Annotated in this window: 50 protein-coding genes and 2 pseudogenes (1 of these 52 cut by a window edge); 23 read left to right on the top strand and 29 right to left on the bottom strand. The window is 72.4% G+C overall.

Features of this window, described 5'->3' with window-relative positions:
* On the top strand, positions 1-82 hold the 3' end of the coding sequence (locus Plo01_RS32495; RefSeq protein ID WP_239317500.1) for a PadR family transcriptional regulator. 488 nt of this gene lie to the left of the window's left edge; the window shows 82 of its 570 coding nt (coding positions 489-570); its start codon lies beyond the left edge, outside the window; its stop codon occupies positions 80-82.
* A gap of 73 nt (positions 83-155) precedes the next feature.
* The gene (locus Plo01_RS32490) at positions 156-1,541 is read left to right on the top strand and encodes a phenylacetate--CoA ligase family protein (protein WP_239317498.1); all 1,386 of its coding nucleotides are present in this window, start codon (positions 156-158) and stop codon (positions 1,539-1,541) included.
* Between the two features lie 11 nt (positions 1,542-1,552).
* On the opposite strand, the gene Plo01_RS32485 is transcribed toward Plo01_RS32490, so the two are convergent.
* Entirely contained in the window at positions 1,553-1,963 is a 411-nt protein-coding gene (locus Plo01_RS32485) for a type II toxin-antitoxin system prevent-host-death family antitoxin (RefSeq protein ID WP_203894573.1), read from the bottom strand.
* Between the two features lie 318 nt (positions 1,964-2,281).
* On the opposite strand from Plo01_RS32485, the gene Plo01_RS32480 reads away from it, so the two are divergent.
* On the top strand, positions 2,282-3,502 hold the full coding sequence (locus Plo01_RS32480; RefSeq protein WP_203894572.1) for a riboflavin synthase: 1,221 nt from the start codon (positions 2,282-2,284) through the stop codon (positions 3,500-3,502).
* A 52-nt stretch (positions 3,503-3,554) separates the two neighbouring features.
* On the opposite strand, the gene Plo01_RS32475 is transcribed toward Plo01_RS32480, so the two are convergent.
* Complete coding sequence (locus Plo01_RS32475; RefSeq protein ID WP_203894571.1) at positions 3,555-4,028, bottom strand: MarR family winged helix-turn-helix transcriptional regulator; 474 nt, start codon at positions 4,026-4,028, stop codon at positions 3,555-3,557.
* 57 nt (positions 4,029-4,085) lie between these two features.
* On the opposite strand from Plo01_RS32475, the gene Plo01_RS32470 reads away from it, so the two are divergent.
* The 3 genes from Plo01_RS32470 to Plo01_RS32460 all read left to right on the top strand — a co-directional run bounded on the left by Plo01_RS32470 (position 4,086) and on the right by Plo01_RS32460 (position 6,685).
* On the top strand, positions 4,086-4,871 hold the full coding sequence (locus Plo01_RS32470) for an alpha/beta fold hydrolase (RefSeq protein WP_203894570.1): 786 nt from the start codon (positions 4,086-4,088) through the stop codon (positions 4,869-4,871).
* A 177-nt stretch (positions 4,872-5,048) separates the two neighbouring features.
* Positions 5,049-5,987 (top strand): sensor histidine kinase, encoded by a 939-nt coding sequence (locus Plo01_RS32465; protein WP_203894569.1) that lies wholly within the window; start codon positions 5,049-5,051, stop codon positions 5,985-5,987.
* A complete protein-coding gene (locus Plo01_RS32460; RefSeq protein WP_203894568.1) occupies positions 5,984-6,685 on the top strand; it encodes a response regulator in 702 nt (233 codons plus the stop codon). The genes Plo01_RS32465 and Plo01_RS32460 overlap by 4 nt, the downstream gene beginning before the upstream one ends.
* On the opposite strand, the gene secY is transcribed toward Plo01_RS32460, so the two are convergent.
* Positions 6,660-8,027: a preprotein translocase subunit SecY gene (secY, locus tag Plo01_RS32455; protein ID WP_203894567.1), complete on the bottom strand. Its 1,368-nt coding sequence runs from the start codon at positions 8,025-8,027 to the stop codon at positions 6,660-6,662. The genes Plo01_RS32460 and secY overlap by 26 nt on opposite strands.
* 110 nt (positions 8,028-8,137) lie before the next feature.
* Positions 8,138-8,749: an FMN-dependent NADH-azoreductase gene (locus tag Plo01_RS32450; protein ID WP_203894566.1), complete on the bottom strand. Its 612-nt coding sequence runs from the start codon at positions 8,747-8,749 to the stop codon at positions 8,138-8,140.
* Positions 8,750-8,904: 155 nt separating this feature from the next.
* Here Plo01_RS32450 and polX point away from each other — a divergent pair, with 155 nt between their 5' ends.
* The 4 genes from polX to Plo01_RS32430 all read left to right on the top strand — a co-directional run bounded on the left by polX (position 8,905) and on the right by Plo01_RS32430 (position 13,905).
* A complete protein-coding gene (gene polX / locus Plo01_RS32445; protein WP_203894565.1) occupies positions 8,905-10,593 on the top strand; it encodes a DNA polymerase/3'-5' exonuclease PolX in 1,689 nt (562 codons plus the stop codon).
* Between the two features lie 74 nt (positions 10,594-10,667).
* Positions 10,668-11,909 (top strand): sulfite oxidase, encoded by a 1,242-nt coding sequence (locus Plo01_RS32440; protein WP_203894564.1) that lies wholly within the window; start codon positions 10,668-10,670, stop codon positions 11,907-11,909.
* A 231-nt stretch (positions 11,910-12,140) separates the two neighbouring features.
* The gene (locus tag Plo01_RS32435; protein ID WP_203894563.1) at positions 12,141-13,655 is read left to right on the top strand and encodes a WS/DGAT/MGAT family O-acyltransferase; all 1,515 of its coding nucleotides are present in this window, start codon (positions 12,141-12,143) and stop codon (positions 13,653-13,655) included.
* Positions 13,656-13,758: 103 nt separating this feature from the next.
* A complete protein-coding gene (locus Plo01_RS32430) occupies positions 13,759-13,905 on the top strand; it encodes a hypothetical protein (RefSeq protein ID WP_203894562.1) in 147 nt (48 codons plus the stop codon).
* A 300-nt stretch (positions 13,906-14,205) separates the two neighbouring features.
* Here the strand turns inward: Plo01_RS32430 and Plo01_RS32425 are convergent, their stop codons facing one another.
* Positions 14,206-15,264: an alpha/beta hydrolase gene (locus Plo01_RS32425; RefSeq protein WP_203894561.1), complete on the bottom strand. Its 1,059-nt coding sequence runs from the start codon at positions 15,262-15,264 to the stop codon at positions 14,206-14,208.
* 102 nt (positions 15,265-15,366) lie between these two features.
* Here Plo01_RS32425 and Plo01_RS32420 point away from each other — a divergent pair, with 102 nt between their 5' ends.
* Positions 15,367-16,290: an aldo/keto reductase gene (locus Plo01_RS32420; protein ID WP_203894560.1), complete on the top strand. Its 924-nt coding sequence runs from the start codon at positions 15,367-15,369 to the stop codon at positions 16,288-16,290.
* Between the two features lie 59 nt (positions 16,291-16,349).
* On the opposite strand, the gene Plo01_RS32415 is transcribed toward Plo01_RS32420, so the two are convergent.
* On the bottom strand, positions 16,350-17,003 hold the full coding sequence (locus tag Plo01_RS32415; RefSeq protein ID WP_203894559.1) for a response regulator: 654 nt from the start codon (positions 17,001-17,003) through the stop codon (positions 16,350-16,352).
* Positions 17,000-18,238 carry a sensor histidine kinase gene (locus Plo01_RS32410; RefSeq protein ID WP_203894558.1) on the bottom strand — a complete coding sequence of 413 codons (1,239 nt, stop codon included), beginning with the start codon at positions 18,236-18,238 and terminating at the stop codon, positions 17,000-17,002. The genes Plo01_RS32415 and Plo01_RS32410 overlap by 4 nt, the downstream gene beginning before the upstream one ends.
* A gap of 202 nt (positions 18,239-18,440) precedes the next feature.
* On the opposite strand from Plo01_RS32410, the gene Plo01_RS32405 reads away from it, so the two are divergent.
* Positions 18,441-19,496, top strand: coding sequence for a hypothetical protein (locus Plo01_RS32405; RefSeq protein ID WP_203894557.1), 1,056 nt, complete (start codon positions 18,441-18,443; stop codon positions 19,494-19,496).
* Between the two features lie 119 nt (positions 19,497-19,615).
* Here Plo01_RS32405 and Plo01_RS32400 read toward each other — a convergent pair whose 3' ends face one another.
* The 10 genes from Plo01_RS32400 to Plo01_RS32355 form a co-directional block, all read right to left on the bottom strand.
* A complete protein-coding gene (locus tag Plo01_RS32400) occupies positions 19,616-21,226 on the bottom strand; it encodes a monocarboxylic acid transporter (RefSeq protein ID WP_203894556.1) in 1,611 nt (536 codons plus the stop codon).
* Positions 21,223-21,513, bottom strand: coding sequence for a DUF485 domain-containing protein (locus Plo01_RS32395; RefSeq protein ID WP_307837420.1), 291 nt, complete (start codon positions 21,511-21,513; stop codon positions 21,223-21,225). The genes Plo01_RS32400 and Plo01_RS32395 overlap by 4 nt, the downstream gene beginning before the upstream one ends.
* A gap of 240 nt (positions 21,514-21,753) precedes the next feature.
* Complete coding sequence (locus tag Plo01_RS32390) at positions 21,754-23,253, bottom strand: sodium/solute symporter (RefSeq protein ID WP_203894554.1); 1,500 nt, start codon at positions 23,251-23,253, stop codon at positions 21,754-21,756.
* Positions 23,250-23,714 (bottom strand): hypothetical protein, encoded by a 465-nt coding sequence (locus Plo01_RS32385; protein ID WP_203894553.1) that lies wholly within the window; start codon positions 23,712-23,714, stop codon positions 23,250-23,252. Before Plo01_RS32385 ends, Plo01_RS32390 begins: the two co-directional genes overlap by 4 nt.
* Positions 23,711-24,472, bottom strand: coding sequence for a LytR/AlgR family response regulator transcription factor (locus Plo01_RS32380; protein WP_203894552.1), 762 nt, complete (start codon positions 24,470-24,472; stop codon positions 23,711-23,713). Before Plo01_RS32380 ends, Plo01_RS32385 begins: the two co-directional genes overlap by 4 nt.
* A 55-nt stretch (positions 24,473-24,527) precedes the next feature.
* Positions 24,528-25,832 (bottom strand): MFS transporter, encoded by a 1,305-nt coding sequence (locus Plo01_RS32375; protein WP_203894551.1) that lies wholly within the window; start codon positions 25,830-25,832, stop codon positions 24,528-24,530.
* Between the two features lie 193 nt (positions 25,833-26,025).
* The gene (locus Plo01_RS32370; RefSeq protein ID WP_203894550.1) at positions 26,026-27,222 is read right to left on the bottom strand and encodes a sensor histidine kinase; all 1,197 of its coding nucleotides are present in this window, start codon (positions 27,220-27,222) and stop codon (positions 26,026-26,028) included.
* A gap of 79 nt (positions 27,223-27,301) precedes the next feature.
* On the bottom strand, positions 27,302-28,462 hold the full coding sequence (locus tag Plo01_RS32365; RefSeq protein WP_203894549.1) for an acyl-CoA dehydrogenase family protein: 1,161 nt from the start codon (positions 28,460-28,462) through the stop codon (positions 27,302-27,304).
* 73 nt (positions 28,463-28,535) lie between these two features.
* On the bottom strand, positions 28,536-29,057 hold the full coding sequence (locus tag Plo01_RS32360; protein ID WP_203894548.1) for a MaoC family dehydratase: 522 nt from the start codon (positions 29,055-29,057) through the stop codon (positions 28,536-28,538).
* Positions 29,058-29,216: 159 nt separating this feature from the next.
* Complete coding sequence (locus Plo01_RS32355) at positions 29,217-30,188, bottom strand: GlxA family transcriptional regulator (protein WP_203894547.1); 972 nt, start codon at positions 30,186-30,188, stop codon at positions 29,217-29,219.
* Positions 30,189-30,260: 72 nt separating this feature from the next.
* Here Plo01_RS32355 and Plo01_RS32350 point away from each other — a divergent pair, with 72 nt between their 5' ends.
* Positions 30,261-31,466 carry an MFS transporter gene (locus tag Plo01_RS32350; protein WP_203894546.1) on the top strand — a complete coding sequence of 402 codons (1,206 nt, stop codon included), beginning with the start codon at positions 30,261-30,263 and terminating at the stop codon, positions 31,464-31,466.
* 113 nt (positions 31,467-31,579) lie between these two features.
* On the opposite strand, the gene Plo01_RS32345 is transcribed toward Plo01_RS32350, so the two are convergent.
* Entirely contained in the window at positions 31,580-32,410 is an 831-nt protein-coding gene (locus Plo01_RS32345; RefSeq protein WP_203894545.1) for a DUF3618 domain-containing protein, read from the bottom strand.
* Positions 32,407-32,808 (bottom strand): phage holin family protein, encoded by a 402-nt coding sequence (locus tag Plo01_RS32340; RefSeq protein WP_203894544.1) that lies wholly within the window; start codon positions 32,806-32,808, stop codon positions 32,407-32,409. Before Plo01_RS32340 ends, Plo01_RS32345 begins: the two co-directional genes overlap by 4 nt.
* A gap of 536 nt (positions 32,809-33,344) precedes the next feature.
* Here Plo01_RS32340 and Plo01_RS32335 point away from each other — a divergent pair.
* Together Plo01_RS32335 and Plo01_RS32330 are read left to right on the top strand one after the other, a co-directional pair.
* Positions 33,345-34,544, top strand: coding sequence for a sensor histidine kinase (locus tag Plo01_RS32335; protein ID WP_203894543.1), 1,200 nt, complete (start codon positions 33,345-33,347; stop codon positions 34,542-34,544).
* A 35-nt stretch (positions 34,545-34,579) separates the two neighbouring features.
* Positions 34,580-35,245: a response regulator gene (locus tag Plo01_RS32330; RefSeq protein ID WP_203894542.1), complete on the top strand. Its 666-nt coding sequence runs from the start codon at positions 34,580-34,582 to the stop codon at positions 35,243-35,245.
* Between the two features lie 27 nt (positions 35,246-35,272).
* Here Plo01_RS32330 and Plo01_RS32325 read toward each other — a convergent pair whose 3' ends face one another.
* Positions 35,273-37,219, bottom strand: a complete 1,947-nt coding sequence (locus Plo01_RS32325; RefSeq protein WP_203894541.1) for an ABC1 kinase family protein — start codon at positions 37,217-37,219, stop codon at positions 35,273-35,275.
* 245 nt (positions 37,220-37,464) lie between these two features.
* Here Plo01_RS32325 and mads6 point away from each other — a divergent pair, with 245 nt between their 5' ends.
* The 7 genes and pseudogenes from mads6 to arfA all read left to right on the top strand — a co-directional run bounded on the left by mads6 (position 37,465) and on the right by arfA (position 43,826).
* Positions 37,465-38,982, top strand: a complete 1,518-nt coding sequence (mads6, locus tag Plo01_RS32320) for a methylation-associated defense system protein kinase MAD6 (protein ID WP_203894540.1) — start codon at positions 37,465-37,467, stop codon at positions 38,980-38,982.
* Positions 38,983-39,080: 98 nt separating this feature from the next.
* Positions 39,081-39,167 carry a putative leader peptide gene (locus Plo01_RS41445; protein ID WP_373871745.1) on the top strand — a complete coding sequence of 29 codons (87 nt, stop codon included), beginning with the start codon at positions 39,081-39,083 and terminating at the stop codon, positions 39,165-39,167.
* 32 nt (positions 39,168-39,199) lie between these two features.
* Complete coding sequence (locus Plo01_RS32315) at positions 39,200-40,102, top strand: TauD/TfdA dioxygenase family protein (RefSeq protein WP_203894539.1); 903 nt, start codon at positions 39,200-39,202, stop codon at positions 40,100-40,102.
* 68 nt (positions 40,103-40,170) lie between these two features.
* Positions 40,171-41,385, top strand: a pseudogene (locus Plo01_RS32310) (sulfatase-like hydrolase/transferase); the annotation flags it as partial.
* 106 nt (positions 41,386-41,491) lie between these two features.
* Positions 41,492-41,719 (top strand): annotated as a pseudogene (locus Plo01_RS41440) (hypothetical protein); the annotation flags it as partial.
* Positions 41,720-41,897: 178 nt separating this feature from the next.
* Positions 41,898-42,110, top strand: coding sequence for a hypothetical protein (locus Plo01_RS40630; protein WP_239317493.1), 213 nt, complete (start codon positions 41,898-41,900; stop codon positions 42,108-42,110).
* Positions 42,111-42,305: 195 nt separating this feature from the next.
* The gene (arfA, locus tag Plo01_RS32305) at positions 42,306-43,826 is read left to right on the top strand and encodes an arabinosylfuranosidase ArfA (RefSeq protein ID WP_203894538.1); all 1,521 of its coding nucleotides are present in this window, start codon (positions 42,306-42,308) and stop codon (positions 43,824-43,826) included.
* 123 nt (positions 43,827-43,949) lie between these two features.
* Here the strand turns inward: arfA and Plo01_RS32300 are convergent, their stop codons facing one another.
* The 7 genes from Plo01_RS32300 to Plo01_RS32270 form a co-directional block, all read right to left on the bottom strand.
* Entirely contained in the window at positions 43,950-46,697 is a 2,748-nt protein-coding gene (locus tag Plo01_RS32300) for an exo-rhamnogalacturonan lyase family protein (RefSeq protein ID WP_239317491.1), read from the bottom strand.
* Positions 46,694-47,569, bottom strand: coding sequence for a carbohydrate ABC transporter permease (locus Plo01_RS32295; protein ID WP_203894537.1), 876 nt, complete (start codon positions 47,567-47,569; stop codon positions 46,694-46,696). Before Plo01_RS32295 ends, Plo01_RS32300 begins: the two co-directional genes overlap by 4 nt.
* A 13-nt stretch (positions 47,570-47,582) precedes the next feature.
* Positions 47,583-48,554 (bottom strand): ABC transporter permease, encoded by a 972-nt coding sequence (locus tag Plo01_RS32290; protein WP_203894536.1) that lies wholly within the window; start codon positions 48,552-48,554, stop codon positions 47,583-47,585.
* Positions 48,555-48,611: 57 nt separating this feature from the next.
* A complete protein-coding gene (locus Plo01_RS32285; protein ID WP_239317489.1) occupies positions 48,612-50,162 on the bottom strand; it encodes an extracellular solute-binding protein in 1,551 nt (516 codons plus the stop codon).
* Positions 50,159-50,782 carry a YesL family protein gene (locus tag Plo01_RS32280; RefSeq protein WP_203894535.1) on the bottom strand — a complete coding sequence of 208 codons (624 nt, stop codon included), beginning with the start codon at positions 50,780-50,782 and terminating at the stop codon, positions 50,159-50,161. Before Plo01_RS32280 ends, Plo01_RS32285 begins: the two co-directional genes overlap by 4 nt.
* Entirely contained in the window at positions 50,779-51,417 is a 639-nt protein-coding gene (locus Plo01_RS32275) for a DUF1961 family protein (protein WP_203894534.1), read from the bottom strand. The genes Plo01_RS32280 and Plo01_RS32275 overlap by 4 nt, the downstream gene beginning before the upstream one ends.
* A gap of 160 nt (positions 51,418-51,577) precedes the next feature.
* Positions 51,578-53,533 (bottom strand): beta-galactosidase, encoded by a 1,956-nt coding sequence (locus tag Plo01_RS32270; protein WP_203894533.1) that lies wholly within the window; start codon positions 53,531-53,533, stop codon positions 51,578-51,580.
* A gap of 338 nt (positions 53,534-53,871) precedes the next feature.
* Between Plo01_RS32270 and Plo01_RS32265 the strand changes: the two genes are divergently transcribed.
* Entirely contained in the window at positions 53,872-54,834 is a 963-nt protein-coding gene (locus tag Plo01_RS32265; RefSeq protein WP_203894532.1) for an acetylxylan esterase, read from the top strand.
* Between the two features lie 53 nt (positions 54,835-54,887).
* Here Plo01_RS32265 and Plo01_RS32260 read toward each other — a convergent pair whose 3' ends face one another.
* Together Plo01_RS32260 and Plo01_RS32255 are read right to left on the bottom strand one after the other, a co-directional pair.
* A complete protein-coding gene (locus Plo01_RS32260) occupies positions 54,888-55,931 on the bottom strand; it encodes a Gfo/Idh/MocA family protein (protein ID WP_239317487.1) in 1,044 nt (347 codons plus the stop codon).
* 170 nt (positions 55,932-56,101) lie between these two features.
* A complete protein-coding gene (locus tag Plo01_RS32255) occupies positions 56,102-56,263 on the bottom strand; it encodes a hypothetical protein (protein WP_203894530.1) in 162 nt (53 codons plus the stop codon).
* Between the last annotated feature and the right edge of the window lie 102 nt (positions 56,264-56,365).

The raw sequence follows: 56,365 nt of genomic DNA, 5'->3' as shown, positions 1-56,365 counted from the left end.
GCTGGAGGCGGAGCTCGGCTACGTGCGGGGACTCGTCGACGACCTGCATGCGGGCCGGGTCACCTGGGACTTCTCCCTCTGAGGCGTCCGCCGCCCTCTCCGGCGTCCGGACCGGGATCTGGATGGGGCGCGGCGCCGGGCCGTACAGTCGGCTGGTGGATCCTCGTGACCGGGCGGTAGAGCTCTTCCATCGGGTGGCGGCCTCGGTGCCCGCCTACGGCGCGTTCCTCGCCGAGCACGGCGTGGACCCCCAGCAGGTCCTGACATATCAGGATTTCGTACGGCTCCCGCTGACGTCCAAGGACACCTACATCCGCCGCTTCCCCCTCCCCGAGCTCTGCCGGGACGGCGTGATCGGCGACATGATCGCGGTGTCGTCCGGCTCGACCGGGACACCGTCGTTCTGGGCCCGGTCGGCGGCGGACGAGCGGGTGATCGCCGACCGCTTCGAGGAGGTCTTCCGGGACGCCTTCGCCGCCCGCGGGCGCCGCACCCTGGCCGTGGTCTGCTTCGCGCTCGGCACCTGGGTGGGCGGGCTGTTCACCATCGCCTGCTGCCGCCACCTGGCCGAACGCGGCTATCCCCTCACGGTGGTCGCCCCCGGCAGCGACAGGCGGGAGATCCTGCGGGTGATCCCGGAGCTCGCCCCGCACTTCGACCAGGTGGTGCTGCTCGGCTACCCGCCGTTCCTCAAGGACGTGATCGACGCCGGCGTCGCCGCGGGCGTCCCGTGGGGGGACTACGCGGTCAAGCTGGTGACCGCCGGGGAGGTCTTCAGCGAGGAGTGGCGGACCCTGGTCGCCGAACGCGCCGGGATGACCGCCCCGGCCCTGGACACCGCCTCCCTGTACGGCACCGCCGACGCGGGCGTCCTCGGCAACGAGACCCCGCTCTCCATCGAGATCCGCCGCTTCCTCGCCACCCGCCCCGAGGTCGCCGGGGAACTGTTCGGATCCTCCCGCCTGCCCACCCTCGTCCAGTACGACCCGGACGTCCGCTTCTTCGAGGAGCACGACGGCACCCTGCTGTTCACCGGCGACAACGGCATCCCGCTGATCCGCTACCACATCGCCGACGAGGGCGGGCTGACGCCGTACGACCGGATGCTCGCCCTCCTGCGCGAGCACGGCTTCCACCCCTCCGCCACCGGCCCGGACCGCCCCTTCGCCCACGTCTTCGGCCGCAGCCACTTCACGGTGTCCTACTACGGCGCCAACGTCTATCCCGAGAACGTCTCTGTCGGCTTGGAACAGCCGGAGGTCAGCGCCTTCGTCACCGGCAAGTTCGTGCTGGAGGTCGTCGAGGACGAACGGCGCGACCGGCGCCTGGCCGTCACCGTCGAACTGGCCCCCGGCGTCACCCCCTCCGGCAAGATCGCCCAAGCCGCCGGGGAGTCGATCCTGACCCAGCTGCTCCGCCTCAACAGCGAGTTCGCCGCCTACGTCCCACCACACCGCCAGACCCCCGACATCCGCCTCCGGGAAACCGGCGACCCCGACTACTTCCCCCCCGGCGCCAAACACCGCTACACCCGCGGCTGACGCCCGGCCGGTCAGTTCTGCGGTTCGCAGGGATTGACCACGGACACGTCCGTTCCCGCGAGGTCCTTCGCGTTCCTGCTGCCCAGGGTCCACCCGTGCACTCTGGCCGTCGCCGCGATCAGCCCGTCCATCGTCGGCAGGGGGAGGACGGCGTTCATCCGTCCCCATTCCTCCGCGACCTCCGGCGTGACGGGGAGGTCCCGGTTGCGGGGGAACTCGACGTCGTCATCCCAGTCGGGGTCGTCCAGGAGGAAACGCCCGAAGTCAGGAGTCTCCCCCTTGAGGCGGCGATACTCGGCGATGTCGATGACCACGGCCACCTCCTCCCCGTGCCGGGTGACCACCTGAGGGCCTTCGCTCACCGCTCGCCGTACGACCTCACTGAAGCGTTGTTTCGCCTCCTGCACCTGCCAGTCACCCATGAGCGCCCCCTGTCCAGTCTGTCTAGACCGAGAGTAGATCGATACAAGATCATGGGCAGCCGTACGACGGCGTCGGTCTCCGGTCGGGGTTCAGCACTCTGAAAGTGGCTCCCGGGGAGCGCAGGGTGATATAGCTGAATGCGGTGCGATTCCAAGGTGCGGCGGTGACAGCCCGCCGGTTCCGTCGGCTGCGGCGGGACGACCCGGTGCGATTCCGGGGCCACGCGGTGACACCCCGCCACCTCTCGGGCCGGTCGTCGGCCCCTGGTTCCTTCGTGCGGTGAGGGACGACCTCCCGCTGTCGAGAGGTGGTGTCGGTTGTTCACAGGACACATCGATGAGCTCGGTACGGTGGCCGCCGTCGATCAGGCCCGGATCGCGATCAGGGCTCCCCGGGCCGCCGCGGGCGCACCGGGTTCGGTCTGCGTCAACGGGGTGGGGCTCACCGTCGTACGGCTCGAGCAGGACGCGGAGGTGCTGGAGGCCAGGCTCTCCGCCGAGACCCGCCGCCGGTCGACCCTCGACCGGATCCAGCCCGGCACCCGGGTCAACGTGGAAGCCCCCCTGGCGCTGGGCGACCCGCTCACCGGTCACCTGGTCCAGGGCGACGTGGAAGCCGTGGGCAAGGTCGTACGGGTCGACGACGAGGCGACCATGCGGCGCCTGTGGATCAAGCCGCCCGAGCGTTTCCTGCCGTCGATCGTCGCCAAGGGCCACATCGCGGTCGACGGCGTCAGCCTGACCGTCGCCGAGGTGGCCCGCGACCGGTTCGCGGTGGCGCTGGTCCCCCTGACCCTGCGGGCCACCACGCTGTCCCGGCTGTCGGCCGGCGACCGGGTGAACCTGGAGTCCAATCTGGTCACCCGCCTGGCGCGGCGCTGGCCGTCCGACCCGGAACGCGCGGTGACCGAGGTGGTGGCGGCGCTGCCGTGGGCCGGGCGGCTCTCGGGCGGGAACGGCGTGCAGAAGGCGGTGGCGCAGCTCGCGGCCGGAGGGGCCGTGGTGCTCTGGGATCCCGACCGGGAGGGCGAGGGGGACGTGATCTTCGCCGGGGCGCGGATGCGCCCGGAGGCGTTCGCCTTCCTGCTCACCCAGGTGTGCGGCCATTCGACGGTGCCGTGCGCGCCCGAGGTCCTCGACCGTCTGGAGATCGGCCCCGTCCCCGGACCCGGTGATCGGCACGGCACCCGCCCGCACGTCCCGGTGGACCTGGCCACCGGGACCGGGACGGGGGTGTCGGCGGCCGAGCGGGCCGCGACCGTGCGCCGCCTGGCCTGCCCGGACGCCCGGCCGGACGACTTCCTGCGGCCCGGGCACGTCTTCCCGCTCGCCGCGCGCCCCGGAGGGCTGGCCGAACGCCCGGGCCACACCGAGGCCACGGTCGCGCTGTGCGTGGCGGCCGGACTGCCACCGGTCGGGGTGTGCTGCGAGGTGATGAATCCCGACGGGACCATGGCCAGGTCGGCCGAGCTGGAGATCGCCGCCCTGCGGTGGGGTCTGCCCCTGCTCGACATGGCCGACCTCGTCAAGCACCTCTGACGACGGCTGGGGACCCCTGAGCCGTTCTCACCGGTCTTCTCGGTCCGGCTGCTCAATCCACGTCGACGTCGTCGAGGTGGCGGAGGAGACGCGAGAGGACGCGGACGCAGGCGGCGATCTCGGTCTCGGTGAGGTCGCCGCCGATCTGGCGCAGCACCGCGCGCTCCCGGTCGATCACGGCGCCGATGGCGGTCCGGCCCTCCCCGGTCAGCCGGATGAGCGAGGACCTCTTGTGCGCCGGGTTGGGCACGGACTCGACCAGGCGGCGCGCGGCCGCGTCATTGATCATGCGCTGCACGAACTGGCGGCTCAGCGCCTGGGCCCGGCCCATCTGGGGGACGGTCATGGGCCCGTGCTCACGTAGCAGGTTGAGGACGGCCCGCACCCCCACCGACAGCCCCTCGATGGGGGCGTCCTGTTCCACCTTGCGCTGAGCCCGCCGGTACAGCGGTCCCACCAGGTCGAACACCTCGATGAGCCGGTCGGCCGGTTCGTCGGATGCCGGATCGCGGCGTGCCTCACTCATCCCACCATGATGACACCCAGGTTGCCATCTTCCTTCAAAAATGACACCTTAGTTGTCATGAATGAGTTGTTCCGGATCGACACCGGCAGCGGCCGTCCCCTCGTCCTGCTCCACGGCGGCTTCCTGGACCACGGCATGTGGGACGACCAGATCCCCGCCTTCGCCGCGCGGTACCGCGTCATCGCGCCCGACGCCCGCGGGCACGGCCGCTCCGCCAACGCCGCGGAGCCGTACCGGCTCACCGACGACCTCGCCGCGCTCCTGCGCCACCTGGACACCGGCCCCGCGACCCTGGTGGGAGTCTCCATGGGGGCCTCCGTCGCGGTCGACACCGCGCTGGAGCACCCGCAGCTCGTCAGCGCCGTGGTCGTCAGCGGCGCCGGGACCGGCGAACCGTACTTCACCGACCCCTGGACCACCCGGACCTGGGCCGCGTGGAACGCGGCGATGGCCGCCGGCGATCTGGACGCCTCGGTCGAATGGCTGACCCTCTTCGCCGCGGGCCCGCACCGCGCCCTCGACGAGCTCGATCCCGAGATCGTGGACCGGTTGCGCCGGATGGCCCGGGGCACCATGTCCAAGCACGCCAAAGACGAACCCAACCGGCTCATCCCGGTACGGGACACCTGGGAACGCGCCGCCGGGATCACCGTCCCCGTGCTGGCCGTCAACGGCGCTCTCGACTCCCCCGACCACATCGGCATGGCCGAGCGCCTCATCCGCACCGTCGCCGACGGCCGCGCGATCTCGATCGACGGGACCGCCCACTACCCCAACATGGAGCGCCCGGACGTCTTCAACGAGATCCTCGAGGACTTCCTCCGCACGACGCGAACCCCGTGATCACCGAGCACGGCCGACGGCGGCGTCGGGGACGCCCGCGGGCGCTTCCCGCGGCGTGACCCCGGACCGGGACGCCGCGGCGGGCCGGTCCGGGCCGTACGCGCCGGAGGAGGACCGCTCACTTCGCCCGGCGCTGGCTAGGATCGGCTCAGATGAGCCCGGCCCCGCGGAGGGGGGATGGTGAGCCAGCACACGCATCCGGACGGCCGCCCGCGTTCCCTCGCGGCGGCCGCGGCCGCGCTGTCCCGTCTGGGCCGCCTGCGCGACCTGCCGGTCGTCCTGATGCTGGTGTGGGCGGGATGGCTGGCCGTCCCGTGGCCGGTCGGCGGCCCCGGCCAGACGCGCGAGGCGTCCGTCACCGCGGCCTCCGGAACCCCCGCGACGACCTCCGGAACGAGCGCCGACACCCCGGCCAGGATGATCACCGGGACGGCCGTCACGGACGTTCAGAGCGCGCCCGGCGTTCAGGAGCTGATCGCCGCGGAGCGGACGCGCATCGCCGCCGAGGTCCACGACGTCGCCGGACACGGGCTGGCGGCCATCGCCATGCAGGCCGGGGTCGCCCTGCTGATGCTCGACGAGGATCCCGGACGGGTCCGCGAGTCGCTGGAGGCGATCCGCTCGACCAGCACCCAGGCGCTCGACCGGCTCCGCTCCGCGCTCGACCTCATCGACCCCACGCCTTCTGATCACGACCTGTCCCGGCTGATCGGCGGGGTGCGCGCGGCGGGGCTGGCCGTCGACGTCGAACCGGCGGAGCCGGTCATCCCCGCGCACCTGGAGGGCACGGTCTACCGGGTCGTGCGCGAGTCGCTGACCAACGTCCTGCGGCATGCCGGTCCGGCCAGGGCGGTGGTACGGCTCGCCGGCCGTCCGGGCGAGTTCGTCGTGGAGGTCGCCGACCGGGGAGGCGGGGCTCCGGCAGACGCCTTCTCCCCCGGCGCCGGCTTCACGACCGGCGCTTCCGGCACGACCGGCGCTTCCGGCACGGCCGGCGGCCGGGGGCTGGCCGGGATGCGGGCCCGGGTGACCGGGGCGGGCGGGGTGTTCACCGCAGGCCCGGACCGGGACGGCGGTTTCCGCGTCGTGGCCCGCTTCCCCGTGGACACCGCATGATCCCCGGCACGAGCCCGTCCCCCGACACGAGCCCCGCTCCCCGGCCCGCCCCGATCCGGGTGGCGGTGGCCGACGACCAGGCCATCGTGCGCATGGGTCTGCGGGCGCTCATCGACCGCGAGCCGGACCTGGAGTTCACCGGCGAGGCCGCGGACGGCGCCGCGGCGCTCCGCCTGCTGCGCGACACCCGTCCCGACGTCCTCCTGCTCGACATCCGCATGGACGGCATGGACGGCATCGACGCGCTGCGGGCCGTCACCGCCGATCCCGCGCTCGCCGCCACCCGGGTGATCATGGTGACCACCTTCGAGGTCGACCGGTACGTCTTCGCCGCCCTCCAGGCCGGGGCCAGCGGGTTCATCCTCAAGGACAGCGCCCCCGAGGAGCTCGCCCGCGCGATCAGGGTCGCCGCCTCGGGCGAGGCGTTGCTCTCCCCCTCCGTCACCAGGAAGGTCATCGGCCTGTTCGGCCGGCACGACGTCACGCCGGTCGAAGGTCTGGACACCCTCACGCCCAGGGAGCGCGAGATGGTCGCCTGGGTCGCCACCGGCCGGTCGAACGGCGAGATCGCCGCGGAGCTGTCCATCAGCCCCGACACGGTCCGCACCCACGTCAGCCGGGCCATGGTCAAGCTGCACGCCCGTGACCGGGCGCAGCTGGTCGTCTTCGCGGTCAGGTCCGGGCTGACGATCCCCTGAGGCCGGACGATCCCTTGAAGCCGGACGGTTCCCTGAGGCCGGACGGTTCCCTGAGGAGGCCGCCGTAGGCGTGCTCCCCGGCCTGCGCCTCGATCCGCTTCACCGTGTCCAGCCCCACCCCGACCATGATGAGGAGGATCGTCCCGCCGAAGGGGAAGTTCTGCTGCGTCGCCGGGTCGCGCAGGATCACGAACGCGATGATCGGGATCAGCGACAACGCGCCGAGATAGGCCGCCCCGGGCGCGGTGAGTCGCGAGAGCACGTACCGCAGGTACTCCGCGGTGGGCCGCCCGGGCCGGATGCCGGGCACGAACCCGCCGTACCGCCTCATGGCGTCGGCCACCTCCGCCGGGTCGAAGGTGATCGACACGTAGAAGTAGGTGAAGGCCATGATCAGCAGCACGTAGACCGTCATGTGGACGGGGTGGTCGCCCGAGACGAGGTAGCGCTGGATCCACGCCGCGACCGGCCCGCTCCCGCCCGTCAGCTCCGCCGCCAGCTGCGGCAGGACCAGCAGCGACGAGGCGAGGATGACGGGGACGACCCCGGCCTGGTTGACCTTCAGCGGGAGGTAGGTCGAGGTCCCGCCGTGCGCCTTGCGCCCGGCCGTCCTGCGGGCGTAGTGGACCGGGACGCGCCGCTGCGCCTGCTCGACGAAGACCACCGCCGCCACCAGGAAGACCCCGGCGGCCAGCATCGCCGCCAGCGCGAACGGGCTGCGCGTGAAGACGCCCGACAGGTAGGAGGGGAACACCGCGACCACCTGGGCGAAGATCAGGATGGACATGCCGCTCCCGATCCCCCGCTCGGTGATCAGCTCCCCCAGTCGCATGACCAGGCAGGCCCCCGCCACCAGGGTGATCACGATCACCGTGACCGCCGGCAGGCCCTGGCCGTACAGCAGTTGCCGGTCGCAGGTGGGGAAGATCCGTCCGGCGCGGGCCAGCGACACGACCGTGGTGGCGTGGAGCACGGCCAGGCCCACCGTCAGGCATCTCGTGTACTGCGTGATCTTCGCCTGCCCCCGCTGCCCCTCCTTCTTGAGCGCCTCCAGCCGGGGGACCACCACGGCCAGCATCTGGATCATGATGCTGGCGGTGATGTACGGCATGACCCCGAGGGCGAACACCGACAGCTTCAGCATCGCCCCGCCGCTGAACAGCTGGAGCATGTCGACGAGCCCGGTGCGGGCCCCGCCCAGGCACTGCCGCACCGCGGCCACGTTCACCCCGGGCGCGGGCAGGACCTGCCCGAACCGGAACAGCACGATCACCGCCAGCGTGAAGAGCAGTTTCCTGCGGAGGTCGGGCACGCGGAAGGCGCGGGCGAGCGTGGTGAGCATGCACCGAGTCTGGCCGCGCGGCCCCGGGCCGCAATCCGCTCTCCGGAGGCTTCGCCGTACGCAGATCCGCGTACCCCGCGCGGCGGAGCCTCCCCGTGATACCGGCCCGGTCAGAACGCGGCGGCCACCTCGCGGGCGCGGGTCAGGGCCCGCTTGCGCTCCAGGTCGGCGTCGCCGGTCACCGTCGGGTGGTAGCGGATGTCGGCGATGTCGGTGATCCCGGCCCAGCGGAGCCAGCCGTCGAAGAACGGCGACTGGAAGTCGTCGCCGAAGCCGGGCGGCAGGCCGGGGGCCCAGACCGCGCTGGTGTAGACGACGGCGGCCTTCTTGCCCTTCAGCAGCGGGATGTAGCCGGCCTCCGGGTCGAAGCCGAAGACCATGCCGGGCTGGCTGACGACGTCGATGAACTGCTTGAGGACGTACGGCACGCCGGAGTTCCACATCGGGACGCTGAACAGGTAGCGGTCGTAGGCGTCGAAGCGCTCGAACGTCCTGACCGCCGCGGCCCACGCCTCCCCCTCGGGGGCCGCGCCGCCGAACACGGCCATCTTGGCCGCGGCCGCCTCGGGGCCGAAGGCGGGCAGCGTGCCGTCCCACAGGTCGAAGTGGTCGATCTCGGCGCCGGGGTTGGCGCGCCGGTAGGCGTCGAGGAACTCTCCGGCGATCGCCAGCGACTCCGAGGCGGAGCTCCGCGGCGAGGCGGAGATGTGCAGCAGTCTCATGGTCCGTCCTCCGAACGGTGATCCAGACATTAATCGGACCGCAGTCCGTTTCACGGACACGAAGATACGGACTGCGGTCCGCTTAGTCAAGGCCGGTGCGCGAGGGGCCCGGAAGCGGCCGGGGAAACGTCGGTGCGATCTTCTAGGCTGGGCTCATGGCGAGAGCGAATGACGGTGTGGCGGCGGCTCTGGAGGAATACGCCGAGCTGTTCGCGATGACGGGCGGCGACGCGTTCCGGGTCCGGAGCTATCAGAAGGCGGCCAAGGCCATCGCGGGCTTCCCCGAGGACATCGCGTCCGTGCCGGTGCGGAGCGTGCCCGGGGTCGGCGAGGCGATCGCCAAGAAAGTCGAGGAATACCTCGGCAGGGGCAGCTTCCGGCAGCTCGACGACCTGCGCGGGAAGGTCCCCGAGGGGGTGCGGAGGCTGACCCGGGTGCCCTCCCTCGGCCCGAAGAAGGCGGTCCTCCTCTTCCAGGAGCTCGGCATCGACTCGCCCGAGGCCCTCGCCGAGGCGATCAAGGCGGGCGGGCTCAAGGGCGTCAAGGGCTTCGGCGCCAAGACGGAGGAGAACCTGCTGCGGGGCATCGAGCAGATGGAGCGGGCCAACACCAGGGTGCACACCGGCGTCGCGATGGGCCTGGCCGAGCGGATCATCGCCTCACTGGAGGACCGGGCCGAGCGCATCGCCTACGCCGGGTCGCTGCGCCGGATGAGAGACACCGTGGGCGACATCGACATCCTGGCGGTGGCCCCCGAGACGCTGATGGAGGTCTTCAAGGCGCAGCCGTACGTCGCGGAGGTCATCGCCTCCGGCGGGAAGAAGACCTCGATCCGCACCCCGGAGGGCGTCCAGGTGGACCTGCGGCTGGTCCCGGCCGAGTCGTGGGGCGCCGGGCTCCAGTACTTCACCGGCTCCCAGGCGCACAACGTGCACCTGCGCGAGATCGTCGTGAAGAAGGGCTGGAAGCTCTCCGAGTACGGCCTCTTCGACGGCGAGCGGGTGATCGCGGCCGGGTCGGAGGAGGAGATCTACCGCGCCCTCGGCATGGACTGGGTCCCCCCGGCGCTCCGCGAGGACGGCGGGGAGATCCAGGCCGCACTCAAGGGCGGGCTGCCCGCGCTGGTCACCGTGGACGACCTCAAGGGCGACCTGCACACCCACACCGACCTGACCGACGGCATCGCCTCGCTGGAGGACATGGTCGCCGCCGCCCACGCGCGCGGCCACTCCTACTACGCGGTGACCGATCACGCGCCCGACCTGGCCATGCACCGGATGACCCTGGAGAAAGCACTGACGCAGCGGGAGCAGATTCGCCAACTTCAGGGTAAATACCCGGATATGCGGATCCTGCACGGCAGCGAGCTCAACATCGGTCCCGACGGGTCGGTCGACTGGCCCGCCGAGATCCTGTCGGGCTTCGACGTGTGCGTCGCCAGCATCCACTCGCACTTCGGCCAGCCGCGCGAGGAGATGACCCGGCGTCTCATCGCCGCCTGCGAGAACCCGCACGTCCACGTCATCGGCCACCCCACCACCCGCCTGATCGGCAAGCGCCCCCAGGTGGACGCCGACTGGGACGCGGTCTTCCGCGCCGCGGCCCGGACCGGCACCGCGATGGAGATCGACTCCTTCCCCGACCGCGCCGACCTCCCCGCCGATCTCGTACGGCTGGCGCGCCACCACGGCGTGCGCTTCTCCATCGACAGCGACGCCCACGCGGTCCCCCACCTGGCCAACCAGCGCTTCGGCGTCGGCACGGCCCAGCGGGGCTGGCTGACCCCGGAGGACGTGATCAACACCTGGCCGCTGGATCGGCTGCTCGGCTTCCTGAACGGCTGAGGCGGCTCTCCCCACCCCCCAAGTTTCATGCTTTCCTAGTAGGGAATACATGAGAACGGAAAGGATGGTGGCTCATGCCGCACAGGAAGCCCTCCGGCACGGTGGCCGTCCCGCGGCGGACGGCCACCCCGGGCGAGACCGACCGGACGAGAACGACCGGTCCCGGCGGAACGGCCGCGGGCCGGGCCACGGGGACGACGGCGGAGACGGCCCCGCCCGGGATCGTCAAGCCGCTGCCGCGGGAGCTGTTCGTCGCGCACGGCACCAACGCCGAGACGCGCTGGGAGGCCATGCGCGGCGTCGGCTACCACGTGCCCGAAGACCGCTTCTTCGTGCGCGACCACACCTCGACGCCGATCATCGACGCGGCGACCTGGCGGCTGGAGCTGCACGGCTCCGGCCTGCGCGCGCCCCGCAGCTTCGGCTACGAGGAGCTGCTGGCGCTCCCGGCGGTGACCCGGGACGTGATGATCGAGTGCGCGGGCAACGGCAGGAGCTTCTTCCTGACCCAGCAGCACCAGGAGGTCTCCGGCACCCCGTGGCGGCTCGGCGGGGTCGGGGTGGCCCGCTGGCGCGGGGTGCCGCTGGCCACCGTGCTGGAGCGGGCCGGGCTGCTGCCCGGGGCCGTCGACGTGATGCCGCGCGGTCTCGACGCGGCCTACGTCGCCGACGGCGTCGACCACGGGCGGGTACGGCGGCCGATCCCGATCGCCAAGGCGCTCGACGACGTGATCCTCGCCTACGAGATGAACGGCCGCCCGCTCCCGCCCGACCACGGGCACCCGGTCCGCCTGGTCGTCCCGGGCTGGATCGGCCTGGCCTCGATCAAGTGGGTGGGCGACATCGAGGTCTCCGCCTCCCCGCTGTCCTCGCCGTGGACCACCGAGTTCTACCGGATGTTCGGCGAGGGCCGCCCATCGGGCGGCGGCGCCCCGCTGACCGTCCGGGAGGGCATCCGGAGCGCCTTCGAGCTGCCTTGGGAGGCCGGGCTGGCGGCCGGACGCCCGCACCTGCTGCACGGACGGTCGTGGTCGGGCCACGGCCGGATCACGGGCGTCGAGGTGAGCTTCGACTCGGGCGCCACCTGGCACCGGGCCCAGCTGCACGGGTCCCGCGTCGTCTCCGCCTGGACCCGGTGGCACATCTCCTGGAACCCCCGGAGCTCTCGGAACCCGGGGCAGAGCGGCCCGCACACCCTCATGGCCCGGGCCCGCGACGAGGCCGGAACGGTCCAGCCGATGGAGACCCCGCACAACGAACTCGGCTATCTCTTCGACGCCGTCGTCCGCCATCCCGTCACGGTGATAAATGTCTGACGGAAGCGCCCGTCATCACATCGATATCGCCTTTCCGCGCGCGGGGGAATTTCCCACCCGGAGAGGCATCATTCTCCTGATCAGGCAGGATAAATTACCGAAATAGACGTTCGAGAACGCTTATTTCATCTGAAATACTCCTTCGGTCGCTCCGCGGAAACATCGGGGAAACGAACCGGGGCGATGATGCCGGTGACCCGTTCCGACTCTTTTCCGCAGGAGGTTCAGACGATGCGCCAGCTGACTCCGCTCGACGCGCAGTTCCTTCACGCCGAATCGGCGACCACCGCCGCCCACGTCGCGGGGGTGGCGATCCTGGAACCGGCCTGCGCTTCCACGGGCGGGGTCACGCGGGAGGCCCTGATCGGACTGCTCCGCCGGCGGCTGCACCTGACCCCCGCCCTGCGCATGCGCCTGTCGGACGTGCCCTTCGGCCTCGACCATCCGTACTGGACGGAGGATTCCGCCTTCGACGTCGCCGACCACGTGCACGAGACGGTCCTGCCGATGCCGGGAGACGAGTCCCAGCTCGCCGAGGCGGTCGCCCGCATCCACGAGCGGCGCCTGGACCGCCGCCGCCCGCTCTGGGAGATGCACCTGATCCACGGCCTGACCGGCGGCAGGACCGCGCTCTACGCCAAGGTCCACCACTGCGCCGTCGACGGCGTGTCGGGCGCCGAGACCCTGGCCGCGCTGCTCGACCTCACTCCCGAGCCGCGCGAGGTCGAGCCGCCCGCGGAGCGCCCGCCGACCGCCGCCCCCGGGCTCGTCAGGATGCTCGCCGGGGCCGTCACCCGGTCGGTGACCCATCCGGCGCGGCTGCTGCGCTCCCTCGGCCGGACCGTGACCGACCTCGACGTGGTCCCGGTGATCGCCACGCTGCCCGGCGTCCGGATGATGGCCGCCGCGACCCGCAGGCTCGCGGGCGGGCGGGACCTGCCTGCGCCGCCCTCGTTGTCGGCCCCGCGCACCCCGTTCAACGGCCGCATCAGCGCCCGGCGGCGCTTCTCCTACGGCTCGATCCCCCTGGCCGACGTCAAACGGGTGGCGAGGGCCTTCGAGATCAGCGTCAACGACGTGGTCATGGCGCTGTGCGCGTCGGCGCTGCGCTCCTGGCTGCGCGAGCGCGACGCGCTGCCGGACCGGCCGCTGATCGCCGCGGTCCCGGTCGCGGTCCGTACGGCGAGCGCCCGGGAGACGGTGGGCAACCAGCTCTCCGCCATGATCACCCCGATGCCGACGGACGTCGCCTGCCCCCTGGAGCGCCTGCGGATCGCGGGCGAGACGATGCGCGCCGCCAAGCGGCGGTTCGCGCGCTCCCCCACGGCCTGGCCGAACGAGCTGTCGTCCATGGTGCCCCCGGCGGTGACCGCGCTGGCCACCCCCGTCATCTTCCGGCTCGCCTCGATGGCGCCGCCCCCGGTCAACCTGCTCGTCTCCAACGTGCCCGGACCGCAGTTCCCCCTGTATCTGTGCGGGGCCCGGCTGCTGGCCTACTACCCGGTCTCGGTGCTGACCGACGTGAGCGGCGGGGTCAACATCACCTGCTTCTCCTACGACGGCTCGCTGGACTTCGGCATCATCTCCTGCCCGGAGCGGGTGGAGGACGCCTGGCGGCTGATGGGCCACGTCCAGGAGGCGATGGACGAACTGCTGGCCCTCGCGGGACCGGCCGGGGAGCCCGGTCCGCGCCCCGCCGGACGGGCCGAGCCGCGTCCGAGGGCCGGGGCCCCGGTCCTCGCCTGAGGGAGGGTTCCCGGTCCCGGCCGCGGGTCGGGGATCCGTCGCACCGCGTCGGACGGGCCGCGGCCCGTCATCCCGTCGATCCGGCCAGAGGCCCTGCCGACGCGTGGATGCGCCGAGCCGTCGTCTTGAGCGCCCGGCTTCCGTGCTGCGCCTGCACGACGTCCGCGTCACCGAATCGCAGGCTCTCGCCCTGCTGAACGCCCGCGGCGCCCTCAGCACGCTCATCGCCACACTGCGCGAGATCGGCTGACCGGACCCGCGGGGCTTCAGCCGGTCGGGCAGAGCCCGAACCAGCTCAGCCTGGCCACCGCCGCGGGCACCGACGTGAAGATGACCTCGCAGGTGCTGCGGAGACTGGAGGCCAAGGACCTGCTCCGGCGCGAGGTCGACCCGTCCGGCACCCGGGCCCGGCTGCTGCGGGTCACCGAGCAGGGCGAGCAGCTCGCCCAGGAGGCCATCGCCGCCGTCGAGGCGGCCGACCGGGCCTTCTTCGGCGCCGCCGCCGATCCGGCCCTGATGACGGCCCTGCGGCGGCGCCGAAGTGGGCCGGTCAGCGGGCCCCGACGGACTCCAGGAGCACGGGCAGGGCCCGGCGCAGCTCCCGGTTCCAGTAGGTCATGTTGTGGCGGCCCTCGTAGAAGTGCGTCTCGACGGGGATGCCGAGCTCCTTGAGCCGGTCCGCGAACGCGGTGGCCGCCTTGTGGGCGAGTTCCTCGGTGACGTCGCCGAAGAGCTCGCCCTCCCGCTTGCTCCCGTCGCCCGCCGCCACGTAGAGGCGGACGCCCCGGAGCTTGTCCGCCTGGTGGTAGGGGTTGTGCTCCTCCCAGACCTCCCGGTCGCCGCGCGGGTCGCCCCAGATGCGCTTCCAGTCGGTGCCGAAGCAGCCCGCGGTGGTGCCGAGCATCACGGCGATGTCCACCCCGGGCAGCAGGGTGTGCACGGCCCCGCTGAAGGAGGCGGCGGCCTTGAACCTCCCGGTCGCGGCGTAGAGCATCGCGCCCTGGCCGCCCATCGAGTACCCGGCGATCGCCCGTTCCCCGCCCGCCGCGTAGCGGCTCTCCAGCAGCGGCAGCAGCTCCTTCAGGTGGTAGGTCGCCCAGCGGGGCCGGCCGCCGTCGCCGCCGTTGTGCCAGTCGGAGTAGCTGCCGCACTTGCCTCCGTCGGGCATCACCACGATCACCGGCGCGTCTTCGGTCAGCTCCTCGGCGTCCGATCGCGACCACGCCCGATAGTCGTCCAGGCCCCCGTGGAGCAGCCACAGCGACGGCCAGGTCTTCCCCGAGTCCGCGGACCAGCCCTCGGGCAGCAGCAGCCGTACCGTGGTGAGGTCGCCGAGGGCGTCGGAGCGCAGGGTCAGCTCCATCCGGCGCTCGCTGAGCCGCCGCTCCTTGACCACCTCGATCCCCTCGGGCTCCCGGGGCCGCGAGGTCTCCTCCGGCCGCCCGGACGTCCCGTCCGGCCCCTCGGCGGCCGGGGACCGGCCCGGCCCGGCGGCCGGGTCGCGCTGGGTGGTGATCAGCGCGATCGCGGCGGCCACGACCAGGACGAACAGCCCGGCCGCGACCACGGCTCCGACGATGAAGCCGCGTAGCCGTGAACCGGGTGCCATGGGAGCCTCCGACCGCCTTATTGACGTGGCACATAATAGTGTTCCGACGATCTCGGCGGCTGCCCCGAATGTGAGTGACTATTCGCCAATAGAGTGGCGACCATGAGCTTTTCTGAGCTGAACCTCTTCCCGCTCTGCCTCGGCGGCAATGTCTTCGGCTGGACCGCCGACCGGGACGCCTCCTTCGCCGTCCTGGACGCCTACGTCGAAGCGGGCGGCAACTTCATCGACACCGCCGACGTCTACTCCAGCTGGGCTCCGGGGCACGTGGGCGGCGAGTCGGAGGCGATCATCGGCGAGTGGATGACCGCCCGCCGCAACCGCGACCAGATCGTGCTGGCGACCAAGGTCGGCATGCTGGACAGCCGTCCGGGGCTGTCGGCGGCGAACATCCGCGCGGCCGTGGAAGACTCGCTCCGCCGCCTGGGGACCGACTACATCGACCTGTACTGGGCACACCTCGACGACGACGAGACCCCGCTGGAGGAGACCCTCGGCACGTTCGACGCGCTCATCCGCGAGGGCAAGATCCGCAACATCGGCGCCTCCAACTACGAGGCCGACCGGCTGGCCGAGGCGCTGGCCGTCTCCGAGCGGGAGGGCCTGGCCCGCTACGGGGTGCTGCAGCAGCAGTACAACCTGGTGGAGCGCGACTACGAGGGCGCCCTTCGGGAGGTGGTGGCCGGAGCCGGGCTGACCAGCACGCCGTACTACGGGCTGGCCCGCGGCTTCCTGACCGGCAAGTACCGGCCCGGCGTCGAGGTCGACAGCCCGCGCGCCGCCAGGGCCTCCGCGTACCTGGCCACCGAGCGCGGCCCCCGCGTCCTGGACGCCCTGGAGAAGGTGGCCGCCGCCCACGGCGCCGTCCCGGCGACGATCGCGCTCGCCTGGCTGGCCGCCCAGCCCACCGTGGCCGCGCCGATCGCCAGCGCCCGCGACGTCGAGCAGCTCCGGCCGCTGCTCGCGGTCGCCGAGGTGGAACTGGCCGAGGACGAGCTCGCCCTGCTGGACGAGGCGTCCCGCTGACCTCGGCGTACGGAGGGCTCCGTCCTGTCCCGGCCGGGCCCTCCGTATTCCGGGGCCGGTCAGCGCCCGGGCTGCCGGTGACCGGTCTCCCACGCCCACGCGGCGATGCCGACCCGGTTGCGCACACCGAGCTTGCGCTGGATGTGGGCGAGATGGGTCTTGACGGTTCCGGCGGTGATGTACAGTTCGGCGCCGATCTCCGCGTTGGTCCGGCCGTCGGCCACCAGGGAGACGATGTCCAGCTCTCGGCCGGTCAGCGGCTGCGCCCGGGCCGGTTCCCCGTCCCGTCCGGACAGCTCGCGCAGCAGCCGTACCGTCACCGACGGGCTGATCAGGGCGTCCCCGGTCATCGCGGCGCGCACGGCCTCGACCAGCAGCCCGGGACCCGAGTGCTTGAGCAGGAAGCCGCAGGCGCCGTGGCGCAGCGCCGTGTGCACGTAGGCGTCCAGGTCGTAGGTGGTGACCACGACCACCCGCGCGCTCACCGGCGCGCCGGGGGAGCAGAGGAGCCGGGTCAGTTCCAGCCCGTCCATCCGGGGCATCCGGATATCGGCGATCACCACGTCGGGCAGGAGCCGTCCGGCCAGGCCCAGGGCCTCCACGCCGTCGGCGGCCTGGCCGACCACCTCGATGTCCGGGGCGGCACCGAGGATGGTACGGAACCCGAACCTGACCTGCTCCTGATCGTCGGCGATGAGTACCCGGATGGTCACGGCGCCGGCTCCAGGAGAGCGGCGGGAAGCTCGGCGCGGACCCGCCAGCCCGCCGGAGGAACGGGCCCGGCGCTGAAGACGCCGCCGAGCGCCTCGATCCGCTCGGCGAGGCCGGTCAGTCCCACTCCTCCTCCGCGGCGCCGGCCGGTGAGGCCGCGCGGCGCCTGACCGGGATCGCCCCCCTGGTCGGTGACCGTGAGCACGATGCCGGATCCCGCGGATCCGGCCAGTTCGACGGTGACCGGGCAGCCGGGACGGGCATGCCGGCGCACGTTCGTGAGCGCCTCGACCACCACGCGGTACACGGCCGTGCTCGCCTCCTGGTGCAGCGCCCGGTCCAGTCCCGGGGCCATGTCCAGCTCGATCGGCCCCGCGCCGCTGTCCGCGTAGCGCGCGATCAGCTCTGGCAGCTCGCTCGCGCCGGGCGACGTCGTACGGCCGGGGCCCGCGCCGTACTCCAGCTCGCGCAGCATCCTGATCGTCCGGTCCATCGAGGCGAGCGCGCGCGTGCCGTCCGACTCGATGCGCCGCAGCACCCTCGCCGCCTCGTCGGGATCGGCGCGGAGCAGCACCTGGGCGGCCTGGACCTGGACGACCATGGCGCTGACGTCGTGGGCCACGAAATCGTGCAGGTCGCCGGCGAGCTGGACGCGCTGCGCCCGGCGGGCCTGCCGTACCGCCTGGACCCTGCGGGCGTCCAGCCAGCGCAGGTACCCTCCGGCCCCGGCGCCCACGACCGCGGGAAGCGCCCAGAACGCGCAGACCGCGACGGGCTCCCACCAGAGTCCCCGCGACGGTCCGGTGATCGGGAGACCGAGGGCCGCCGAGGCGAGCACGGACAGCGCGCCCGAGGCGGCGGCCTCCCGGAGCGGCGACCACCGGCACGCCAGGGCCACCATGACCATCAGCGCCATGGCGTGCAGCAGCGGCCACGAGCCGCCGGGCCCCGGGGGCGAGCCGGTGAACCACACGATGACGCAGACGATCGAGATGACGGAGACCGAGCCGACCGCCGTACCGAGGATCCGCCGGATGCGAAGCCCTCCGGCGACCAGCACTCCCAGCGTGCCCAGTGCCAGAGTGGCGGGCACCTTCAGCAGCGGGCTCGTACCCGGATGCAGCGCCGAGGCCAGGGCGAGGGAGGCGGCCAGCGGCGCAACGGTGAGGAGCACACGTGCGGCGAGGCGTTCGGCGTCCACTCGCTCCGGCTCGCCGGTGGCCGCGCTGTCGATCACGGGCCCAGCATAGAGCGTGCCCGATGAGGTCTGTATCTGCCGATCGGTGGATACCGCGGCTGCCGGGAGGGCTGCGATTGTCCGGAACGTGCCCCGGACAGGGGCGGCAGAGGACACCAGGAGAAGACATGGCCCATTCGCATCCACCCCACGGAGCGTGCCGCCCCGGTGGTCCGCTCGGCATCCGGTCAGGGGGACGTCGGTGACCGCGACGGAGGTGGTGACCGGGCGGCGCGGCGTCGGAGTGGCGGAGCGGCTGCGGATCCTGCTCCCCTACGCGGCCGCCCTGTGGTGCCTGGGCTACGGAACCCTCGCCGTGTACTGGGCGTCCGGCGGCGCCGGCTTCCCTCTCGGCGTCGGCGACCCCAGGGGCGGGGACATGGGGAGCTGGCTGGTCGCCGCCGAGCCCGGATCGGCCGGTCTCGTCATCGCCTTCGGCTGCGCGGCCGGTCTGGTCGCCGCTCTGCGGACGCGATCGCCGCAGACGGGGCGGGTCCCGCGCCGGGCGGCGGCCGTCGTGCTCCTGGTGGTGGCGGCCCCGCTGCTGCTGGTGGTCCCGGACGTCCGGGTGCTCCAGAGCATGGCCTACGGGTTGCAGGGATACGTCGGTCTCGTGGACTGGCCGGTGGTGAACCAGCTGCTGTGCGCCTTCGGCGGGGCGCTGCTCGCCGGCACGGCGGCGTCGCTGCTGAGCGGTCCCCGCTGCCCGCGGTGCGACCGGCCGCACGCCGAGCCGGGTTCGGCGGCGCGCTGGGCCCGGATCGGCCGCTGGGCGACCGCGGTGGCGGTGGTCGCGCCGCTGCCGTACGCGGTGCAGCGGGCGGTGTGGGTCCTCGGCGTCCCGCTGGGCGTGGACCGGCAGTTCATCCGGGACCTGCTGGCCGACATGGAGTCGAAGGGGCTCGGACCGCTGGTCGTTTACAGCCTTCCCCTGTCCGCCGTGGCCGGTGCGCTGCTCACACTCGGGCTGTCCATGCGCTGGGGCACGGTCCTGCCGCGATGGGTGCCCTACCTGGGCGGCCGGCGTGTACCCGTGGCGCTGGCCGTGATCCCCGCCACGGTGGTCGCCGTCGCCGTCACCACGGCCGGGATGGCGCCGTACCAGCAGATCATCCCCGACGGACTGCCCGTCACCGGCAGCGGCGCCCCCGCCCTGCTGTGGCTGCCGTGGGGGATCGCGCTGGGCCTGGCCACGCTGGCATACCACCGGCGCAGGCTCGAGACCTGCTCCGGCAGCTGCTCGCGGTCGCCGAGGTGAAGCCGACCGAGGGCGAGCTCACCCTGCCGGACGAGGCGTCCCACTGACCTCGACGTACGGAGGGCCCCGGCCTGTCCCGGCCGGGGCCCTCCGCGATATGGCGAGCGGCCTTGGCGTCCCTAGTGCTCGGACGCCTTCTCGGCTCCGACGCCGGTGAGGGCGCGGACCTCGATCTCGGCGTACTTGGCCGCGTTGTACTCCTTGCTGAGCTTGGTGCCGGCCCATCCGGCCAGGAAGCCGAGTGGGATGGAGACCAGACCGGGGTTGCTCAGCGGGAACCAGGCGAAGTCGGCGTCGGGGAACAGCGCGGTGGCGCTGCCCGACACGACCGGCGAGAAGATCACCAGCACCACGGCGGAGATCAGGCCGCCGTAGATGGCCGAGACCGCGCCCGCGGTGTTGAAGTCCTTCCAGAACAGGCTGTAGAGGATCGCCGGAAGGTTGCCCGAGGCCGCCACCGCGAAGGCCAGGGCGACCAGGAAGGCCACGTTCTGCCCCTGGGCGAGGATGCTGAGCCCGATGGCCACCGCGCCGATGACGAAGGCGGAGATCCGGGCGACCACGACCTCCTCCTTGTCGGTGACGTTGCCGCGCTTGAACACGTGCGCGTACAGGTCGTGGGCGAAGGAGGAGCTGGAGGCCAGCGTCAGACCGGCCACGACCGCCAGGATCGTGGCGAAGGCGACCGCCGCGATGACGGCCAGCAGGATCGTGCCGCCCACGTCGCCGAAGATCTCCTGACCGATCTTCTGGGCGAGCAGCGGCGCCGCGGTGTTGCCTCCCTTGTCCTGCGCCGCGATCGTCGAGCCGCCGACCAGCGCCGCCGCGCCGAAGCCCAGCACGAGGGTGAGCAGGTAGAAGGAGCCGATGATGCCGATGCCCCAGATGACCGACTTGCGGGCGTCCTTGGCGGTGGGCACGGTGTAGAAGCGGATCAGGATGTGCGGCAGGCCGGCCGTGCCGAGCACCAGGGCCAGGCCCAGGCTGATCAGGTCGAGCTTGCCCGCCAGGCCCTGCGCCTCGGTGCCGTACTTCAGGCCCGGCTCCAGGAAGGCGTCGCCCTTGCCGCTCTGCGCGGCGGCGTCACCCAGCAGGCCGGAGAGGTTGAAGCCGTACTTGCCCAGCACCAGCAGTGTGATCAGGGTCGCGCCGCCCATGAGCAGCACGGCCTTGACGATCTGCACCCAGGTGGTGCCCTTCATGCCGCCGACGACCACGTAGATGATCATCAGGATGCCGACGCCGACGATCGTCCACGCCTTGCCCTCCGGGTTGGTCACGCCGAGCAGCAGGCCGACCAGCACGCCCGCGCCGAGCATCTGCGCCACCAGATAGACGATCGACACGACGATGGTGGAGACGCCCGCGGCGGTGCGGACCGGGCGCGGGCTCATCCGGAAGGCCAGCACGTCGGCCATGGTGAACTTGCCGGAGTTGCGCATCAGCTCCGCGACCAGCAGCAGCGCCACCAGCCAGGCGACCAGGAAACCGATCGAGTAGAGGAAGCCGTCGTACCCCGACAGCGCGATGATGCCGGCGATGCCGAGGAAGCTCGCCGCCGACATGTAGTCGCCGCCGATCGCCAGGCCGTTCTGCACGCCGCTGAAGGACCGGCCTCCGGCGTAGTAGTCGGCGGCCGTCTTGGTCTGCCGGCTGGCCCAGAACGTGATCGCCAGCGTCGCGACGACGAAGAGCAGGAACAGGACGGCGGCAAGGGACTGGGAGCTCATTCGGGCCTTCCCTCGATCTCGTGGCGGATCTCGTCGGCGATCGGGTCGAGCTTCTTCTCCGCGTGCCGCGAGTAGGCCCGGGCGATCCAGAACGTGGAGACGAACTGGAGCAGACCGAGGATCAAGCCGACGTTGATGTTGCCCAGCACCTTGATGCCCATGAAGTCACGCGCCCAGCCGGACAACACCACGTAGAGCAGGTACCACGAGAGGAAGGCCGCGGTCATCGGGAACGTCCAGGCGCGGAAGTGACGCTTCAGCTCCTGGAAGCGTTCACTGGCCTGCACCTGTTCATAAACCGATGAGTCATGTTGTTGGGTGGCCACGGGGAGACCTCCTGCGCATGTGATCTGGATCACGAACACCGTAGGAGGGGACGCTACCCGCCGAGGAGGCCTCCGGACGGACTCTTCGCCCAGCCGCCGCCGGGCCGCGTTCAGCTGGGTAGGGCTTGCGATGAAAGGTCCTAATCGTGCGACGAACGGCTCCCCGTGCCGGACGGCGCGGCCCACCGGCGGGGGGACGCCTCAGGTGTGACGGGGCCGCCAGTCCCCGCGGTCGAGGTCGAGGTTCTCCGGGGTGTGCAGGCGGACCATCGTGCGGGCGACCCCCGGCGGGATGCGGCCCGGGGTGAGCAGCGAGACGACCACCATCACCGCGAAGGCGATCGGCACCGTCCAGGCGGCCGGCTGGGCCAGCAGGGCACCGGCCAGGCCGGTGTGCGGGCCCCCGCCGATCGTCGTCAGGACCGCGACGCAGGCCAGGCCGCCGCCGGTGAGCAGCCCGGCCAGCGCCCCCGCCGACGTCAGCCGCCGCCACCAGATGCCGAGCACCAGCAGCGGGCAGAACGACGAGGCGGCCACCGCGAAGGCCAGGCCCACCACGTCGGCGACCGGCAGGGCGCGCGCGCCGATGGCCAGGACCAGCGGCACGATCACCGCCAGCACCGCCGCCGTCCGGAACGAGCGCACCCCGCCCTTGAGGATGTCCTGCCCGATCACTCCCGCCACGGACACGGTCAGCCCCGAGGAGGTGGACAGGAACGCCGCGAACGCGCCCGCCGTCACCAGGGCCGTCAGGAGGTCCCCCGCCACTCCCCCGATCAGCCGTCCCGGCAGGGTCAGCACCACCGTGTCGCTGCCCTCCAGCTCCGGCACGTAGATGCGGCCCAGCGCGCCGTACAGGGCGGGCAGCAGGTAGAACGCGCCGAGCAGGGAGAGCACCACCAGCGTCGTACGGCGGGCGGCCCGCCCGTCCGGGTTGGTGTAGAAGCGCACCAGCACGTGCGGCAGCCCCATGGTGCCCAGGAAGGTCGCCAGGATCAGCGAGTAGGTCGAGTAGAGGCCGTACTCCCTGTCGCCCGACAGGGGCAGCGCCCAGGTGACCGCGTCGTGCGCGCTCAGCCCGGGGGACCCGTCCGACCGCCAGGCCAGCACCAGGAACACCAGCGGCACGGCGAGCGCGGTGAGCTTGAGCCAGTACTGGAAGGCCTGCACGAAGGTGATCGAGCGCATCCCGCCGGACATCACGTTGACCGCGACCACCGCCGCCACCAGCAGCGCCCCCACCCAGACCGGGGCGCCGGTGACGGTCCGCAGCACCAGGCCGGCGCTCTGGAACTGCGGCATCAGGTACAGCCAGCCGATCAGCACGACCAGCACGCTGGCCACGCGCCGTACCGCCATCGACTCCAGCCGCGCCTCGGCGAAGTCCGGCAGCGTGTAGGCGCCCGAGCGGCGCAGCGGCGCGGAGACCAGGACGAGCAGCACCAGGTAGCCGCCGGTCCAGCCGACCGGCAGCCACAACATGTCGGCGCCGTAGGTGAGGATCAGCCCGGCGATGCCCAGGAAGCTCGCCGCCGACAGGTACTCCCCGCCGATGGCGGAGGCGTTCCACAGCGGGGAGACGGTCCGGGAGGCGACGTAGAAGTCGGAGGTGGTCCGCGACAGCCGGATGCCGAACGCCCCGATCAGCACCGCGGCCAGCACCACCAGCACCACCGCGGTCATGCCGTAGGCCGTGCTCATCGTTCGCGCTCCACCAGCTCGGCGAAGTCGCGCTCGTTGCGCTCGGCCTGCCGCACGTAGAGCCAGGCCCCGAGCACGAAGAACGGGTAGATCAGCCCGGCCAGCACCGCCCAGGGCAGCGGGATCCCCAGCAGCCTGACCTCGCGCAGCTCCGGCACGAGCAGGAACAGCAGCGGCAGCCCGCCGACCACGCAGCCGAGCACCGTGCAGACGAACAGGGCCAGCCGGAACTGGGTGCGGACCAGCGAGCGCATGTAGACCTCGCCCAGCCGGGTCTGCTCGTCGATCTCCCGGCTCGCCGGGTAGCGGGGGTGGCGGGCGGCCGTCGTGCGCGGGCTGGTCACCACCTCCCGGCGGGGCCGCTCGGCGTCCCTGCGCCGCTCGCCCTCCCTCCGGGACCGCTCGCCCTCCCGGCGGGGCCGTTCGCTCTCGCGGCGCGGGCGCTCGCGTTCCCGGCTCACTCCGCCCGCCCCTTGCGCGCCCGGCGGACCAGCAGGTCGCGCAGTTCGCGCGTGTGGCGGCGGCTGACCGGGATCTCGGTCTCGCCGATGCGGACCACGCAGCGGCCGGAGTCGATGTGCAGCTCGTCGATGTGCTTGACCGCGACCAGGTGGCTGCGGTGCACCCGGATGAACCCGGCCGAGGCCCAGCGCTCCTCCAGCGTCGCCAGCGAGATGCGGACCAGGTGGCTGCCGGTCGCGGTGTGCAGGCGGGCGTAGTCGCCCTGCGCCTCGACGTAGCGGACCTCGGTGCTGGCCACGAACCGGGTCACGCCGCCGAGCTCGACCGGGATGGTCCCTGGGTCGGCGCGGCCCGCCCCGTCGCCCTCCGGCAGCTCGGCCGAGACGCACACCCGTCGGATGGCCTCGGCCAGCCGCTCCGGCCGGACCGGCTTGAGCAGGTAATCCTCCGCCTTGAGCTCGAAGGCGTCCACCGCGTGCTCCTCGTAGGCGGTCACGAACACCACCCTCGGCGGGTTGGCGAACTGCGACAGCAGCCTACCGAGGACCACCCCGTCCAGGCCGCGCATCCGGATGTCCAGGAAGACCGCGTCGATCGGCCGCCCGTCGGCGATGGCCCGGTCCAGGGCCCGGAGGGCGGCCGCCCCGTCCCTGGCCAGCGCGACCTCCCCGATGCGGGGATCGGCCCGGAGAAGGTAGGCCAGATCCTCCAGCGCGGGGAGCTCGTCGTCCACCGCCAGGACGCGCAGGCCGGTCACGCTTACTCCTCCGGGTCGTTCGTCAGCGAATCCCTAGAGGGTGATGAATCAGACATCAGGTGTCAACAGTATCCGAGCTGTTCAGCGTGCGCAGCACGGCCCTGTGCCGGTGCAGGATCAGCCCGAGCGGCACCATGAGAAGCAGCATCAGGCACCCGCCGATCACCGCGAGGGCGCGGAGCCCGAACGCCTCGGCCAGCAGGCCGCCGCACAGCGCGCCGAGCGGCATGAAGCCCCACAGGACCGTACGGATCGCCCCCAGCACCCGGCCGAACAGGGCCGGCGGGACCAGGGCCTGGCGCAGCGACATGATCAGGATGTTCCACACCATGATCGATCCCGCGCCGAGCATCGTCGCGACCGCGAGCGTCGCCGGGAACGGGAGGGCGGCGATGAGCACGAAGCAGACACCCGGGGTCGTCAGCGCGACGGCCATCACGACGGCCCGCGGCCACCTGCGGGTCAGCACCGGCGCGATCAGCCCGCCGACCACCCCGCCGATCCCCCCGGTCAGCACGAACCAGCCGTAGGCGGCGGCGGGCAGCCGCAGCAGGTCCGTCACCAGCAGCACGGTCACCGCCGTGACTCCCTGGAACACCGCCCCGTGGAGGGAGGAGATCGCGGTGAGCCCGCGCAGCAGCCGGTGGTTCCAGAGCCAGCGCACCCCCTCGGCGATCTCCGCGCGCAGGTTCGCGGGCCGCCCGGCCCCCGCCGCCGGCTCGGCCCGGTAGCGGCCGGGCAGGAAGAGCAGGAGCACCCCGGCCAGCAGGAAGAGCGTCGAGTTCGCCAGGAACGGCAGCGCCGCGGCGGCGACGAACAGGGCGCTGGCCAGCGGGGCGCCGAGGAAGCTGTCGGCGACGACGCTCGCGGCCTCGACCCGGCCGTTGGCCTTCTCCAGCTGGTCCCGCCGGACCACCGCGGGCGTCATGGAGTGGGCCGCGTTGTCGTAGAGCGTCTCGACGGCGCCGAGGGCGAAGGCCGCCACGTAGAGCATCCACAGCGCCGCCTGCCCGGTCAGCACCGCCGCCCCGAGCAGGCCGACGATCACGGTCCTGACGACCTGGGCGGCGATCATCGCCCGGCGCCGGTCGACCCGGTCCACCAGCGCGCCGCTGACGACCGCGAACAGCAGCCACGGCAGGAAGGTGAGCGACGTCAGCGCCGCCACCAGCACCGGTTCGCGGGTGAGGCTCACCGCCAGCAGCGGCAGGGCCACCCGGCCCATGCCGTCGGCCAGGTTGGAGACGGTGCTGGAGGAGAACAGCGTCCAGAATCCCCGCCCCAGCCCGCGCGGGGCCGCCGAGGGCGCGGATTTCGGATCGGCGGCCGGGCCGGGGGTGCCCGTGTGGCTGGCGCTCATGGACTCTCCGGGGGGACGTCGGACATGCGCGAGACAAGCGATCTTGACACGACCTGTGCGATATTTCCACCGCTATTCGATATGTCAAACACGCGCCGTTCAATGTGTCAGACGCGGGAGGCGGCCAACGCGGGCGAGGAGCCAGACGGACCGGGGCGCCCGGCCGACGGGAAGCCTCGACGGACGGGAGCGCTCAGCGGACGGAGACGCCGGGGCGGTACTTGGGCAGGCGGACGCTGACCTTCGTGCCCGCCCCCTTGCCGGTCTCCACGACCAGGCCGTACTCGTCGCCGTAGACCTGGCGCAGCCGCTCGTCCACGTTGCCCAGGCCCACTCCCCCGGTCCCGGAGCGCTCGTCGGCGTCCCCGGCCAGGATTCTGCGGAGCCGGTCGGGGTCCATGCCGACCCCGTCGTCCTCGACGCTGATCCGGCACTCGGACCCGGCGTCCTCGGCGACGATGGAGATGCGGCCGACGCCGGGCTTGCTCTCCAGGCCGTGCCGTACCGCGTTCTCCACCAGGGGCTGCAGGCACAGGAACGGCACCGCCACGGCGAGCACCTCGGGCGCGATGCGCAGTGTGACCTGGAGCTGGTCGCCGAAGCGGGCGCGCTCCAGGGTGAGGTAGCGGTCGATGGAGCGCAGCTCCTCGGCGAGCGTGGTGAACTCCCCGTGCCGCCGGAAGGAGTAGCGGGTGAAGTCGGCGAAGTCCAGCAGCAGCTCGCGGGAACGGTCCGGGTCGGAGCGGACGAAGCTCGCGATCGTGGTCAGCGAGTTGTAGATGAAGTGCGGGGAGATCTGCGCGCGCAGGGCCCGCACCTCGGCCTCCATCAGCCGCGTCCGGGAACGGTCCAGCTCGGCCAGCTCCAGCTGGGAGTCCACCCAGCGCGCCACCTCGTGGGCGGCCCGCACCAGGCCCGCCGAGGCGTTGCCGCCGTAGGCGGCCAGCGAGCCGACCACCCGGCCGTCGGTGGTCAGCGGCACCACCACCGCGAACCGGATCGGGCACTCGGGCAGGTCGCACGAGACGACCTCGGGGCCGAGCACCTGGGTGCGCCCGTCGGCGAGGGTGCGGGCGGCGTTGGCGAACGCCTCGTGGGCGTGGTGGTCGCCCTCGCCGTCGTAGACCAGCAGCCCCTGCTCGTCGGTGATCGCCAGCGCCGGGGAGCCCAGCAGCGCGCGCAGGTGCCGGGACGCCTTCTGCGCGCCCGTCTCGGTCAGCCCGGCCCGCAGCGGCGGCGCGGCGAGCGAGGCGGTGTGCAGGGTCTCGAACGTGGCCCGCTCGGCCGGGCTGCTGCCCAGATCCCGCCGCCCGCGCAACACCCGCCACAGCACCAGGGCGGGAACGCTGACGAGGACGACGACCAGGAGCACGGCGACGACGGGTTCCACGCTTCCGGACCCTATCCGCTCGCCGTACGGCCCGGCCCCGCTCACGCGGAACCGGGCTCGGCGGCGGGGCGCCGGCGGGTCACCAGCCGATCTTGACGGCCTCCGAGACGAGGGCTCTGGCGATGACCATCCGCTGCACGTCGTTGGTGCCCTCGCCGATGGCCATGAGCGGCGCGTCGCGGTAGAGCCGCTCGACCACGAACTCCTGGGAGTAGCCGTAGCCGCCGTGCACGCGCATGGCCTCCATCGTGGTGCGGAGCGCGACCTCGGAGGCGAAGTACTTGGCCATCGCGGCCTCGGCGTTCACCGCGCCCGACTCCGAGCGGACGGCCGCCCAGTAGGTGAGCAGCCGGGCGGCCTGGATCTCGGTGGCCATGTCGGCGAGCTTGAGCTGGATCGCCTGGAAGTCGGCGATGGGCTTGCCGAAGGCGTGGCGCTCACGGGAGTAGTTCAGCGCGGCGTCGTAGGCGCACTGGGAGACGCCGACGGCGCGGGCGGCGATGTTGACCCGGCCGAGTTCCAGGGCGGACAGGGCCTGCTGCATTCCCCGGCCCTCGGTCCCGCCGAGCAGGTTCGCCACCGGCACCCGCACGTCCGCCAGCGAGATCTCGCAGGTCTCGGTTCCCTTGTAGCCGAGCTTGGGCAGGTCGCGGCTGACGGTGTAGCCGGGGGTCCCGGCCTCGACGAGGAGCAGGGACATGCCGCGGTGGGCGGGCTCGGTGACCGAGGTCTTGACCAGGACGGGCATCGGGTCGGCGTGGCGGGCGTTGGTGATCCACGTCTTGGTCCCGTTGACCACGTAGTGGTCGCCGTCGCGGACGGCCCGGGTCTGGATGCCCTGCAGGTCCGTGCCCGCGCCCGGCTCGGTCAGCGCGATGCCGGTACGGCGGGCGCCGGTGGCCAGGTCCGGCAGGTAGGTCTTCTTCTGCTCCTCGGTCCCGTGCTGGGCGATCATCCACGCGGCCAGCGAGTGCGAGCCGAGCACCCCGGCCACGCCCATCCAGCCCCGCGCGATCTCCTCGAAGACCAGCGCGAACGAGACCCGGTCCAGGGCCAGCCCGCCGTACTCCTCGGGGATCGTCATCCCGAAGAGGCCGAGCTGCCTGAACCGCTCGACGATCTCCGTGGGGTAGCGGCCGGTCCGCTCCCACTCCGAGGCGACCGGCACGATCTCGGAGTCGACGAACTCCCGCAGGGTCTGGCGGAACAAGCGCTGCTCGTCGTTCAACTCGAAGTCCACCACTGGGTCCTTTCAGCCACGGGGATGACCGGAACGGTCCTTCTCAGATCATCAGGGGCCGGTCCTGGCCTGATCACGCGCCGGGAGCGGGCGTCAGCGGCTGCTGAGGGACCGGACGGCCCGGCTGGTCGCCGCGTTCCTTCAGGTAGGCCTCCGTCGGGACCATGACCCTGCGGCGGAAGACGCAGACCAGGGTGCCGTCCTGCTTGTACCCCCTGGTCTCCACGAGGACGATGCCGCGGTCTTCCTTCGACGCCGACCGTCTCTTCTCCAGCACGGTCGTCTCGCCGTAGATCGTGTCCCCGTGGAAGGTGGGGGCGACGTGCTTGAGCGAGTCGACCTCGAGGTTCGCGATCGCCTTCCCGGAGACGTCCGGGACGGACATGCCGGTCAGCAGGGAGTAGACGTAGTTGCCGACGACGAGGTTCCGGCCGTGGTCCGTGGTCGCGGAGTAGTTGTCGTCCAGGTGGACGGGATGATGGTTCATGGTCAGCAGGCAGAACAGGTGGTTGTCGTACTCCGTCACCGTCTTGCCGGGCCAGTGCTTGTAGACGGCGCCGACCTCGAACTCCTCATAGGTGCGACCGAACTGCATGCCTTCCCCTCCGCCACGGGTTCGCGCGCCGCCTAACGTCTCGGCCGCGCCGGACTGGAACATTGTTCCGTCGGGAAGGACGTTACCCTGCGCCGTCCGACGCGGTCTATATCCGGGCCGCCCATGCCGGCCCCGGCCCCCGTGGAGCCTCTGGGGGCTTCAGCGGAAGGAGCGGCGGTAGGCGGCCGGGGTGGTGCGCAGGGCGTTGTGGAAGCGGCGGCGGAGGTTGACCGCCGAGGAGAGGCCGACGCGGGCGGCGATGGTCTCGACCGGCAGGTCGGTCTCCTCCAGCAGGGCGCGGGTGGCGGCCAGGCGGCGTTCCAGCAGCCAGCGGGCGGGCGGGACGCCGAGCTGGTCGGTGAACTGGCGGGTGAGGGTGCGGGAGGAGACACCCGAGTAGGCGGCCATGTCCTCGACGGTGATCTGGTCGGGCAGGCGCGACAGGAGCCATTCGAGCAGGGGGGCCAGGGAGTCCGGCATGGGGCCGGCGGTGGGCAGGGGAGGGTACTGCCGCTGGCAGCCCTCGCGGTGCGGCCCGGCGGCGAGCTGACGGCCGATGCGCATGGCGTGGGCCGCGCCGTGCTCCTGGAGGACCTGGTGGAGGCAGAGGTCGAGGGTGGCGGCCGAGGCCCCGGCGGTGGCGACGTCGCCGTGGTCGACGTAGATGACGGTGTCGTCGGGGATGACGCGGGGGTGGCGGGCGGTGAGTTCGGCGGACAGTTCCCAGTGGACGGAGGCGCGGCGGCCGTCCAGGAGGCCCAGGGCGGCGGGGACGAAGATCCCGGCCCAGACGGCGACGATGCGGGCGCCCCGGGCGTGGGCGCGGGACACCGCGTGCAGTACGGCGGGCGCGGGGATGAGGGTCCAGCTCGCGATGAACACGGTGTCGGCGTCGTCGAGGGCTTCGAGGCCGCGGTCCACCTGGATGGGACCGCCGAGGGTGGTGGGCAGGGAGCCGGGCCGCTCGGCGCACAGACTGAAGCTGTAGTGCTGGACGATGTCGGGGCCGTGATAGCCGAAGACGGCCGCGGCGGAGGTGATCGGGTAGAGCTCCTGCCTCGGGGCGACCAAGGCGACCACGCGATGCGGATCGAGGGGCGCCGGGGGCGTTTCCGGGAAGTCCAGGGGCATGGCGTAAATGTACCCAATGATGTCATCTGCGACACCGGCGCTCTGATCTGGAAAAATCCAGAATTGGGACTCATGTGGACGAGGAACTTCACCCTCTATTTCGGGGCCCGCACGATCTCGCTGCTGGGTGACGCGATGATGCCCGTCGCCTCGGCTCTGGCGATCGGGAAGGTCTACGGGATCGCGGGCGTCGGCTACGTGCTCGCGCTCTGGACCGCGTCGGCCGTGCTGGTCATGCTGTTCGGCGGAGTCGTCGCCGACCGGATCGGCGCCCGGCGCCTGATGATCGGCGCGGACGCGGTCAGGGTCGTCACCCAGGGGATCGTGGCGATCGCCTTCCTGGACGGCGCTCCGCCGTACGCCCTGTTGCTGGTGACGGCGTTCCTGTCGGGCATGGCCGCCGGGGTGTTCGAACCGGGCGTCAACGGCATGGTCCCCCTGGTCGCCGAGGATCCGCAGCGGGCCAACGCGACACTGAAGATCGCCGAGGCGATCACCCATCTGGCCGGGCCCGCCCTGGCGGGAGTGCTCATGCTCGTGGCCGGGCCGGTGTTCGTCTACACGGTGGACGCCGCGACGTTCCTGGTCAGCGGGGTGTGCCTGCTGGTGGTGCGGGTCGCCGTCCCCAGGCCGGAGCCCTCCGACGTGCTGAGCGACCTGCGCAGGGGCTGGCAGGAGTTCAGGGCCAGGAGCTGGATGTGGTCGGTCATCCTGGTCTGGGTGTTCTGGGGCGTTCTGGTGGTCGGGCCGTACGTGCCGCTGTCGTCGCAGGTCATCGGGGCCGACTACGGCTGGGTGATGGCGGCGCTCGGCCTCGGCACGGTGCTGGGCGGGCTGGTGGCGATCAGGCTCAGGCCGCGCAGGCCGCTGGCGGCCGGGGCGGCGGCGCTGAGCGGGTACGTGGCGGTGCCGCTGACGGTCGCGCTGGGGCTGCCGCTGCCGCTGCTGATGGCCGGGCACCTGCTCGGCGGGTGCGCGTGGGCGTTCTGGTCGGTGATGTGGTCGACCAGCGTGCAGACGCAGGTCGCTCCGGACGTGCTGAACCGGGTCAACGCCTACCAGGTGGCCGGGTCGGTCGCGGGCATGGCGGTCGGCCAGGCGCTGGCCGGTCCGGTCACCGCGGTGGTCGAACCGCGCGCCTTCATGCTGGGATCGTCCCTGGTGGCGGTCGGCGTGGTGGCGGCACTGCTGTTGATCAAGCCGGTCAGGCGGCTGGGCCGGGAACCCCGGAAGGCCGAAGACCGGCCGATCGCCGTCCCGGCCTGCGTGTCGGCGTAGCCGGTCGCACCGGAAGCGTCCGGAGGCGCGGAGCCCGGCCCGGCGGGCATGCGCCGGGCCGGGCTCTGACGCGCTCTACGGATTCCTTTGGCGAACCCGTCGGGTTCCCCCGCCTACCGGACCCTCCGGATCCGCAAGGGGGTGCGCGGGCTGAGGGCGGCCCGCGGGTTGCGGGCGGCGCCGCGGACCATCCGGAGGACGGAGCGCGGATTGTCGGCGGCGCCGTGCATCCTCCGGCGGCGCAGGGCGCGGATCACGAGCAGCGCGAGCGCGCCCGCCACCGCCATGGTGGCGACGGGCCGCTTGCCCGCCTCGGCCGAGACCCGCCCCGCCGCGTGCCTGACCTCGGCGGGCGTGGCGTCCCTGACCTTGTCCATCATCTCGGGAGCGGCTCCCTTGACCCGGTCCACGAGACCGGTGGCGGTGGCGCTGGTGGCCGTGCCCATGCGCTTGATGTCGTCGCCCACGCTCGCGGCGGTGTGCTGGACGCGCTCCTTGAGCTGGTCGCCCATGCTGGCGGCGGTGTGCTGGACGCGGCTCTTCACGTCGGTCTTGTGCATCAGCGCCTCCACGGTGTCGCCCAGCTCGCGGCGGGTCTCCTCGATGTCCCGCCGTACGGCCTCCTCCACCGTCATCCCCGCGGGCACGGCCCCGGCCGGCCGGGACGTCCCGCCGCTCTGCCCCGGCGAGAAGCCGGAGTCGTCGCCCGGTGTCCCGGCCCCGGCGGACCCGGTGGGCCCGGCGGCGGCGAGAGTCCCCGTGGGACCGGCAGGCCCGGCGGACCCGGCGGCGCCGGTGGACGTCATGGCCGGATCGTGGGGCGGCATGTTCAGGGAACCGCGCTCGTCATCGGAGACGGGCGTGCCGATCTCCTGCCGGCGAGCGCCGGCCGTCCCCGCTTCCGTCAGATCCCGGTCGTGCCTGCCCGGGTCGCTCTCGGTCATCGGTGTGCTCTTTCCTTCACGGCGTTGATGTCGCTCTTGACGCTCTGGATGGTCCGCTCAGGAGTCGGCGAGCCCATCTCGGCCACCTGGCGCTTGCCCATGAACCCGAGGACCGCGGCCGCGAGGAGCAGCACCGCGCCCACGACCGCCGCGGCGGCCCAGGCGGGCATCACCAGGGCGAGCAGCAGGATCACGGCGGCCACCATCGAGCCGCCGCCGAACAGGGCCACGACCCCGGCTCCGCCGAACAGTCCCGCTCCGATGCCCGCGTGTTTCCCCTTCTCCGCGAGCTCGATCTTGGCCAGCCGAAGCTCGTCCCTGACCAGACGGGATACCTCTTCCGAGACCTGCCGGATCAGCTCGGCGGTGGAGAGGTGCTCCTTCGTACTGTGCGTCATGACATGCCTCCTCCCTACAGAAGTAGGCGTCTACCCGCTCTGGCCACGGCAAACCCCCGGGGCCCCGCGGGAGCGGCCCCGGCCCGGCGGGAGCGGGAAGGGCGGAGGCGGGAAAACGGGATGACCCGGCGTGGCCGGAAAGGGGTCCGAGGCGCCGGGCCAGACTGCCGGAGCCGGGTCCGCCCAGAAGGCCGGGCGGCCGGAGCCGGGTCTCCCCACCGGCCCCGGCCACCGCCGTAGAGCGTGGCGGCGAGGTCCCGCCCCGCGTTCACGCGCCCGGAGGTCGCCCCCGTCCGGGCCTCCGGCGCCCCGTGCGCGGCGCCGGAGGCCCGGACGAGGACATCACGGCCGCCGTCTCACCCGCTGCGGCTGCGGGACACCACGCTAGGCCGCGGTCGCCGGCCACGCATCGCTCGGGAGTCTGATTCGGCCGTAACCGGTGCGGTAGGCGCGGCCCCGCCGTACAACTTCCGCGGTATGCGCGCTCAACCGCCCAACCGATGAGGGAACCGGATCCGGCTGGCTACCATGCGCAGGTGCGGGCGAGAATGACGGCGCTGGTGAGCCGGGTGATGAAGGTCAGTCCCCTGGCCGTGGACACGGCGTTCGCCGTCGCGCTCACCGCGATCACGCTGGCCTGGGAGCTGACCGACCGGAGCGGCCTGTGGCGGGAGTCCGACACGGCCTCCGCCCTGCTGACCTGCCTGGCCAATCTACCGGTCGCCGTGCGCAGGAAGGCCCCGCTGACGGTGCTCCTGGCCTGCGGCACCGCCTCGATCTGCCACCACGCGCTCGGCTACCTGCCCGAGGTGAACAACTTCGCCCCCATGTTCGCCCTCTACAGCGTCGCCGCCCTGCGCCCGCTCCCGGCCATACTGACCGGAGCCGTGGTCGCGACGGCGGTGTGGTGGTGGGCCGCCGCCACCGCGCAGGACGGCATGGCGCTGCTCAACGGCCTCCAGGGCCTGGCGGTCGTCGGCGCCACCTGCACGTTCGGCCTCGGCACCCGCAGGCTGGCCGAGCGCAACCGGCGCCTGGCCGAGCTCACCGAGCGGCTCCGGCAGGACCAGGAGGACCGGGCCCGGCGGGCGGTGACCGAGGAGCGGGTGCGCATCGCCGGCGAGCTGCACGACATCGTCGCCCACCACATGTCGGTGATCTCGGTGCAGGCCGGGCTGGCCCGCTACGTGTTCTCCAGCGACCCGGGCACGGCCAGGACGGCGCTGGCGACGGTCGCCGACACCAGCCACGAGGCGCTGGAGGAGATGCGGCGGCTGCTGGCCGTGCTCCGCCTGGACCGGCCCACCAGGGAGGACGGCACCTACGACCCCACCCCGGGGCTGGGGCAGCTCGGCCAGCTCGTCGAGCGCGTCCGCGCCGCCGGGGTCCCGGTCGACGTGGAGGTGACCGGGAGCGTCCGGCCGCTCAACCCCGGGGTCGAGTTGTGCGCGTACCGGGTGGCGCAGGAGGGCCTCACCAATGTGATCAAGCACGCGCTCCCGGCCCGCGCGACGGTCCGGCTGCACTACGGCGGCGAGGAGCTGCGCGTCACCGTCACCGACGACGGATCCGGCTCGCGGCAGTCCGGCGAGGGCGGGCACGGCTTGATCGGAATGCGCGAGCGCGTCAAGCTCTACCGCGGGGCGGTGATCTCCGGGCCGCTCCCGCAGGGCGGGTTCGAGGTGTCGGCCACACTGCCGCTGTCGCCGGTGAAGGGCGGGTCCCGCACCCGGTGAGCGGCCCGGCGGACGGAACGGTGAGCGAGGGATCGATGATCAAGGTACTGGTCGTGGACGACCAGGTACTGGTGCGGGCCGGTTTCGCGGCGCTGATCCGGGCCACCTCGGACCTGGAGGTCGTGGGCGAGGCGTCCGGGGGCGAGGAGGCCGTCGCGCTGGCGGCCGCCGTACGGCCCGACGTGATCCTGATGGACGTGCGGATGCCGGAGGTGAACGGCATCGCGGCGACCGGGCGCATCCTCGCCGCGGCCGGGCCCGTGCCGCCGAAGGTGCTGATCCTGACCACCTTCGACCTGGACGAGTACGTCTACGACGCGCTCCGCGCCGGGGCCTCGGGTTTCCTGCTCAAGGACACCCCGCCGGAGCGGCTGATCGCGGCGGTCCGCACGATCGCCGCCGGCGACATGTTGTTCGCCCCCACCGTGACCCGCCGCCTCGTCGAGGCCTACACCAGCGGCCGCGGCTCCGCCGCCGTCCCGGACGCCGGCCTCGACGCGCTCACCTCCCGGGAGGTCGAGGTGCTGCGCATGGTGGGCCGCGCGCTGTCCAACGGGGAGATCGCCGACGAGCTGTGCGTGAGCGAGGCGACGGTCAAGACCCACCTCAACCGGGCGATGGCCAAGCTGGGCCTGTCCAGCCGCGCCCAGGCGGTCGCCCTGGCCTACGAGACCGGCCTGGTCAGCCCCCGCCGCCGGTGACCCGGGGCCCGGCCGGCGGCCCGGGGCTCAGCGGCCCGCCCGGAAGATCACCACCAGCACCCGCAGGCCCAGGATCGCGCTGACCAGCAGCAGGTTGTAGCCGATCAGCTGGAAGAGACCGACGCTGGCGGTGACGGCCGGGCCGTTGTCGGCGCCGAGCAGGAGCACGGCCATGATCCCCGTGGTGGCCGCCAGGACGGTCAGGAGCACCTGGTGGAGGAGCCCGGTGACGTGCCGCCGGTCGCGTTCGTCGGCGAACAGCCGCACGTTCACGCCGAACCGGCCGTGCTCGGCCGCGTCGGCGATCCGCTCCACCCGGCGGGGCAGCCGGCGCATCATGGGCAGCAGGCCCAGCGCCTCCGCCATGACCGCCTCCCGGATCCGCTCGGGACCGCTCCGCTCGGCGACGTGCCGGGCGGAGAAGGACCGCGCCTCCGCGAGGATGTCGAAGCCGGGCGCCAGCCGCGCCAGGGTGCCCTCGAGCGTCGCCAGCGCCCGGAACACCGCCGCCACCTCGGGCGGGACGGACAGCCCGCGCCCGGAGACGATCCGGAACAGGTGGCCGAACATCTGCGCGTCCGAGGCGGCGCCGGCGACCAGGTGCCGGGCCATGAAACGGCCGAGCTCGCGCTCCAGCCCGCGCTCGTCGATCTCCTCGGGCCGCGACACCACCTCCAGCAGCGCGTCGCTCACGCCCAGCGGGTCGCCCCGGTCCATCGCCAGCAGCAGGCGCTGCAGCGCCTCGCGCAACGAGGCGTCGAGCCGGCCGACCGAGCCGAAGTCCAGCATGGCCAGGCCGCCGTCGGCGAGCAGCATGATGTTGCCCGGGTGGGGGTCGGCGTGGAAGACCCCGTGCAGCATGATCTGGCGGAGCAGCGTGTCGAACAGGGTCCCGGCGAGCCCCTCCCGGTCGGTCCCCTCCGGTACGGCGCCGCCGAGGGAGACCCCCTCCAGCCGTTCCATGACGAGCACCCGCCGCCCGGACAGCTCGGGGCGGGGCGCGGGGACCCGGACCGGCTCGCCCGCGGAGGCCGCGGCCACGGCGGCCATGTTGGCGCTCTCGACGCGGAAGTCGAGCTCCTCCCGGAGCGCCTCGGCGAACCCCCGGGAGAGCCCGGTCACGCCGAGCGTGCGGCCCCAGCGGGTCCGCCGCTCCAGCGACCGGGCCAGGCGGGCCACGATGTCGAGGTCCCGCTCCACCACCTCGGCGATCCCCGGCCGCTGGACCTTGACCACCACGTCCTCACCGGTCTTCAGCCGCGCCCGGTAGACCTGCGCGATCGAGGCCGCCGCGAGGGGCTCCCGATCGAACGCGGCGAACACCTCGGCCACCGGCCCGCCGAGCTCGGCGGCGAGCACCGGCTCGACCTCCGTCCACGGGGCGGCGGCCACCCGGTCCTGCAGCAGCCGCAGCTCCTCGACGAACTCCGGCGGCAGCAGATCGCTCCGGGTGGACAGGATCTGGCCGAGCTTGACGAAGGTGACGCCGCCGTCGTCCAGGGCCTCGCGCAGCGACCTGGCCAGCCGCGCCCGGCTGGAGGGGCCGCCGAGGGCGGGGTCCCGGCCGCGGAGGTAGGGGCCGAGGCCGTGCCGGACCAGGATCCGGGTGATCGCCAGGTAGCGGCGCGACCTGACCAGCCGCCGGCGCGTTCCCCTGACCAGTTCCAGCGGCCCGGGGATCGATCCGGGCGGCGCCAGCGCCTCGGCCACCACCAGGAACACCATCCCGGCCAGCAGCGCGCAGACGACCGCCAGGATGAGGAACCACAGCGGGGTGATGCCGGAGTCGCCCGGATCGACGGCCCCGCTGAACGCGCGCATGAGCGGTCCGCCGATGGCGAGCACGAGAGCCCCGGCCAGCAGCGTGCGGACCAGCCCGAACCGCAGGTCGAGCAGCCTCCGGGCGGCCACCGCGAACACGGTCAGCACCACGGCGACCGTCACCAGCAGGACGACCGTCAGCATGAACTCCATGGGCATCCCGTCCGATCGAGGGGTGAGGGCGGACAGACCGGGCAGGTCTCGTGGATCTTCGGATCTCCGCGCGACCGGATCCCCGGATCTCCACGCGACGCCCGGACGGCCGTCCGCGACGGCCGAGATCCAGCGGACCCACCCTAGATCATTCGCGTCCCGGCGGAATTCCCGCGAGGATGAGACCCTTGTTCTGTTGAGGATCGCGAGGCCCCTGGGGTCCGTTAGAGAGGCGGCGCGCTCGGATGGCACAGATCGTCGGTGGCGGACGCCCGGTCAACGACGCCGAGCGACGGGTCATCGCGCACCTGCGGGACAACGCGCCCGGCGACTGGCTGCTGCTGCACAACATCGAGGTCCCGAGGGACGACGACGTCTTCGAGGTCGATCTGGTCGTGCTGACCGGCCACTCGTTGTGCGTCATCGACGTCAAGGGGACGCGCGGCCGGATCGAGGTGTCGGGGACCCGCTGGTTCCCCGCGCGGCGCAGCGCGTTCGGGTCCCCGGTGAGCAAGCTGCGGGGCAACGGGCGGGCGCTCAAGGGCGTGCTCGTGCGCGAGCGCGGCGAGCTGGACCGCGTCTACGTCGACAGCGTCGTCGTGCTGACCGGGCCGGACGCCGAGCTGGTCGACCCGGCCGGGCGCGACTCCCGGCACGTCACCGACCTGGCGGGCCTGATCGGCACGCTGAGCGACGCCTCGCGGGTACGGCGCGGCTACACCACCGACGTCGGACCGTACCGGACCGCGATCATCGAGGCGCTGAACGGCAGCGTGCGGCGCTCGACCACGCCGCCCCGGTTCGGCAACTGGGAGGTCGAGGAGGAGCTCGGCGGCGACGCCCGGGTCACCGAGTACCGCGCGGTCAACGCGACGGTCCGCGGCGGCGAGACCGTTCTGCTGCGGGTGTACCGGGCCGACCCGCTGGCCGAGGAGGGGCCGCGGGAGGCCGAGCGGCGGCTGATCACCAACGCCTACCAGTCCCTGACCAGGATCCCGCCGCACCCCTGCGTCGTCCGCTCCCGCGACTTCTTCGCCGTCGACGACGAGAGCCGGTTCGTGCTCGTCCTGGACGACGTGCACGGCCAGGCGCTGCACCTGCACCTGCCCTCCCGCCCGGGACGGCACGCGCTCCCGCCGCGGGCGCGGCTCGCCGTGGTGGAGGACATGCTGCACGGCCTCGCCCACGTCCACGCCAACAACGTCATCCACCGGGCGCTCACCCCCGCCTGCGTGCTGGTGGTCGAGGGCGGCCACGCGATGCTGACCGGCTTCGACTACGCCAAGCCGGGGACCCGCCTCCACACGGTGGCCAACGAGCTGCCCAACGTGCTCGACACCCACTACGTGGCTCCCGAGTGCCAGGCCCGGCCCGACCTGATGACGACGGCCTCCGACGTCTACGCGGCCGGAGTGATCGCCTTCCAGCTGCTGACCGGCTCCCTGCCGCCGGCGGGCCCGGACGCCGAGCCCGCCGCGGGCGCCGAGGCGGCGGACGGCGTCGCGCCCGAGGTGATGGACCTGCTGCGCCGCATGCGCGACGTCACGCCCGCCAAGCGGCCCTCCGCGGCCGAGGCCCTCACCGCCCTGCTCCGGGCCCGCGACGGCCTGTCCCCGGTCCCGCCCCAGTTCGCGGCTCCGATCCCGCCCCAGTTCGCGGCTCCGGTCCCGGCCGACCCCGCGCCGGAGCCGTCCGCGCAGCGGGAGCCCGGCCGCCTGGACAGGTTCCGCAAGGTCTTCCGCCGCATCTCGGGCAACGACTGACGGCTCCCTTCCGGAGACGGCCGCCCGCCGCTCCCATAAAACCCTAATTACCTACCAATTGTGTTGACTTTACTCCCCGCCCGATCTACGTTGGGAGCGTGACGAACGCGGTCCCCCTGATCACCCGCGGTCACGTGGATCTCTGCCGCGTGGCCAGCGCGCTGTGTCGCCCCTTCCAGCCGTAGCCCCCACCCCTCTCTGGAAGGACCCACCAGCCATGACCTCTCTGTCCATCGCCCCCATCACCGGCCGGATCGGCGCCGAGATCGCCGGCGTGCGGCTCGGCGGCGACCTGCCCGCCAACGTGGTCGCCGAGATCCGCCTGGCCCTGCTCACCCACAAAGTGGTCTTCTTCCGCGGCCAGGAGCACCTCGACGAGGACGGCCAGACGGCCTTCGCCCGGCTGCTCGGCGAGCTGACCACCGCCCACCCGACCGTGCCCGCCCTCGACCGCAACGCCCACATCCTCGACCTCGACTACAGCGGCGGCCAGAAGGTCGACCGCTGGCACACCGACGTCACCTTCGTCGACCGGCCGCCCGCCGCCTCCGTGCTGCGCGCGATCACCGTCCCCCCGGCGGGCGGCGACACGCTGTGGGCCAACACCGTGACCGCCTACGAATACCTCCCCGCCGAGCTGCGCGACCTGGTGGACCGGCTGCGCGCCGTGCACACCAACCAGTTCGACTACGCCCGCGTCGCCGCCGCGGAGAACCCGGAGCGGGCCCGGGCGCACGCCGAGGTCTTCGCCTCCACCGTCTTCGAGACCGAGCACCCCGTGGTGCGGGTGCACCCCGAGACCGGGGAGCGCTCGATCCTGCTGGGCGACTTCGCCCGGCGGCTGGCCGGCCTGTCCGCCTCGACCTCGGCCTCGATCATCCGGCTGGTCCAGGACGAGGTCACGGCGGTGGAGAACACCGTGCGCTGGCGGTGGGCCCCGGGCGACGTGGCCGTCTGGGACAACCGGGCCACCCAGCACCGGGTCGTGCACGACTTCGGCGACCGGCCGCGCCGCCTGCACCGCGTCACCATCGCCGGCGACGTCCCGGTGGGCGTGGACGGCAGGCCCAGCTCCGTGCTGGCCGGTGACGCCGCCGCCTACTCCCCCGTCGCCGCCTGACCCGTGACCGCCCCGCCCCGGCCGCCCGAGGCGGCCGGGGCCTCCCTCACGCTCCCAGGGACGACATCATGAGCTTCGCAGGACGCCTCGGCCGTACGGTGGCCGACTCCGCCCCGTGGTGGCCCGAGCCGGTCCGCGCCCCCGAGGGCGCGCCGAACATCGTCGTGGTCCTCCTCGACGACATGGGCTTCGCCGACGTCGGGCCGTTCGGATCGGAGATCGAGACCCCCACGCTGGACCGGCTGGCCGCCTCCGGCCTGCGGTTCACCAACTACCACACGACTCCGCTCTGCTCCCCCTCACGCGCCTCGCTGCTGACCGGACTCAACCACCACCGGGCCGGGTACGCCTTCGCCGCCAACGCCGACCCGGGTTTCCCCGGCTACACCTTCGAGATCGCCGACGACGTGCCGACCCTCCCGGAGACCCTGCGCGAGGCCGGATACGCCACCTTCGCGGTCGGCAAGTGGCACCTCACCAAGGACGCCACCATGAACGACGGCGCGCCCCGCTCCTCGTGGCCGACGCAGAAGGGGTTCGACCGCTTCTACGGCATCCTCGAAGGGCTGACCGGCCTGCATCACCCGCACCGGCTGGTCCGCGACAACTCCCCCGTCGAGATCGACGCCTATCCCGAGGGCTACTACCTCACCGACGACCTCACCGACCAGGCCATCGGGATGATCAAGGCGCTGCGGGCGCACGACGCGCGCAAGCCGTACTTCCTCTACCTCGCCCACCCGGCGGTGCACGGACCGCTCCAAGCCAAGCCCGCCGACATCGCGAAGTACCGGGGGAAGTACGCCGCGGGGTGGGACACGCCGCGCGAGGATCGCTTCGCCCGCCAGCTCGCCGGGGGCCTGTTCCCGCAGGGCACGGCCCTGCCGCCGCGCAACTCCGAGCAGTTCCACGACGTGCCCGCCTGGGACTCCCTCCCGCAGGAGGAGCGCGAGCTGTTCGCGCGCTACCAGGAGGTCTACGCCGCGATGGTCGACAACGTCGACCAGAACCTGGGCCGCCTGCTCTCGGTGATCGAACGGTACGGCGAGCTGGACGACACCATCGTGATCTTCACCTCCGACAACGGCGGCACCGGCGAGGGCGGGGTGCGCGGCACCCGGTCGTACTTCAAGCAGTTCGGCCGGCGGGCGAACCTGCCCGGCGACTGGACGCTCGACGTGCCCCGCGACCCGGAGCTGATCGGCGGGCCGCAGACGATGGTCCACTACCCCCGCGGCTGGGGCATGGCCTCCAACACGCCGTTCCGGCTCTACAAGGGAACCACCCACGCCGGCGGCGTGCGCGTGCCGTTCGTGCTCTCCTGGCCCCGGGGCCTGGCCGGAGCACGCGGGGACGGGCCTGCGCACGCGCTACCAGTACGTCACCGACGTGCTGCCCACCCTGCTGGAGCTGGCCGGGGTGACCCGGCCGCGGGAATGGCGGGGCAAGGAGGCCGTCCCACTCGACGGGAACTCCTTCTCCGACGCCCTGACAGACCCGGCCGCGCCGAGCACGCACGCCGAGCAGTACGCCGAGATGACCGGCAACCGGGCCTTCTACCGCGACGGCTGGAAGCTGGTCACCCTGCACCGGCCCGGCCGCCCGCACGACGAGGACCCCTGGGAACTGTACGACCTGCGCACCGATCCCACCGAGACCCGCGACCTCGCCGCCGACCGGCCGGAGCTGGTCGGGGAGCTGGCCGCGGCCTGGGAGCGGGCGGCCTGGGACAACCAGGTGTTCCCCCTCGACGACGGCACCGGCTACCTGTGGACGGCCCGCCCGCCTGGACGGCGTGCAGATGCTGATCGGCCTGGCCCCCATGGAGGGGATCGACGTCGGGATCGACCGCCGCTCCCCCGTCTCCTGGCCCGTCTACGAGCGTCACGGCGCCTTCCCCTACAGCGGCGACCTGATCTCGGTCACCTATCTGCCGGGCGAGCCCGCCGACTACGATCCGCGGGAGGTTCTGGCCGCCCTGCGCGCGGCGGCCGAGTCGTACGACTGAGGGGACGGGCACCCGGCGCGGGAGCCCGTTTTCCTCAAAACGTTTTAAGAATTTTCGGGAAGGAGTAGTCCATCCGGCCTCGCCCCAATGCCGTATACATCCCTCGGCAAGGCGATTCTCCTCCCGGTATGGCACATAAGTTCATGACACGTTTTAATCAGCGATGTCACTGAACCCCCTCCCGGAAGGGCGTCCATGCACCGCGCCTCCTTCACCCTCGACCCCGCCTTCTCCGTCGGCGCCGTCGATCCCCGGCTGTTCGGCTCGTTCGTCGAGCACCTGGGCCGCTGCGTCTACACCGGCGTCCACGAACCCGGCCACCCCGCCGCCGACGATAACGGCTTCCGCCGCGACGTGCTGGACCTGGTGCGCGAGATGGGCGTCACGGTCGTGCGCTACCCGGGCGGCAACTTCGTCTCCGGCCACCGCTGGGAGGACGGCGTCGGCCCGGTCCGGCGGGCCCGGCTGGAGCCCGCCTGGCGGTCGGTCGAGACCAACGAGTTCGGCCTGGGCGAGTTCGCGGCCTGGGCGCGCGCGGCCGGGATCGAGCCGATGATGGCGGTCAACCTCGGCACCCGCGGCGTGCAGGAGGCCTGCGACCTGCTGGAGTACGCCAACCACCCGGGCGGCACCCACCTGTCGGACCTGCGGGCCGAGCACGGCGACGCCGAGCCGTACGGCATCCGGATGTGGTGCCTGGGCAACGAGATGGACGGCTCCTGGCAGATCGGGCACCGGCCCGCCGCCGACTACGGCAAGCTGGCCGCGGCCACCGCCCGCGCCATGCGGATGATCGACCCGGGTCTCGAACTGGTGGCCTGCGGCAGCTCCCACCACAGCATGCCGACCTTCGGCGCGTGGGAGGAGGAGGTCCTGACGGCCGCCTACGACGACGTCGACCACGTGTCGCTGCACGCCTACTACCGCGAGGAGAACGACGACCCGGCCAGCTTCCTCGCCTCCGGCTCGGCCATGGAGGACTTCATCGAGGACGTGGTGGCCACCTGCGACCACGTGCGGGCGAAGCTGAAGCGGCGCAAGCGGATCAACCTGTCGTTCGACGAGTGGAACGTCTGGTACATGAAGCCGATGGAGGAGGAGGCCCAGCCCTGGGAGCGCGCGCCCCGGCTGCTGGAGAACACCTACTCGCTCACCGACGCGGTCGCCGTGGGCGGCATGCTGATCGCCCTGCTCCGGCACGCGGACCGGGTCAAGATCGCCTGCCAGGCCCAGCTGGTCAACGTGATCGCGCCCATCATGACCGAGCCCGGCGGCCCCGCCTGGCGCCAGGCGACCTTCCACCCGTTCGCCCAGGCCGCCCGGTACGGCCGGGGCGAGGTGCTGCGGGTCGAGCCCGTCTCCCCGACCGTCGAGACCGCCGCCTACGGCGAGACACCGCTGCTGCACGCGACGGCCGTGCGGGACGCGGAGAGCGGCACGGTCACCGTCTTCGCTGTCAACCGCGCGCTGGACGGGCCGATGGAGCTGACCGCGGACGTGCGTGCCCTGAACACCCCGGACGCCCCGGACGGGCTCCGGGTGCTCTCCCACGAGGTGCTCGCCGACGACGACCGGCACGCGAAGAACACCCGCGAGAACCCCGACCGGGTACGGCCCCGCCCGCTGGAGGGGGCCGACGCGGCCGCGGTGGACGGCGGCCGGCTCCGGGCCGTGCTCCCGCCCCTGTCCTGGAACGTCATCCGCCTCGGCCGCTGATCGCGGACCGGTGGAAGACCGTCCCCGCGGCCCGGTCGGGACCGCGGGGACGGCATCCGTGCCCCGGACCGGCCGGGGTCCAGCGTGCGGGGAGCGGGGTCCGCTCCCCGCAGCCGGCCGGGGTCACGTCGTGGCGAGCTCGTCCCCGACGAGGGCGAGGTTCTGGATGGCGGCCAGGCCGTACTGGGCGGCGTCGTTGGTGGAGACGAACGGGGCCTCGGTGACCGGCATGAGCACGGCCGGGCCGCGCACCTCGGTCAGCCGCCAGCCGGGCTCCCGCTGCAGCGGGTTGACGTTGAGCTGGTCGCCCTCGTCGTGGAAGAACTTCCGCCAGGCGAGCCGGGCGAGCTCCGCGTCGCCGGTGCGGGCGGCGGCGTAGGCGGCGAGCCTGCTGTGCGCCTGGATCATCGAGATGCCGCTGAGTGCCCGGCCGACCTCGGCGGCCTGCCGCTCGGCGGGGGCCAGGTAGAGCCGGCAGTAGTCCAGCCAGGCCCGCTCGAAGCCGGGCACGCCCAGCTCCAGGTCGATCAGCTCGGCGCAGATCTCCGGGAGCCCGAACAGCGCCGACAGGTGGGAGACGTCGACGGCCTCCCGGGTGGTGTCGAACCGGCCGGTGACCAGGTCCAGGCGGGCCTCACCGGTGAGGAAGCCGTACGGCAGCGCCCCGATGCCGGCCATCGTGCCCAGCAGCCGGTCCCGGGCCCGCTCGTCGCCGTGCCGCTCCCAGCGGGTGAGCCAGGCTGCGGCCAGCGCCCCCCAGTCCACGCCCAGGCCCACCGAGAGGGCTGCCGGGTCGGGGGTGTAGACGTCCCGGCGGACCTTGCGCAGCGGGTCGAGGGCGAGGAACGTCTCCTCGGGCGCGGCCAGCTCGTCGAGCAGGTCCCCGGTGCGCTCGTCGGCGGTCAGGTAGTAGAGGAAGCGCCGGTAGGCGGCGTTGGAGACGCGCAGCTGTTTGCAGCTGCACCCCCAGTGCTGCACGTTGTGCCGGGAGCCCAGGCCCTTCCACCGGCCCAGGTGGTAGACGTCCACCTCGCCGGTGTGCCGGGTCATCGCCTCGGCCAGGCGGAAGACGTCGGCCCGCCCGGTGCGCAGATACTGGTACCACAGCCACAGGTCCGGCGAGAGCTCGGAGTTGTCCCAGGCGTAGCCGCCGACGTCGTAGCGCCAGGTGTGCCGGTCGGGGTCGTAGGCGTGCATGACGTCGCCGTAGTCCCAGAACCCGTACCAGCGGCGCTCCTCGCGCTGGCGCGCGTAGAAGTCCGACAGGAAGTCCAGCCGGTCCTCGATCGCCGCGGCGGCCGGGACGGACCGGTCGGGCGGCGACCAGGTGCCGAACACGCCCGCCATCCGCATCCGCCCGGGGGTGACGGTCAGCAGGCCGGGGCTCTCCAGCAGGGCGGCGTACTCGGCCAGCTCGGCGGCGGGCGGGGTGGCCGGGCAGGCCCGCAGGGTCAGCTCGTGGGTGCGGGCGACGCCGTGCGGGTCGCCGAAGCCGGGCTCATGGTCCTCGTAGGTGATCTCCAGTCCTTCGAGCTGCCCGGCGTGGGTGTCCTGGCCCATCCCGTCGTGCCAGAAGCGCAGGTCCATGGGCGGGGCGCCGGGCGACCAGAGCCAGACGACGGCCGTGGCCAGGTCGGTGGCGGCGCCTCGGATGTCGAGCCGGGTGGGGTGCAGCCGCCAGAAGTCGCGCAGCCCGAAGCCCAGGCCGCCGCCGGCGCCGCCGACGTAGCCGTACCCCCGCGACCGCGTGCCCGCCGGGACGGTGACCCAGGCGTGGCCGGGCGCGGTGCGCTTGCGCAGGGTGAAGCCGTCGGCGCTGCCCTGATCGAGGGTGTAGTCGTTCCAGGCCGGGATCAGGTGCAGGCGCCCGGCCACCTCGGGGTCACCGATCTCGCCGACCGGACGGCCCTCGGCCTGCGCCCGCCGTACGGCCTCGCCCGGGTCGCGGCGCAGGCCGGTCAGTCCCCGGACGGCCTCGGTGAGGAAGCCCTCCGCGCCGGCCAGCCGGACGTGCCGGTCGTGGAGCGCGTCGCGCATGACCACCCGCGCCCGCAGGCCCAGCCCGGCGAGGAAGTCGCGGGAGGCGTCGCCGTCCCAGACGAAGGAGTGCACGACGCGCACGTCCGCCGCCCCGGCGTAGAAGTACAGGCGCACGGTGAACGGCAGCCAGGACGCGTCCTCTCCGGCGGCCTCCCCCGCGTCCTTGCCGAGCGCTTCCCCCAGGCCCTTCCCGAGTGTCTCCCCCGCGTCCTTCCCGGCGTCCCCCGCGGGGCCCCGGTCCGGGACGTGCCGTCCCTCCAGCCGCACGACCGCGCGGACCGGGCCGTCCTGCTCGACGACGATCCGCGAGATCCTCCCCGTGTACGGCTCGCGGACGCGCGAGCCGTCCTCGTCGGGGGTGTCCTGGCGCAGGCTGACCAGGCGCACCTCGCGTGCGATCTCGGCGCCGCCGTACGTGACGGACGTGATCAGATCTGTCCCGGAGAGGGCCCAGGCGACCGGTCCGGTGGAGACCCGGAGCACGTCGCCGTCGCGGGTGACCGTCACCGGCTCCTGCGGCGCGGCGGGTCCGGCGCCGGGGATCAGCTCGTAGGAGCCGGCGGGCGCGGCCTGCGGGCCGATGGCGTGGGCCGACCACTTGACCGAGCCGTCGGGCCAGGTGGCGGTGGTCCAGCTCTGCACGGGGACGCCGCCGGCGAGCGCGAAGGGGGTGCCGGGCCGTACGGCGCCGCGCGGCCAGGGAACGCCCCACGTCACCCCCTGGCGGCACGGCCGCTCCAGCCAGCGCAGCACCGTCACCGCCCCGGCCCCGACGTCTCCGGCCGCGGCCTCTCCGGGCATCCCCTCTCCGGTCGCCTCCTCGGCCGTCACTCCTTCACCGATCCGATCAGCACGCCCTTGGCGAAGTACTTCTGCAGGAACGGGTAGAAGAGCAGGATCGGCAGCGTCGCGATGACGATGACCGCGAACTTCAGGCCCTCCGCCGGGAAGAAGACCGAGTCGAGCTGGGCGAGGGCGTTCTCCGCGTCGGCGCTGGTGAGCTGGCGGACCAGCACCTGGAGCGTCCACTTGCTGGAGTCGTCGATGTACAGCAGCGGCGAGACGTAGTCGTTCCAGATGCCCACCGCGTAGAACAGCGAGAACGTGGCGATGATCGGCTTGGAGAGCGGGAGAACGATCCTGAAGAAGACGCCCATCTCGCTGCAGCCGTCGATGCGCGCCGCCTCCTCCAGCGCCTGCGGCAGCTCCTGGAAGAAACTCTTCACGATGATCAGGTAGAACGGGTTGATCGCCAGCGGCAGGATCAGCGCCCAGTAGCTGTCGAGCAGCCCCAGGTCGCGCACCACCAGGTAGGTGGGGACCATGCCGCCGCTGAACACCAGTGTGAAGATGACCAGGTTCAGCACCAGAGCGCGGCCCGGCAGATAGCGTTTGGCCAGCGGGTAGGCCATGGTGAAGGTCAGCATGACCTGGACCACCGTGCCCACCGCCGTCACGCAGACCGTGGTGATCAGGGCGCGGACGAAGGTGCCGGTGCCGAAGATGTACTCGTAGGTGTCGGTGACGAACTTCTCCGGCCAGAGGAAGAACGGCCGCGTGGCGATCTCCGACTCGGTGGCGAACGACCCGGCCAGGACGTAGAGCAGCGGCAGCACCGTGATCAGGGCCAGGCCGGTGAGCAGCACGATGTTGAGCGTGTCGAACACGCGGCTGCCGAGGGACTTGTAGTGGTTGACCGACATGCCGGGCGCTCCCTTAGAACAGTCCGCGCTGGCCCAGGCGCTTGGCCAGCCAGTTGGAGCCGAAGATCAGGACGACGCCGGCCAGGCCCTTGAACAGGCCGACGGCGGTGGAGTAGCTGAAGGCGCCCTGGGTGATGCCGACGTAGTAGACGTAGCTGTCGAACACGTCGGCGACCGAGCGGTTCAGCGAGTTCGTCATCAGCCAGATCTGCTCGAAGCTGGAGTCGAGCAGGTTGCCCGAGGTCAGGATGGCCATGACCACGATCGTGGGGCGGATGGCGGGCAGCGTGATGTGCCAGAACTGCCGCCAGCGCCCGGCGCCGTCCATCCGGGCCGCCTCGTACAGGTTCGGGTCCACGCCGGCCAGCGCCGCCAGGTAGATGATCGTGCCCCAGCCGGTCGCCTTCCAGAGCGTCTGCATGATGATGATCGGCCGGAACCAGTCCGCCTGCGCGACGTAGTCGGTCCTGGGGCCGCCGAGCACGCCCTGGATGAAGTTCGCGATCACTCCGAAGTCCACCGCGAACAGCAGGTACGTCAGGGAGGCGACGATCGTCCAGGACAGGAAGTGCGGGATGTAGATCAGGGACTGGACGGAGCGTTTGAGCACGTTGACCCGGAGTTCGTTCAGCATCAGCGCGACGATGATCGGCGCCGGGAAGACGAAGATCACCGTCAGCAGCGCGAGGATCAGCGTGTTGGAGAGCAGGCGGCCGAAGTCGGGCCCGGTGAACAGGTCCTCGAAGTGCTTGAAGCCGACCCATTCGCTGCCCGAGTAGCCGAGGAACGGCACGAAGTCCTGGAAGGCGATCGTCAGGCCGTACATCGGCAGGTACTTGAAGACCGCGAAGTAGGCCAGTCCCGGGATGAGCATCAGGTACAACCAGCGGTAGCGCCGCAACGCGGTGCGGATCGGCACCTTCTCGGAGCCGCGCCCGGGCTCGGGGACCGCCTTCACGGGAGGCGGCGCCAGGTCGGTGGCCATCGCGGCCTCCTCTCGGGAGGGGGCCCGGCGCCGGCGCCGGGCCCCGTCAAGGTCGGGTCAGCTGCCGCCGAGCTTGGCGTGCAGGTCGTTGATCTCGGTGATGACCTGGTCGCCGCCGCTCTCGTGCCAGCGCTTGATCTCGGCGCGGAGCTGCTCCTCGGTGATCTCACCGGCCAGGAACTTGACCCGGGCGTCGGAGACGATGGGGTCGAGGGTCGCGCCCTTGCTGACGTAGGTGGGCGAGACGATCGGCAGGGTCGGATTGTGCACCGCCGTCTGCAGGTCGAGCTCCGTCAGCTCCTTGCGCAGCCGGAGGTTCTCCCGCTCGGCCTCGCTGGCCGGCATCGCGTCGTAGACGCCCATGCCGATGGTGGCCCAGGTGCCGAGCTGGATGAAGGCGAAGTCGACGTCGTTGTTGATGGTCTTGACCGCGGGGTCGTCGTCGCCGATCGGCACGTCGTGGCCGTTCTCCAGCTTGAAGTTGCGGCCCTCGATGCCGTTGGCCAGCAGGGTCTGGCCCTCCTTGGTGGCCAGCTTGTCCAGGGTCTTCAGCACCTCGTCGAGCTCGGCCTCGGTGCGCACGCTCTGCTTGGAGACGGCCAGGAAGCCGTTGTAGCCGTCGAAGGGGTAGGAGAACTTCTGGCCGTCGGAGCGCTTGAGGTTGCCGCCCATCGCGAGCTTGTCGCCGTAGTTCTCCGGGTCCTGCTCCTTGAGCAGGCCGTACATCTGGGTGGCGCGGACGTTGACGTCGATGATGATGCCGCCCTTGCCCTGGTAGAACGGGTCGTTCCACTTGCCCGAGTCGAGGGTGGCGAAGTCCGGGTTGACCAGGCCCTCCTCGACCATCTTCTTCAGCCACCGGTTGGCGGTGTAGAACTCCTCGGTGTCGAAGGCGGGCACGAGCCTGCCGCCGCGGTCGCCGTAGCAGTTCGGGGCGCCGAACCAGGTCTCGATCACGTTGTACGGGCTGGAGCTGCAGAAGACCGGGGTGGGCCACTTGGGGATGATGAGCCCGTAGGTGTCCTTCTTGCCGTTGCCGTCCGGGTCCTTCTCGGTGAAGGCCTTGGCGACCTCGTAAAGGTCGTCCACGGTCTCCGGGACCTTCAGGCCGAGCTTGTCCAGCCAGTCCTTGCGGTACAGCACGGCCGAGCGGAGCAGCGGGCGGACCCGGTAGATGCCGTAGACCTTGCCGTTGATGGAGGCGTTCCGCTCGGCCTGCTCGGACTTGGCCTTCAGGTTCGGGTACTTGTCCAGCTTGTCGGTGAGCTCCCAGAACGCCCCGGCCTGCGCGGCCTGGACGAACGAGGGGATCTTGCCTTGGACCACCATGACCTGCGGGATCGTGTCCGAGGCGAGCGTCACGTTGGTCTTGTCCTGGTACTCGGCGTTGGGCACCCAGGTGATCTTGAGCTTCTTGCCGAGGAGCTTCTCGACCGCCTGCTGCACCTCGCCCTTGGGGTCGGGGGCGGTGCCGAACAGCGGGACCATCATGGTCAGCTCGTTGCTCGTCGCCTGCCCCCCTCCCTCGTCACCGCCGCAGGCGGAGGCGAGGAGGGCGGTTGTCAGCGCGACCGTTCCGGCGAGCAGCCGGCGGGGGGTGGTTTTCATCGGGTGCCTTTCGGGGGAAGATGCGCCTCGTTCTCGGCGAAGAAACGCAGACAGAGCCAGGTGTCGAGCTGGATCCAGGCGCCGGCGGCCAGCGCCAGCGCCAGGAACGGGAAGGTCGCGGCGGCGAACGCCACCGCCGTGAAGACGAAGAGCAGCAGGACCGTGGAGGCCGGGCGCGCGAGGGCCAGCCGCGACGCCCTCGGCAGGCAGGCCAGGGGCCGCAGGTCGTAGTGGACGTACATGGGCAGCAGGTAGGTCGTGACCGCCGCCAGCGTGACCAGTCCCGCGAGCGTCGCCAGCCCGGGCGGGGCCGTCCCCAGCCCGAGGGCCGAGAAGTACAGGTAGTTGCCGTACAGCACGCCCGCCACCGCCAGCGGCGGCAGGACCAGCAGCGAGCCGCGGGCGAACTCCCGGCGGTAGGCGCCCGCGAACTCCGGCCAGAGCCGGACCGCCTCGCCTCTCGCGTGCCGCCGGGCCAGCGTGTACGCCGCGACGGTCGCGGGCCCGACGCCCAGGACCACCCCGCCGGCGAGTGTGAACACGATCCAGGCGAGGTTGAGCCGGACCGCCCACACCAGCTCGTCGCAGGCCGCGTAGAGCCTGATCGGCCAGGCGGTCATCGGTCACCCCCGGGGGTGACCCGCAGGTTCGCGTACTCTCCGATCATCGGGGCCATCTGCCGGAAACCGATCTTCCCGCCGGACAGCGGCCGCTCGTCCCGCCAGCGGAACGAGACCAAATCGGCGACCTCGAAGGTGATCTCGCCCCGGTGGACGGTCAGGCGCATCGGGTACGGGCCCTGGGCGTCCAGCACCGCCGGGAGCGGGTCCGCGCCCTGCGCGACGAGGTGGAAGCCGTGGCTCTTGCGCAGGTTGCAGGTGTGCAGCCGGCGCTCGGACGGCCACATGCGGCGGAAGTAGGACACGTGGTAGGCGTCCAGGTCGCCGTGGTGGTACTGCTCGTAGGGGCCGGTCCGCGGGGCGAGGTCGAACAGGTCCTCACCCCGCCTGCCCCGGGCGTGGAAGAACAGGATGCACAGGCCCGGCTCGTGGACGGGCCAGAAGTCCCACTCGACGGTGACGTCCGCGGGGAAGTCCTCGGGACACCACAGGACGATGTTGGCGTCCTGCCCGTCCCCGGGGGGACGCAGGCTCTCCAGCCGGAGCCTGCCCCGGGGGAACGAGATCGCCCCCTCCCCCTCCATGCGGAAGCCGTCGAGGTCCGCGGGCGAGGCGAGGGGGTTGCGGTACAGCATGCCGTCGCCTTTCCTGAGTGGTCGTCATTACGTGTAAGCGCTTTCCCGTATACGGTGCGTCACCCTCTCTCCGCTGAGGAGAGAGGGGGCGTGCCTCTCACAGGGCGGGCCGCCCGGCCGGCCGCGTGCCCCGGGCGGTCCGGGCGTCATGCCCGATCGGTCAGCCGTCCGGCTCCCGGACGATCCGGACCCCGCCCGCCGGCACGGGCACGGACTCGCCGTCCGGCACCGTCACCACGGCGTCGTCGCCGGTATGGTTGATCACGAACAGGTAGGACGGGCCGCCGGCGTGCGCCCGCCGTACGACCTCGACCCCGGCCGGCGCCTCGGCGACCGGTTCCACCCCCGCCTCGGCGCACGCGGCGGCGAGCACGGCGGCCAGGGTGGCGTCGTCGGGCCGGGTGGTCACGTAGTGCGCCGTCCCCCCGCCCCAGGCGTTGCGGGTCCAGGCGGGCGCGCCGGCCAGCGGCCCGTCCGCGTAGGAGTCGAGGACCTCGGCGGTCACCGCGTGGGCCGCCTCGCTCCAGACCCGGCCGGTGCCGCCGCCGGTCAGGCGCAGCGTGCCGCCGGGCGGGAGCGGGAAGAACTCCTCGACGTTCACCCCGAGCAGCTCACGCCAGGCTCCGGGGTAGCCGCCGAGCCGCACCCGGTCGTGTTCGTCGACGATGCCGCTGTACGGCCCGGCCACCGCGGTCCCGCCCCGCCGGACGAACTCCTCCAGGTTCGCCGCCCCGGCGTCGCTCACCAGGTAGAGCGCGGGGACCAGCACCAGCCGGTAGCCGGACAGGTCGCCCTCGGGGCGGGCCAGGTCGCAGGTGATCCCGGCCCGCCAGAGCGCGGCGTGCCAGCGCTTGGCCTCCTCGACCGGGTCCATGTCGCAGGTGGGCTGGGCGGGATGGTCCTGGGCCCAGACGCTCGCGTGGTCGAACAGGATCGCCGCCTCGGCGCGGACCGTGCTCCCGGCCACCTCGGCGAGCCCGGCCAGCTCGGCGCCGAGCGCGGCCGTCTCGCGCCAGATCTTGGTCCCGGTGCCGGCGTGCGGCAGCATCGCCGAGTGCCACTTCTCGGCCCCGGCGCGCGAGGCCCGCCACTGGAAGAACATGATCGCGTCGGCTCCCCTGGCCAGATGGGCCAGGGAGTTGCGGCGCAGCTCGCCGGGGGTCTTGGCGAAGTTGCGGGGCTGCCAGTTGACCGCGCTGGTGGAGTGCTCCATCAGCAGCCACGGGCGGCCCCCGTTCAGGGAGCGGGCGTAGTCGGCGGCGAAGGCCAGGTCGACGTGCGGCTCCTCGCGCTCGCCGATCAGATAGTGGTCGGTGGCGACCACGTCCACCTCGGCGGCGAAGGACCGGCAGTCCATGTCCATGTGCGCCCCGGCCATCAGGTTCGTGGTGACCGGGACCTCCGGGGTGATCTTCTTCAGCAGGTCCCGTTCCGCCGTGTAGAGCTCGACCAGCGCGTCGGAGCTGAAGCGGCGGAAGTCGAGCTGCTGGCCGGGGTTGGTGAAGGACGGGGTGGCCCGGGGCGGCAGGATCTGCTCCCAGTCGCCGTAGCGCTGGGACCAGAACGCCGTCCCCCAGGCGTCGTTGAGCGCCTCCAGGGTGCCGTGACGCCCGCGCAGCCAGTCGCGGAACGCCGCGGCGGAGGTGTCGCAGTAGCAGCGGGCGTTGTGGCAGCCGTACTCGTTGTGCACGTGCCACATGGCCAGCGCCGGGTGCCCGGCGTAGCGCCGCGCGACCCGCTCGGCGATCTCCAGGGCCTTGTCCCGGTAGACCGGCGAGCTGGGGCAGAAGCCCTGGCGGCTGCCGTGGTGCAGCCGCCGCCCGTCGGCGTCGACCGGCAGGGCCTCGGGGTGGGCGTGGCCGAACCACGGCGGCGGCGCGGCGGTCGGGGTGGCCAGGCACGCCTCGACGCCCGCGCCGGCCAGCAGGTCCAGCGCCCGGTCGAACCAGCCGAAGTCGTAGACGCCCTCGGCCGGCTCCAGCAGCGCCCAGGAGAAGATCCCGACGCTGACCCGCGTGACACCGGCCTCGCGCATCAGCGCGACGTCCTCGGTCCACGTCTCCTCGGGCCACTGCTCCGGGTTCCAGTCCCCGCCGTAGGCGATCCCGCCGCTCATGTTGCGCCCACCCCCCTTCACATCGGAGAGCACCACCCGCTGTGATCGTTAACATGGGTGCGTTACGTCTGCTTTACCGGGGATTAAAACGTTTCTCTACCTGCCGCACAAGACCCATTCCGCATCGCCCGGTGGCGGAGAGCGGGCCGAGCCGTCAGAATAGGGCTGCGCCGGAGACGGTTTCCGCAGGTAGAACCCATTCCCCGCGGACCCGCCCGCGCGCCCCCGCCCCCACCCGGATTACCTGAACGTTACCGACCGCGGAACTGCCGGACCTTCTTCCGGCGGCCTCCGGAGAAGAACGTTTCAATCCGGAAGCATCTTCCGAGGAGATCATCTTGTTCGTAGACATGCCGCTCGACCAGCTCCGCGAGTATCTCCCGGCCCGCCGGGAGCCCGCGGACTTCGCCGAGTTCTGGGAGCGGACCCTGACCGAGGCCCGCAAGCATGATCTCGGCGCCGTCTTCACCGAGGTGGAGACCGGTCTGGCCGAGGTGCGCTGCTCCGATGCGACCTTCGCCGGCTACGGCGGCCACCCCGTCCGCGGCTGGCTGCTGACCCCGGCCCGGGAGACCGGGCCGCTGCCGTGCGTGGTGCAGTACATCGGCTACAACGGCGGGCGCGGCTTCCCGCACGACTGGCTGCTCTGGCCGAGCGCGGGATGGGCCACGTTCGTGATGGACTCACGCGGCCAGGGCTCCGGTTCCCGGCACGGCGACACGCCCGACCCGGCCGCCGCCGGCAACCCCTCCGCGCCGGGTCGGCTCACCCAGGGCGTCTCGTCGCCCGACGACTACTACTACCGGCGGCTCTACACCGACGCCGTGCGCGCCGTGGAGGCCGCCCGCTCCCACCCCCTGGTGGACGCCTCCCGGATCGTCGTCTCCGGCGGCAGCCAGGGCGGCGGCATCGCGATGGCGGTCAGCGCGCTCGTGCCGGACCTGCTGCACGCCTTCATCGACGTGCCGTTCATGACCCACATCCGGCACGCCACCGAGATCACCGACTCCGAGCCGTACGCGGAGCTGGCCCGGTTCTTCACCGCCCAGCGGCACCGGGTGGAGGAGGTCTTCGCCACCCTGGACTACTTCGACGGGGTGAACTTCGCCGCGCGCAGCACGACCCCCGCGCTGTTCTCCGTCGCCCTGCGCGACGGGATCACCCCGCCCTCGACGGTGTTCGCCGCCTACAACCACTACGCCGGGCCCAAGGACATCCGCGTCTGGCCGTACAACGCCCACGAGGGCGGCGGCTCGGCGCAGGTGGCCGAGCAGCTCGCCGTGGCCGCCGGGCTGCGCTGAGGTCCGGCGGGGACCCGGGTCCCCGCCCGGGTCTCACGGGCCCGGGGCCCCGCCTACAGGCCCCGGCCGCCGTCGAGCCGGCGGTAGAACGGGCTGTCCGGAGTGATCTCCCCCCTGCGGACGGGGCGGGCGGTGATGGCCGAGGCGTACAGCGCGGTGGCGAACTCCATCGCGCGCCGGCCGTCGGGACCGCTCGCGAGCGGCCGCTCCCCCCGCTCGAAGGCGTCGAGCAGCGGGCCGAGCTGCGCCTCGTGCCCGCTCGGCACGTCGTGGGGCGGGTTCCACAGCGGCGAGGTGGAGCTCCAGTTCTCGTTGCGGTGGCCGTACAGGTGGCGCAGCTCGACCGTGCCCCCGGCGAAGTCGAAGCGCAGGTAGCTCTCCTCGCGCGGGGAGAGGACGCTGGTGAGCACGCTCGCCATCGCGCCGCCGTCGAAGCGCACCGCGGCCATCGAGACGTCTTCGGTCTCGACGCGCCGGTCCAGCCGTCCGGCCATCGCGCGGACCTCCGCCCAGTCGCCGAGCACCGAGAGCATCAGGTCGATCTGGTGGATGCCGTGCATCAGGGTGGTGCCGCCGCCCTCGGTGTCCCACCGGCCGCGGTACGGCACCGCGTAGTAGTCGTGGTCGCGGTACCAGGCCGTGACGCACTGCGACACCAGCGGGCGGCCCAGCGCCCCCGCCGCCGCCAGCTCGCGCAGGTGCCCGGCGCCCGAGCCGAAGCGCTGCTGGTAGACGACCGCGGCGTACGGCCCCGCGGCGCCCTCGGCCGCCTCGATCCTGTCGTACTCCGCCAGCGACCGGCACAGCGGCTTCTCGCACCACACCCACGCCCCCGCCTCCAGGCACGCGATCACCTGGTCGGCGTGCAGGTGCGACGGGGTGCAGACGAACACCAGATCGGGCCGCTCGGCGTCGAGCATCGCGGCCAGGCCGGCGTAGGCGGCCGGCACACCGTGCTCGGCCGCGAAGGCGCGGGCCCCGGCCTCGTCCACGTCGACGACGGCCACCAGCTCGACGCGGGAGCGGTGCGCCCGCACGGCGGGCACGTGGCCGTGCGCGGCGATGGCGCCCGCCCCCACGATTGCGGCTCGGATCATAGGATGACCTAACATCTAGAACGTTTTTTCTCAGAGTGCGGGCCTCCCGCCCGCTTCGTTCTGGGATGTTAACGCCATCTTGCCCGTCGCCCCTACAGGCTGACTCCTATTTGATTGATACGTTTTAAGAACGGCTCGTGGCCGCGGTCCCCGACCGCGGCCGGAGCCGGTCAGTAACGGGGCCGGGTCCGCTTCCCCCTCAGCCTGGCCAGGAGGCTCCGGGCCTTCTGCTGGTTGCGCGGGTCGCGCGCCATGGCCTTGGCCTTCTCGACGTTCCTGCGCCCCTGCGGCGTGCTCAGGTAGGCGCGAAGGCGGGATATCAGCGATGCCATGTCTCCTCCATCGTTCCGGGAAGGAACCGCTACCCCGCCGATCCCGGTCCAATCTGCCGGTGCGGCGGGGCGTGCCGGTACGGTTGCGCTGGTACGGCGCGC

It is taken from the genome of Planobispora longispora (genome assembly GCF_016863135.1).
GTDB classification, from domain to species: Bacteria; Actinomycetota; Actinomycetes; order Streptosporangiales; family Streptosporangiaceae; genus Planobispora; species Planobispora longispora.
Note: the sequence above shows the minus strand (reverse complement) of the source record. Positions and strands in the feature narration are given on the sequence as shown.

Excerpts from the sequence above, each read along its gene's own strand:
- Plo01_RS32400 (WP_203894556.1), bottom strand. The coding sequence starts at position 21,226 with ATGAGCTCCCAGTCCCTTGCCGCCGTCCTGTTCCTGCTCTTCGTCGTC.
- Plo01_RS32390 (WP_203894554.1), bottom strand. The coding sequence starts at position 23,253 with ATGAGCACGGCCTACGGCATGACCGCGGTGGTGCTGGTGGTGCTGGCC.
- Plo01_RS32285 (WP_239317489.1), bottom strand. The coding sequence starts at position 50,162 with ATGAAAACCACCCCCCGCCGGCTGCTCGCCGGAACGGTCGCGCTGACA.
- polX (WP_203894565.1), top strand. The coding sequence starts at position 8,905 with ATGGCGAGAGCGAATGACGGTGTGGCGGCGGCTCTGGAGGAATACGCC.
- Plo01_RS32420 (WP_203894560.1), top strand. The coding sequence starts at position 15,367 with ATGAGCTTTTCTGAGCTGAACCTCTTCCCGCTCTGCCTCGGCGGCAAT.
- Plo01_RS32355 (WP_203894547.1), bottom strand. The coding sequence starts at position 30,188 with ATGCCCCTGGACTTCCCGGAAACGCCCCCGGCGCCCCTCGATCCGCAT.
- mads6 (WP_203894540.1), top strand. The coding sequence starts at position 37,465 with ATGGCACAGATCGTCGGTGGCGGACGCCCGGTCAACGACGCCGAGCGA.
- Plo01_RS32260 (WP_239317487.1), bottom strand. The coding sequence starts at position 55,931 with ATGATCCGAGCCGCAATCGTGGGGGCGGGCGCCATCGCCGCGCACGGC.
- Plo01_RS32465 (WP_203894569.1), top strand. The coding sequence starts at position 5,049 with ATGGTGAGCCAGCACACGCATCCGGACGGCCGCCCGCGTTCCCTCGCG.
- Plo01_RS32440 (WP_203894564.1), top strand. The coding sequence starts at position 10,668 with ATGCCGCACAGGAAGCCCTCCGGCACGGTGGCCGTCCCGCGGCGGACG.
- Plo01_RS32375 (WP_203894551.1), bottom strand. The coding sequence starts at position 25,832 with ATGAGCGCCAGCCACACGGGCACCCCCGGCCCGGCCGCCGATCCGAAA.
- Plo01_RS32340 (WP_203894544.1), bottom strand. The coding sequence starts at position 32,808 with ATGACGCACAGTACGAAGGAGCACCTCTCCACCGCCGAGCTGATCCGG.
- Plo01_RS32290 (WP_203894536.1), bottom strand. The coding sequence starts at position 48,554 with ATGGCCACCGACCTGGCGCCGCCTCCCGTGAAGGCGGTCCCCGAGCCC.
- Plo01_RS32255 (WP_203894530.1), bottom strand. The coding sequence starts at position 56,263 with ATGGCATCGCTGATATCCCGCCTTCGCGCCTACCTGAGCACGCCGCAG.
- Plo01_RS32460 (WP_203894568.1), top strand. The coding sequence starts at position 5,984 with ATGATCCCCGGCACGAGCCCGTCCCCCGACACGAGCCCCGCTCCCCGG.
- Plo01_RS32295 (WP_203894537.1), bottom strand. The coding sequence starts at position 47,569 with ATGTCGGTCAACCACTACAAGTCCCTCGGCAGCCGCGTGTTCGACACG.
- Plo01_RS32270 (WP_203894533.1), bottom strand. The coding sequence starts at position 53,533 with ATGAGCGGCGGGATCGCCTACGGCGGGGACTGGAACCCGGAGCAGTGG.
- Plo01_RS32475 (WP_203894571.1), bottom strand. The coding sequence starts at position 4,028 with ATGAGTGAGGCACGCCGCGATCCGGCATCCGACGAACCGGCCGACCGG.
- Plo01_RS32360 (WP_203894548.1), bottom strand. The coding sequence starts at position 29,057 with ATGCAGTTCGGTCGCACCTATGAGGAGTTCGAGGTCGGCGCCGTCTAC.
- Plo01_RS32425 (WP_203894561.1), bottom strand. The coding sequence starts at position 15,264 with ATGGCACCCGGTTCACGGCTACGCGGCTTCATCGTCGGAGCCGTGGTC.
- Plo01_RS32350 (WP_203894546.1), top strand. The coding sequence starts at position 30,261 with ATGTGGACGAGGAACTTCACCCTCTATTTCGGGGCCCGCACGATCTCG.
- Plo01_RS32435 (WP_203894563.1), top strand. The coding sequence starts at position 12,141 with ATGCGCCAGCTGACTCCGCTCGACGCGCAGTTCCTTCACGCCGAATCG.
- Plo01_RS32470 (WP_203894570.1), top strand. The coding sequence starts at position 4,086 with ATGAATGAGTTGTTCCGGATCGACACCGGCAGCGGCCGTCCCCTCGTC.
- secY (WP_203894567.1), bottom strand. The coding sequence starts at position 8,027 with ATGCTCACCACGCTCGCCCGCGCCTTCCGCGTGCCCGACCTCCGCAGG.
- Plo01_RS32450 (WP_203894566.1), bottom strand. The coding sequence starts at position 8,749 with ATGAGACTGCTGCACATCTCCGCCTCGCCGCGGAGCTCCGCCTCGGAG.
- Plo01_RS32315 (WP_203894539.1), top strand. The coding sequence starts at position 39,200 with ATGACCTCTCTGTCCATCGCCCCCATCACCGGCCGGATCGGCGCCGAG.
- Plo01_RS32280 (WP_203894535.1), bottom strand. The coding sequence starts at position 50,782 with ATGACCGCCTGGCCGATCAGGCTCTACGCGGCCTGCGACGAGCTGGTG.
- Plo01_RS32485 (WP_203894573.1), bottom strand. The coding sequence starts at position 1,963 with ATGGGTGACTGGCAGGTGCAGGAGGCGAAACAACGCTTCAGTGAGGTC.
- arfA (WP_203894538.1), top strand. The coding sequence starts at position 42,306 with ATGCACCGCGCCTCCTTCACCCTCGACCCCGCCTTCTCCGTCGGCGCC.
- Plo01_RS32345 (WP_203894545.1), bottom strand. The coding sequence starts at position 32,410 with ATGACCGAGAGCGACCCGGGCAGGCACGACCGGGATCTGACGGAAGCG.
- Plo01_RS32325 (WP_203894541.1), bottom strand. The coding sequence starts at position 37,219 with ATGGAGTTCATGCTGACGGTCGTCCTGCTGGTGACGGTCGCCGTGGTG.
- Plo01_RS32275 (WP_203894534.1), bottom strand. The coding sequence starts at position 51,417 with ATGCTGTACCGCAACCCCCTCGCCTCGCCCGCGGACCTCGACGGCTTC.
- Plo01_RS32330 (WP_203894542.1), top strand. The coding sequence starts at position 34,580 with ATGATCAAGGTACTGGTCGTGGACGACCAGGTACTGGTGCGGGCCGGT.